Raw genomic sequence first — 57,671 nt, forward strand, 5'->3', positions numbered from 1 at the left:
ACGGCCGGGTCGTGAATCCACACATAGTCGAGGCGATCGGTTTGCAACCGCTTCAGGCTGTCTTCGATAGACCGTATCGTGCCTTCTGCCGTGTAGTCGTAGACGATCTTGTTCGGCAGTCCGTGTTCGAACAATCCGCCTTTCTCGCCGAGATCGCGTTCTGCCGTCGATTCGTGTTCGTCGAGGATCAGGCGGCCAACTTTGGTGCCCAGCACGTATTCATCTCTTGGGCGACCGGCCAATGCTTTTCCTAGCCGCAGTTCGGCAAGACCAGCACCGTATAACGGCGCACCGTCGAAGTAGCGGATGCCGTTGTTCCAGGCGGCATCGACTGTTGCCAGTGCTTCGTCTTCGGGGATGTCGCGATACATGTTGCCCAGCGGCGCGGTGCCGAAACCAAGGCGTGATGGAATGGTGATTCGCATGGTTACTCTTCCTTCAGTTATTTGACGGAATACTCAATCCCAGACCGGCGCGAGGCCCGCAGGGCTGACTTCGCGGCCATTGCGTTCCAGGGTAGCGATCTGCGCCATGTCCTCTTGCGTCAACTGCAATGACTGCGCGAGCAGGTTGCTGCAAAGATTTTCACGCTTCGTCGACGACGGAATCACCGAATAGCCCAGTTGCAGTGCCCAGGCGAGCGCCACCTGGGCGGGCGTCGCGCGATGACGGTCCGCGATCGCGCCGATCACCGGGTCCTTGAGCACCTTGCCGTACGCGAGCGTCATGTACGACGTGACGTGAATGTCCTGGCCTTGCAGGAACTCGACCAGCTTGCGGTTTTGCAGGTACGGGCTCAACTCGATCTGGTTCGTGGCGATCTCGTTTTTGCCGACGGCCGAGATAGCCTGCTTCGTCAGTTCGATATTGAAGTTGGAGATGCCGATCTGGCGCGTCAGGCCCGCCGCTTTGGCTTCGGCCAGTGCGCTCATGAATTCATCGAGCGCAACGCCGTTGTCTGGAGCCGGCCAATGGATCAAGGTCAGATCGACATGGTCGGTACGTAACTTCGCGAGACTGTCCTTGAGGCTCGGAATCAGCCTGGCTCGCGCATAGTTGTCGACCCAGATCTTGGTGGTGAGAAACAGCGCGTCGCGTGCTACGCCGGATTCGGCGATGCCCTGGCCGACTTCCGCCTCGTTGCCGTAGATCTGCGCGGTGTCGACGCACCGGTAGCCCAGTTCCAGGCCGTTACGTACCGAGTCGACGACGACCTGACCTTGAAGACGGAACGTACCAAGACCGAAGGAAGGAATGTTGCTCATGATGTTTTGAACCTCGAAGAGAGTGACGCGGACGAAAAACCGCTTGAAACAGGAATGATTTTTGATTTCGGATCAGCATTCACTGGCCGTGACAGCCAGGCCGCGCGCGCTGCGCTGTTGACGTTGCCGCATGATCTGGATCAACACGAGCGCAAGACCTGCCGCGGCGATCAGCGCGCCGACGATAGGCACCGCCGGGTAGCCGAAGCCCGCCGAAATGGCTGCGCCGCCTGCCGCCGCACCCAACGCATTGCCGAGATTGAACGCGCCCACGTTGACCGATGACGCAAGCCCAGGCGCTTCGGCTGCGGCACGCATCACGCGCATCTGCAGCGGCGGCACGACCGCGAAGGTTGCAACACCCCACACGAGTAGGCCGATTGCAGCGCCGGTGTGGCTTGCCGCCATCAACGGGAACGCAAGCATGACTACGATCAACAGCGCGAGGAAGCCGATCAGGCTGCCATCGAGCGAGCGATCGGCGAGCCGGCCGCCCAGTACGTTACCGATCGAGAAACCGACACCGATCAGCGCAAGCATCGCGGTGATGTAGAGCGGCGATGCGCCGGTGATATGCATCAACGTAGGCGAGATGTACGTGTACAGCGTGAACATCGCGCCTGCGCCAAGCACGGTCGTTGCCAGGGCGGCCAGCACGGCAGGACGCGTGAGTACGGCGAGTTCGTTGCGCAGGTTCGGCAGGCGTCCTGCTTCGCCCTTCGGCAGTGCCGCCAGCAAACCGGCCATCGCGATCAAACCGAGCCCGGCTGTCGCCGCAAACGACATGCGCCAACCGATTGCGTCGCCGAGCCACGTCGCGACCGGCACGCCGCCGACGTTCGCGATCGTCAGTCCCATGAACATGGTGGCGATCGCGCTAGCCTGGCGCTCGCGCGGTACGAGACTTGCCGCGACCACCGAGCCGAGTCCGAAGAACGCACCATGATTCAGACTCGTGACGAGCCGCGCGAGCAGCAACGTCGTGTAGTTCGGCGCCATCGCCGATAGCAGGTTGCCGAGCGTGAAGATGCTCATCAGCAGGATCAGTGCGGAGCGTTTCGGCCAGCGTGCGAGCGCGAGTGTCATGAGCGGTGCGCCGACCATGACGCCGATCGCATAGGCGCTGATCAGCATGCCGGCGCTCGGAATCGATACGTGAAGACTGCCGGCGATGGCGGGCAGCAGCCCCATCGGCGAGAACTCGGTCGTGCCGATACCGAACGCGCCGACGGCGAGTGCCAGCAGCGGCAGCGTCGAGCTACCGCGCGTGGCAGGTGGGGAAGAAGTAGTCGGGATCATGCTTCATGCTCCTGAATGCATAGATGAAAGTTCAACAGGAGCCAGTGTGATCGTTTTACTTTTGCAGAAAAACTGGTATATAGACGAAATTGTTTTGATTTAAAGTCAACAATGAAAACCACACTCGATGAACTGCAGACCTTCGCAACCGTGGTCGATATGGGCTCGATCACCGCGGCCGCGGAGCAACTCGACCAGACGGTCTCGGCGGCGAGCCGCACGCTCGCGAGACTCGAAGAGAAGCTGAAGACGACATTGCTGCGCCGGACTACACGCCGGCTGGAGCTGACCGAGGAAGGGCGGGCGTTTCTGCAGAACGCGCGCGCGATCATCGAACAGGTGGAGAGCGCGGAAGAACAGATGGTGGCGCGGCGCGACAAGCCGTCCGGGAGGTTGCGAATCGACGCCGCGACGCCGTTCATGCTGCACGCGATCGTGCCGCTCGTGCGCGGGTACCGGGAGCGCTATCCGCATGTCGAGCTGGAGCTGAACAGCAACGAAGGGATTATCGATCTGCTGGAACGGCGCACCGATGTAGCGATCCGGATCGGCCGGTTGAAGGATTCGACGTTGCATAGCCGGCTTATCGGTAACAGCCGGCTGCGCATACTGGCGAGTCCTGGTTTCATCGAAACGCATGGCCTGCCGCGCAAGGTCGAGGATCTTGCCAAGCATGCGCTGCTCGGGTTCAACCAGCCGGAGTCGCTGAATGTCTGGCCTGTGCTTGGCGCAGACGGCGAACCCTGGCGTATCGAGCCGACGGTCTGGTCGTCGAGCGGCGAGACGCTCAGGCAAATGGCACTGGAGGGCGTCGGTATTGCGTGCCTGTCGGATTTCATGACCGGACAGGATCGCGAATCAGGACGGCTCGTGCAGATTCTCAACCGCCAGACTCAGGATGTCCGACAGCCGATTCACGCCGTCTATTACCGGAATACGGCGATTTCTTCGCGGATTGCGTCGTTTGTTGATTATCTGGTTGAGGCGTTCAAGACGCGGCTGGTGTCTTGAGCGCCACGGCGCTTGAGCAACTGCCGGATCTGCGCAAGATAACGGTCGCCAGTGGCGTGATCGTCGTCAGCCAGCCGGGGCGTGTCCGGCGCGGGTGGCCACACGCCGAGATAACGGCAAACCGCCGACACATAAGGCTTGCGCGGTGCGTGTGCATTGCCACTGTCCGCACGGCCCGCGAGGTGACGCGCGGCGGCCGCCACACGTGCATCGCCTACATGCGTACGCAGCCAGGCCAGGGTCTGGCGATCGCTTTCATTGATGACACGAAGCAGATGTTCCATGGCGTAAACCTGTATAAACATACAGTAGTTAATATATACAGTGTTTGGGGGAGATTCAAGGCGCATCGTTGAACGCGCAAACCCACTGCGCGCTCAACCGGAGAGCCTCGATGCACCCGATGCTTGCAGATTCACCCCCCACATCACCGATTAACGTATCAAGAATGGCTGTACATCGCGTTCCAGTCGGCCTTCGTGGCAACCGGACGTCCCGCGTCCGACGAACCATTCGCGACACCGCCAACACCCGTCGCGCCATTTTGTGCCGCGACTTTCGCTTCAGCGGCCTGAATCTGTACCGGATAGGTGGTGTTGTCAGCTGCGCCAGGTTGGTATCCAGCCTTCTCCAGCTGGACGAGTTCCGCGCGCACCTGGGCGCGAGTCAAAGGCGCATTCGATTGAGCGAACACAGCAACCGGAGCAACAAGAGCGGCGGCCACGACAACGGCTTGAATGAGCGATTTCATGATAATTACCTCCAGACTTTCTTCGATTCCGCCACGAACAGCCCTGTTCGTGATTCAGTGAGTCAAGTCTAGGTAAGCGGGCGCTTAAGGTTAAGATCGGTGTTTGGAAAAGATCATTCCAGAATATGGGTAAACCCTGATCCGGCTGTAATGACCCGGCGCAGGCAGGCGAAATGGGGCGGAACACCATGACGAACGAAAAAATGACCGCGCTACCACCCGATCTCATCGAACAGCTTCGATTGCTGCACGGTGGCCCCGAGCGGCGATATCACAACTGGAGCCATATTCAGGCGCTGCTCAATCTGCTTCCCGCGGTTCGAGATCGGCTAAACGATCCGCTCGCCGTCGAATGTGCAATCGTGCTGCACGACGTCATCTATGAGCCGACGAGAAACGACAACGAAAAGAGAAGTGCGGTCCTTGCGAAAGAACTGATTAGCGGCGTAGTGCCCGACGACACAGCGAGGCGAGCGGTGCAATTAATCGAAGCAACCGAGCGTCATCTCGTCGCGGAAAACATGTCAATCGAAGACGCCGAAGACTGTCGCATCTTCCTCGACATGGACCTCTCGATTCTGGGCAGTAACGACAAGACATTCGACGACTACGAAGCGGGCATCCGATATGAGTATCGACACATCGACAAGGCTGCGTTTCGCGAGGGGCGAGCCGCCATACTCGAGCGTTTCTTGAGCAGGGAACACCTTTACATGTCCGTGTGGGGCCGCGAGAAATTCGAGGCCAAAGCGAGAGAGAATTTACAGCGTTCCTTGCAAGCGTTGCGTACCCGTCCTTAACGAGTTAATACGCCACACGGCGTCCGCGTTTTATTTGGCAAGCGCGCGAGATTTTATGCGGCACGAGTAATTTGGTCGCGCATTCCAGAATGCTAAGATCCAGAACCCTGAGAGCACTCCAATACAGTTGAGAGATTATTGATCAAGTTGGCGCAACTATTTTTATAACGATTGGAGCGCAAGTAGTGTTCAAGAATAACTGTCCGCGGTTCGCGGCTTCTCTGGTTTCAATCGCGCTTTCTGCCATCTGGTCGATCACTGCGTGTGCCGGAGATGTCGATACAGTTGCACCCGCGCCGGCTTTATCCGGCAACGCGAGCATTAATCAGCCGGCGCCAACCGATGCATCGGCTAATAAGCCGCTCACCACAACCGTCAACCCCGCTGCCACAGACCAACCCTGGCTGCACCAGACACTGAGCCTCATCAACAGCAGCCTGACGCGTTTCGGACCCTACCGCACCGGCAACGCCTATCTGGAATACGAATACTACGGAACCAACGGGCCGTTCAATCTGTACGGCTATGTCGATGCGCTCAAGATACTTGGTGCTGGTTCGCAGAACACGTCGGGTGTCTGGGATCACGGCGCACCGATATTCAGCGAACAGGAACCGCGCGTCGCGCTCGATACGCTTGCCGGGAAAAATTTTCAACTAGGTCCGTTCAAGCACATCTATCTCGCCGCCGACTGGATTTACAACCAGGGCGGTAGCCGGTCATCCGAACAGAACACGCTTTACGCAGGCTTAGGCACCGATATCGATACGCATACACCGCTGGCGTTGTCGGCAAATCTGTATCTGAACCGGGAGTGGCAGAACTATGGCCAGGCGAACGAGTTTTCCTGGGACGGCTACCGGTTCCAGATGAATTATTTCTATCCGCTTGGTCATTACCTGGGCGGCGACTTTAGCTATGCCGGTTTCTTCAACTACGATTTCGGCTCGAAGCTGCGCGAAGAAGCGGGCGACAATACCTACAGCGACACGGAGTTCGACTCGACCAACGCACTGATATACTCGTACAAGCATCTTCGCCTCGTGGCTGTGGCACGTTACTTCCACAATGGCGGCCAGTGGAATAGCTCCATGCTGAACTTCGGCAACGGCTTCTTTCAGAATCGATCGACCGGGTGGGGGTACTACCTTGAAGCCGGCTATCAGTGGGGCAAGATATAGCAGCAATGCGTTGGCGACGAAACAAAGCGCCAACGCATCGCTGTGCAGCTACAGCGACCCGTTACTGCTTCTGCAGCTTCACGATAGTCAGCGTGCCATCCACATCCTCAACCCGCACCTTGACCTTCTCGCCCGCTTTAGCCTGCTTGACCATCGATTCATCTCCGGCCTTGTAAGCCATCGTCATTGCGGCCATCCCAATGTTCTTCAGCTCGCCGTGCTGAAGCGTCACCATGCCCGTCGACGGATCGACTTTCTTGACGACGGCGTCGGTCAGTGCGGTGTTGTTCGGCGCACCTGCGGTCATTGCGCCGCCGTTCATCTTCATGCCAGCCATGTCGTCGGCCGCCATGGCTGCGCCGGCGAGTGTAAGACCTGTGCAAAGCACAGCCGTCAGAGTGAGCAACTTCTTCATTGATTTTCTCCAGAGTGGATTTGCGGCACGAGCGTGCCATGGGGTGCTACATGAGGTTGCAGTGCTTCCTGCGCTTGTGTGTTCGCACGCGCCACGCGGCGACGTTGCAGCAACAGCCAGGCGGCCGGAATGATGAGCATGGACAGGAGCGGCGCGGTCACCATGCCGCCGACCATCGGCGCAGCGATGCGCTGCATGACTTCGGAACCGGAGCCGTGACCGAGCATGATTGGAATCAAACCGGCCAGCACGACTGCCACGGTCATTGCCTTGGGTCTTACACGCAGCACCGCGCCTTCGCGAATCGCGTCGACAAGCGTTGATTCGGTAAACGGTTCGCCTTCGTCAAGGCGACGATTGAGTGCGCTCTTCAGATACAGCAGCATCACGACACCGAACTCAGCCGCCACACCCGACAACGCGATGAATCCCACCGCGGTCGCGACGGACACCGCGTGCCCGAGTATCCAGATCAACCAGAACCCGCCGACCAGCGCAAACGGTACCGTCGACATCAGCAAGAGCGCATCGGCCGCCGAGTTGAACGTCAGGAACAGCAGCACGAAGATGACGACGAGCGTCACGGGAATCACCGTGCGCAACTTCGCAGCAGCGCGTTCCAGATACTCGAACTGACCTGACCAGGCGATCGAATAGCCGGGCGGCAGGACGACATGCTGCGCAACCGCGCTCTGCATCGCTTTCACGGCGGACTGCAGATCGGTGTTGCGAATATCGACGTAAACGTAGCCTGACAAGCGAGCGTTCTCGCTGCGGATCATCGGAGGGCCGTCGGAGATCTTGACCGTCGCCACATCGCCCAACGTGATCTGTGCGCCGCGGTCCGTGACAACCGGCAACTGACGCAGATTGTCGACCGAGTCCCTGATCTCGCGCGGATAGCGGATGTTGATCGGGAAGCGCTCGCGGCCCGCGATTACTTCGCCGACGTTGTCGCCCCCCACTGCAGACGACACCACGGACTGAATGTCCGTCACCGACAGCCCATAACGCGCAGCCGCCAGCCGGTCGATATCGACGTCGATGTAGTGACCGCCATTCAGTCGTTCGGCGAGCGCCGACGTGACACCTGGGACGTTCTTCAGCACCGATTCGACCTGCGTCGCGATCCTGTCGATCTGCCCAAGATCCGCGCCCGAAATCTTCACACCGACAGGCGTCTTGATGCCGGTCGACAGCATGTCGAGGCGGTTGCGTATCGGCGGTACCCAGACGTTCGACAGGCCCGGAATCTTGACGCGCGCATCGAGTTCATCGATGAGCTTTTCCGGCGTCATACCCGGGCGCCATTCGCTGCGCGGTTTGAACTGGATGGTGGTCTCGAACATCTCGAACGGCGCGGGATCGGTTGCAGTATCGGCACGGCCCGATTTGCCGAATACGGTCTTCACTTCGGGAACCGTCTTGATGAGGCGATCGGTTTGCTGCAACAGTTCGGCGGCTTTATCTGCCGAGATGCCGGGCAACGCGGTCGGCATGTAAAGCAGATCGCCTTCGTCGAGCGGCGGCATGAATTCGCCGCCAAGCCACGACACGGGGATCAACGTAACGGCAAGCGCGACGACGGCCAGGCCGATTGCCATCCACGGTCGGCGCAATGTTGCTTCGAGCAACGGACGATACAGTCTGATCAAAACACGGTTGATCGGATTGGCGTTTTCATGCGGAATCCGGCCGCGAATCAGATAGCCCATCAGCACCGGCACGAGTGTCACCGATAAACCCGCCGCAGCCGCGATGGTGTAGGTCTTCGTGAACGCCAGTGGCGCAAACAGTTTCCCTTCCTGGCCTTCGAGCGAGAACACCGGGATAAACGACAGCGTGATGATCAGCAGCGAAAAGAACAGCGCCGGGCCGACTTCGGCGGCAGACTGCGCGATCAACTCCCACCGCTGCGCAGTCGTGATCGGCGTATCGGGATGCTTGTGGTCGTAAGCTTCCAGATGCTTATGCGCGTTCTCGATCATCACGATGGCGGCATCGATCATCGCGCCAATCGCGATCGCAATGCCGCCTAGCGACATCAGGTTCGCATTGACACCTTGATAACGCATCACGATAAACGCAGCCAGCACGCCAAGCGGCAGCGACAGGATCGCGACGAACGCACTGCGCAGGTGGAACAGAAACACCGCGCACACCAGGCCCACGATGATGAACTCTTCGACGAGCTTGTCCTTGAGATTATCGACAGCGCGTTCGATGAGCTGCGAGCGATCATAGGTCGTCACGACTTCAACGCCCGGCGGCAGCGATCGCTTGAGGTCGGCGAGTTTTGCCTTGACCGCTTCGATGGTGGTCAGCGCGTTCTTGCCGGAGCGCATCACGATCACACCGCCCGCGACTTCGCCTTCGCCATTCAGCTCGGCAATGCCGCGACGCATTTCAGGCCCGATCTGGATGCGTGCGACATCGCCAAGCAAGACGGGGGTTCCTGCATCGTTCGTGCGCAGCACGATATGGCGGAAATCATCGAGCGAGCGCAGATAGCCGGACGATCTGACCATGTACTCGGACTCGGCGAGTTCAACCACTGACCCGCCCGATTCCTGGTTCGCCTTGCCGATGGCATCCGCGACCGCCGCCTGGGTGATGCCGTAAGCGCGCAGCTTGTCCGGATCGAGCACGACCTGGTATTGCCGCACCATGCCACCGATGCTGGCCACTTCCGAAACGTCCGGTACCGACTTCAATTCGAACTTCAGGAACCAGTCGTTCAACGCGCGCAGCTGGCCGAGATCGTGCGTGGCCGTGCGATCGACCAGTGCATATTCGTAGACCCAACCCACACCCGTTGCATCGGGCCCGAGTGACACCGTCGCACCGGGCGGCAGACGGCTCTGCACCTGGTTCAGGTATTCGAGCACGCGCGAGCGGGCCCAGTACTGATCCGTCTTGTCATCGAACAGGACGTAGACGAACGCATCCCCAAACGATGAATACGCTCGGATCGTTGTGGCACCCGGTACGCCTAGCAGCGTCGTCGTCAGCGGATAGGTCACCTGGTCTTCGACGACTTGCGGCGCTTTGCCGGGATACGACGCCTTGATGATGACCTGTGTGTCGGACAGATCCGGCAACGCGTCGAGCGGCGTCTGGGTCAGCGAATAGACGCCCCATGCGGTGACGAGCACGGTCGCGAGCAGCACGAGGAAGCGGTTGTAAATCGACCAGCGAATGATGCGCGCAATCATTTCGTGCTCCCCACCGGTTCGACCTGCGTCAGTTCGTAGCCGCTGTCGGAGGGCTTGAAGACGAAATGCACGGACTCGCCGACCTTGACGTCGGGGAAGGCGGTCGGTGACGGTTTGCCGAAGGTCATGGTCATCGCGCTCCAGCCCAGAGCGGGCACGGGTTGATGCGAAAACGTGATGTCGCTGGAGGTGACTTTTTCGACCTTGCCGGTGGTTTCGTAGGTTTGCGCGGCGGGCGTGGAGGCCGAGGTGGGTGAGGATGCGGCTTCAGGTGCTGCACTTCCTTCAAGCTTCGGCAGCACGGACGTCAGGCTCGCTTCCGAATCGATCAGGAACTGGCCCGATGCAACGACCTGCTGACCTTCGGTCAACCCGCTCGTCACTTCGGTGTTGTCTCCGCTATCGTTGCCGACCGCGATCTCGACAGGCTGCAACCGGCCGTCGCTATTCCTGACGATGACGATCGAGCGCTTGCCGGTCGTGATGACCGCTTCGGACGGAACCAGCAGCCGCGACACCGTCTTCGCTCCACTGACGCGGGCGCGCATCAGCATCCCTGGTGTCAGCCTGAGTCCAGCATTATCGATTTCAAGGCGCGCCTGCAGCGTTCTGCTGTCCGGACTGATGCCCGGCAGAATTTCACGGATATGACCGCTAAAGCGTTGCGAAGCGTCGCCGGCAAACGTGGCTTCGACGGTCATGCCGGGCTGCACCTGCAACGCAAGCGACTCGGGTATCTCAACGATCAACCACAGCTTCGACAGGCCAGCAATCTTGGCAAGCGTTTGTCCCGGCGACACCATTGCGCCGTCGCGCACATTGAGTTCAGTCAGCACGCCGGTTTGCTGCGCAAATAACGTGACGTGGGTCTGTGCTTTGCCGGTTCTATCGAGGCTGGCTATGAGCCCATCGGGAATCGATAGTGCCTGCATGCGCGCACGTGCGGCGGCAAGCAGGCTTGCATCCATGCCGCCGCGCCTGAGCGCCAGATATTCTTCCTGGGGCGCCAGCCAGTCGGGAACGAAGAGCGATGCGATCGGTGCACCCTGCGCGACACGTTGCATCGGGGCGCTTGCATACAGATGATCGATATAACCGGTCACTCGCGACTGGACGACGTCGGCCATCGATTCATCGAACTGCGTGGTGCCGATTGCACTGAACCCTTCGGCGGTGTCCTGTTTGACCACCGTCGCGTAACGGATGCCAAGATTCTGTTGCAGTGTGGAATCGACCTTGACACCGCTTGAACCGCCTTCGTCCGCAAAGACCGGCTGCAGTTCCATGTTCATGAATGGCGATTTGCCCGGTTTATCGAAGTGCTGGTTCGGCACCATCGGATCGTGCCAGTAAAGCACTTTGCGTCCCGTCTTCGCGTCGACCTTGTCGCTGCCTGCCGCTGGGGTCGCGGCCGTGGCTGACGCGATGGGCGCATCGGTCGCGGCGCGACGTGAGCCGAGCACATAACCGACGCCAAGCAGCACGGCTGCGGCGAACACGGTGGCAACGGCGCGTACGATCAGTTTCTGGTTCATGTTTTTTCCTTACTGGCTGGCGGTCAGGTCGGTTGGCAAAACCTGGTATTCGAGCTGTGCCCAGACGAGAGACACTTCGCGTTCGAGGTTCAGCACCTGAAGGTCTGCTTCGAGTTGCGTGTGCCGCGCATCCAGTGCATCTGCGAGCGTGCCGGCACCCGATCGATAGGCGGCATTGGCCAGCTGCACTTTTTGTTCGGCGGCGGGAAGAATGGTTTGCTTCGCGTTGGCGAGGCGTTCGCGACCGCTCGCGAGCTTCGTCGTCAGACTCTGGATATCGGCGACAACCTGACGCTCGGTGTCTTCATAGGTGAGCCGCGCCTGCGTACCCATCTCCGACTTCTGCGCGACATCGCGGTCTTCGATATGGCTGCGATGGATCGGCAAAGGAATGGTGACGCCGACCGACACGTAGTCCGGATACTTTCCACCGCTCTTGAAGTAGGTCAGCCCCCAGGTCCAGTTCGGATTCCGGTTGCTGCGGGCAACGTCGGTATCGGCGTCAGCGAGTGAGATGGCTGCATGGGCTGCGATCAACGAAGGCTGTACCTGGGCGAGGTGATCGGTGCTGAAACTCGGCACCTGTGACTCGAATTCCGGCGGCGTGCCAGCCACTTCCAGCACGTTGCCGGCGCCGGTCCAGCGCGACAGCACGATCAATGCGGTCTTCTCGTCTTGCTGCGCATTGATCAGTTCGTCGCGTGCATTGCCGAGCGTCAGGTTGGCTTGGGCGACATCGACTGCGGTTCCTTTGGCGCCCCGGTACGATGCTTGCCTCGCCGCAAGCTCCTGGCCCAGATGGTCCACTAGCGCCTGATTGAGCGCGACGGCTCGCTTCGCATAGATGGCATTGAGCCAGGCCATGGCGGCTTGCTGACGCACCTCGGCGACTTTCTCGAGGTACGTCGACTGGTCGCGTTCGACCACCCGATTGGCTAGCGACGTCTGCAGCCGGCGCTTGGCAGGCGAAACCCACTCCTGCTGAATACCGATGCCGCGCATCGTGAAGTTGTCTTGCCCGATGGTTAGCGCATTGGGTCCGTTGACAGGCAAGTCCTGGACACTGAGATTCAGCGTGGGATTGGGCAATTCTCCGGCCTTGACGACTACGTCCGAACTGCCGCGAACCGACGCTTGCGCCGCCTGGATCGAGGACGAGCGACTGGTCGCGAGTTGCAGTGCCTCGTCGAGCGTCAAGCCGACGTCTTGAGCGTAGGCCGCGCGGCCGGACAACAGGCCAAGCGCACACAGGAGCACACATGAGCGAGCCCAGGCACGCCGCGATGCCGGCGAGCCGATGATGGAAAGCATGGTCTAACCTCGAATGGTCGAGCCGTGTAGTGCCGCACGAGCGGACACACGAACTCACGTCCCGAAACAGGACGACATCACCGCGCCAGGGCGGTAAACCAGAACGATGGAGTTAGAGGGACTGCGGTGGACGCCAGAGGCCATCCGGCGCGCGGATGGAGAGCGACTGGGTGTAGTGGAAGCTGACAGGGACAAACGACCCGGCGGGTCGAGTCACCGTGGGAACAGAAACGGGGTGATAGAGGCTGCCCATCTGACACTGCGCACTGACCTTGCACAGCGATACCTTCGACTTGTCATGTTCGCTCGATGCAGGGCTCATCGAATCGCAACCGGGCATGTCGGTAGACATGGCGTTGGCGTCGGCGGACATGGCGGATTCCATCGGGCACGCACCAATCGTGCCGCTCGCTGCCAGCCCGCTTAGGGGCAGCACCGCACAGAGCAGCAAAACGAGAAGTGTCCGCAGGAATTTCATCGCACGAAGTATAGCGTAGCTATTTGAAACGGATTTGACTGCATTTGCACTGGATGAAACGACGTGGACGAAGTCATAGGCGAACTCATAACAGAGTCCACGCCGTTCCGGTCGCTTACCGCTGGTTTGTCCGGCCCGGCTCATGGGCCAACGTCGGGCTGGCAGCGGGCGGTAGCGGCGCAGGATTCGCCTGCTCATCGTGGCGTTGCATGGCCCACATCATCACCATCATCGACAGCGGACACAACACCACCACGGAGAGCGGCATCAAAGCCAGGATCTCCGCGCGATAACCCGGCAGCGCCCAATATGCGAGCGCGACAACTGCCGCCAGCGCGCCGGCGATCTTCAGCAGGAATTTCATGTTGCATTTCATGGAAGGCTCCAGCCTCGGAATCACAGCGATCCCGAGGCATCGGTGAAACATGGATTAGCGAGGTTAAGTGTTAGCTCTTGCTGCCGGGATGCTGGCTCATCATCGGGCAAGTGCCGTTGCTCATCATCGGGCAGGCGGCCATGCTCATCTGGCCATTCGCAGCGGATCCCGCTGCTTGAGCGGTACCTTGCGTGGCAACAGACGCGTTTGGATACGCTCCGCCGCGCGCGCCGCCAGCGGCCATGGCTACGCCGGCAAAACCGGTGATCGATACCAGCACGAGGGACATCGTCAGTTGTTTGATGTTCATGGTGAACTCCGGAAAAGGGAGGTAATGCGGGTTGTATGGTCGGATCGGGAATGCGCGGACGAACTCGCGTCTTCAATCACATGGATTGGACGGCAAAAGTGTCGTGCGCTTTCCAGCCGACAGATCGTCGGGACGCGCGCGAGCGCCGTCCGCCGATCGATCTGCAAGCGATTTGCAACGGGGGAGTTACGCGCTTTGCGGTGGACGTTGCGGCGGTTCGGGAACGAACTGCGCGTCGAGGGTGTGATTCACACGCCGATACTCGGGCAATGACGTTGTTGCCGCGATCGTTCGATGGGATGAGGGGAGGACGCCTGGCACGCCGCAATACAGGTCGTTCATGCCGGTCTGGCAGACCGTGTCCAGCTTGACGCACGGCGCCGCGCTGTCGTGCTTGTGGTCGTGCCCACTGCCGGTCATCGACTGGTATTCATGCGATGACGATGACGACATCGCTGTCGACATTCCCGAGCAAGCCGGTGCCTGTGCCGGGTAGCCGAGTATCGGCAACCAGGCGATCAGAAAGCAGGCAATCAGTTTGGTCAGGAAATTCACGGCTTTGGGTCAGGTACAGGATTGCTGGATGGTGGACCTTCCCAGTGGGGGAAGGTCAAGGTTTTTGTCGAAAAAGATGCGATTCGGACTAAACCCGCAATCAGGCAAACGTCGAACGATAGGCAAACAACGAGGGCGTCCCTCCACTCATGAGAAACAGCACCTTTTGACCTGCACCGAACCTGCCGCTTTCAACACCCTCGATCAAACCCGCGAACGCCTTGCCGCTATACACAGGGTCCAGCAGAAGACCTTCCTGGCTGGCCAGAAGGCTCACTGCACGACGCATCGAATCGGTAGGTAACCCGTAGCCGCTTCCGAGCTGGTCGCCATGCAGAACGACGTCACTAGTAGAGAACGTGAGACTCGGATCGATCAAGGCAAGCGTTTGCTGGACTTTCTCGCAGGTGGTCGTAAAGGCTTTTTCGAGCGGCGCCAGAACGGTATAGCCGACTACTTTCGTCGGCGGCACACCAGAAGCGATCGAACCGGCTATCAAACCCGCCTGCGTGCCACCGCTGCCATTGGGAACCACGATATGGTCGAACTCAATACCGCTTTCACGCGACTGATCGAGAATCTCGATTGCACAGGAGACGTAGCCCAGACAACCCACCGGACTCGATCCTCCCAGAGGGCACACATAAACCGTGCGTCCCTGGCTGCGCAACGTTGCAGCGCGTTCTTCCGCAACCTGCAGTGCGCTAACGTTTCCTGGAATGTCGTGAATGACTGCACCAAACAGGCGGTCCAGCACGACATTGCCATTTTCAACGTAGTCGTCGTCTTCGATCGGAACGAGCCGCGAGAGCACCAGTTCGCATTTCATGCCAACGCGTGCGGCGGCCGCTGCAGTCAGGCGCGCATGATTCGACTGTCGGCCACCGACCGTGATAACCGTATCGGCACCCATTGCCTGCGCTTCGCCGATCAGAAACTCGAGCTTGCGTAGCTTGTTGCCTCCGCCGCCCAGGCCATCGACGTCCTCGCGCTTGACATAGATGGCGGCGCCGCCCAGGTGTCGACTCAATCTGGGTAGCGCCACAATCGGTGAAGGTCCGTCGCGCAATTGTGCTTTAGGAAACCGGGAAAGGTCCGGTGCTCGCGATGCCATTCAATTCCCCCACAAGTTATCTGATCGGACGTTCACGTAAAGCTTACCGCGGTCGACGGGTTAGTGCTGACACCCGTCTGCGCGTCAAAGCTTCGCAACATCGATCACCGCATCGGCGAACGCTTTCGGTGCTTCCTGCGGCAGGTTATGCCCGATGCCACCGGTGATCGTGCGATGCGCGTACTTGCCGACGAACTTCTTCGCGTACGACGCCGGGTCCGGATGCGGCGCGCCGTTCGCATCGCCTTCGAGCGTGATGGTCGGCACGGTAATCACCGGTCCGGTAGCGAGACGTTTTTCCAGCGCATCGTATTGCGGCTCGCCCTGTGCAAGCCCCAAACGCCAGCGGTAGTTGTGAATCACGATCGCGACATGATCTGGATTCTTGAAGGATTCGGCGGAGCGGTCATAGGTTGCATCGTCGAAGTTCCATTTCGGCGATGCAAGTTGCCAGATCAGCTTGTTGAAATCGTGGCGGTTCGCCTCGTAACCGAGCTGACCGCGCTCGGTTGCGAAGTAGAACTGGTACCACCATGCGAATTCTGCCTTCGGCGGCAGCGGTGCGCGGTTCGCTTCCTGGCTGCCAATCAGATAGCCGCTCACCGACACCAGCCCCTTGCAGCGCTCGGGCCACAACGCAGCGATGATGTCGGCTGTGCGCGCACCCCAGTCGAAAGCGCCGAATACGGCCTTGTCGATTTTCAGGGCGTCCATCAGTGCGATGACGTCGACGGCGACGACGGCTTGCTGACCATTGCGCACCGTGGTGGCGGAGCGCAGACGCGTCGTGCCATAGCCGCGCAGATACGGCACGATCACCCGATAGCCTGCGGACGCGAGCAGAGGCGCCACATCGACGAAGCTGTGAATGTCGTAGGGCCAGCCGTGCAGCAGGATCACAACTGGACCGTTGGCCGGTCCGATGTCGGCATAGCCGACGTTAAGCAGACCGGCATCGATCTGCCGCAAGTCGTCGAACGACGCACTCGATGCCGTCGTGCGCGTACCCGGCGCAGACGCGCTGGACGAGGACTGCGCACGCGCGAGACCGGCGAAGCTCAGGTCCATCGTGCCGATACCGACTGCAGCCGTCCCGAGGAAAAGCCGACGACGTGTGTTGATTGAGTCAGACATACGTGTTTCTCCAGTTCAAGATGTGTTGAAGTTCAATCGATCAATGGGAACCGGCAGGGACGCCTGCCGAGCGTGCGTCGCGCAATGCACCGAATGACGGACCCATCGGACGCACGCGAATCTGCGGATTCAGGTGTTGCCACGGTAAATCGGTTGGGTCGGCGGCCATCGGGCCTGGTGCCTTGGCAACGAGAATCGAATCGGCGATCGCCTCGAAGTCCGCACGGAAATGCACCGAACTCTTGTTGACGAGGATCTTCATGTGTTCGGGCTCGATGCCGGCCACGCGAAACAGATTGCGGTCGAAGACCTGCATCTTCACGCTGCTAACCGCGATGCGCACGCCGTCGATGCGCAGACACGCCACCGGGCCGAGATCGCCGGGCATGCCGTTCAGCATCGGACCATCGAAGCGAAAGTGCCCGTCCGACAGATACTCGACCTCGAACACCCCTTCGAGCGGTGCATCGCCTGGCACACCGGAGCGACCCGCAAGCGCAAGCTCGATACGGGCACCGACACCCGCACGATGCGCGGCCTGTGCCGCATCCGCATCCCAGATCACACCGACGGCCGCACCGGTCGCACCGTTGTGCAGTAGGGCGCGCACCATACCCATCGTGTTCGAGTCGCCACCCACGCCGGGGTTGTCCTGCGTGTCGGCGATGATCACCGGTTTGTCCGCGTGCTCGCTGCGACGCATTGCTTCGAGCACCGCTTCGTCGGGCGTTAGGAACGGCACTTCCCACTGCGCTTCTTCGGCCAGCATCCGGCTGTAGAGCGCATCGACGGCAACGGTTAACGCTTCGGTCTCGAAGCCGTAGCCCCATAGCACCGGTCCGCACTCGGGGAAATCGGCAGCCGGGAAGCCCGGTGCGAACGACAGCGATACCACCGTATCGCGTTCGAGCGCATCGAGCCGGTCATACAGTCCGTGTGCGGGTTCGACCAGCGTGCACATGCCGTTCACCGGAATCAGGAACGGCACGCGACGTGACACGCACGCAAGCGGCCGGGTGTCGCGCGTGATGCGATCGAGAATCTGCGCAGCACGCTTGCCGGTCTCGGCCATGTCGACGTGCGGATACGTGCGGTACGCGACGAGTGCATCGGCGAGCTGCAGCATGCGCTCGGTGACGTTCGCATGCAGGTCCAGCGACACGACGACCGGCATACGGTCACCGACAATCTCGCGCACCCGCTCGAGCAGTTCGCCTTCCCCGTCGTCGAGATGCTCGGCGACCATCGCGCCGTGCAGATCGAGGTAGATTGCCTCGAAGCCACCTGCGCGCACGGCGTCGACGATTTCGCCGGCAATCCGTTCGTAGGCGTCCCGCGTGACGTGCGCCGATGCGCTCGCACCGGCCCAGATCACGGGAATCAGCGCATGTCCCGCCGTCTCGGCATGACGGATAAAACCGCCGATCGGCACGTTGACGTCGCGTAGCGCAAGCACGTCCGTGCCGCGTGCAAGAGCGGGAAAGCCTTCGCCCTGAATGAAACTTTGATAGGACGCCTGGGTTGGCGCGAAGGTGTTGGTTTCATGCTGGAAACCGGCGATCAGTATCTTCATGGTCAGGAAATCCTTCTAGGCGAGGCAAGAGCAAGATGCTTTCCGTTGTGTTGTGTCGTGCAGGTGCAGCCGGAAAGCACGATGAGGTAGTGCGTTAAAGGCGTGTGAGCTTCCGGTTTGTGAGGATCAGCACAGCGGCGAGAAGCGCAATGCCGGCCATCACGAACAGACCCGTGTGCATGCTGCCGGTCGCCGTTTTGGTCCAGCCGATCATCGCGGGTCCCCAGAAACCGCCGGATAACCCGATCGTGTTGATCAGCGCAATTCCGCCAGCTGCGGCGGGCCCTTTGATGTATGCCGGCGGAATCGCCCAGAACACGGTGTAGGCCATCCACATCGCAGCGGTGGCGAGCGTCAGCAGCGCGAGCGAGATGATGAGGTTGCCGCTGTACAACGTGAACGCAGCTAGCAGGATTGCGCCGGCACAGGCTGGCACCGCGCAGTGATAGCGGCGCTCGCCGAGCCGGTCCGAGCGGCGCCCCGCGACGTACATCCCCAGCGCGGCCGCCACATACGGAATGGCGCTGGTCCAGCCGAGACGGATCGTGTCGGTGACGCCTTGTTCGCGGATCAGTGTCGGCAGCCAGAAGCTCAGTGCGTAGATCGGAAAGATGATGCAGAAGTAGGCGAGTGCAAGAAGATAGACACGTGGGTCGCGTGCGACCGCGCCGAACGAATGGCTGTGCATGGCGACTGGTCCGAGTTCGCGCTCGATCAACTGCTTTTCGTCGGCGCTTAACCACTTCGCATCGGCAGGCCGGTCCGACAGCAGCATCAGCGTCAGCACGCCGAGCACGATGCAAGGCAACCCTTCGACGAGAAACATCCACTGCCAGCCGGACAGACCGCCGACACCGGACAACGTCGTCATCAGCCATGCCGACAGCGGCCCGCCGACGATGCCGCCTATCGGTCCCGCGACGAACACAATGGCGATCGCGCGCGCCATGCGATCCGGGCCGTACCAGCACGACAGGTAATAGATCATGCCGGGCGCGAAACCTGCCTCGAATACACCTAGCAGAAAGCGCATGGCGTAAAACGTCGGCACGCTGTGCACGAACAGCATGGACGCCGACGTGATACCCCACAGCACGAGAATGCGGCTAAAGGTTTTGCGCGCGCCCACGCGCGGCAGCATCAGGTTGCTCGGTAACTCGAACAGGATGTAGCCGAGAAAGAAGATGCCGGCGCCGACGCCGTACGCCGCGTCCGAGAAACCGAGTTCGCTTTGCATCTGCAGCTTCGCGAAACCGACGTTGACCCGGTCGAGATAGGCAAACATGTAGCAGGCGAGCAGGAACGGCAGCAGCCGCCAGTTGAGCCGGTTGTATAGCGCCGGCACACTGCGCGCTTCGCTCAACGTCTGAATCGTCGACATGTCGGTCTCCGGGGCTCGGCGCGGCAGCGCCTTTTGATGTGCCTCCATGGTGTCCAGGCAAAACCTGACTAGCAAGAGCAACAAAGTTCACATATCGTTGCTTTATGAGCAACACATCGGGAACCCGGAAATCAACGGAGCGGCATCATGCGCGAACTCAATCACCAGCGGTTGCGGTACTTTCACGAGGTTCTTGCGCACGGCACGATTCGCGGCGCGGCAGATCGTCTGAACACGTCGCCGTCAGTGATCACGCGGCAGATCAAACTGCTCGAAGAGGAACTGGGCGTGACGCTGTTCGAGCGCGAGGCACGCGGTGTCAAGCCGACGGAAGCGGCCGCGCATCTGCTCGAGTTCTGGCGTGGCTACCGGGCGCAGCAGGAGAAATTCGAAGAACAGTTGCATGCGATGCAGGGCTTGCAGCAGGGGCAGATTCAGCTAGCAGTCAGCGAAGGCTATGTCGACATGCTTGTCGACGAGGTGCTGACGCCGTTCTGTGCGCAGTTTCCGCGGCTCGATATCGGTCTCGACATTCTCTCTGTCGACGACGTACTGAACGAAGTCGCCGAAAGCCGTGCGCATATCGGGCTTGCGTACAATCCGCCGCCGCATCCGCGCATCGAGTATCGCGCGAGTTCGGCACAGCCGGTCGTGCTGCTCGTGCGGCGCGATCATCCGCTCGCGCGTCGCGGCGGTCCTGCGCGCATCGAAGACGTGCTTGCGTGGCCGCTCGCGTTGATGCCAACCACGTTCGGTATCGGACAAGCCGTGAAGATGCTGGCGCTCGCGGAGAATATCGACATTCGCGCAACATTGACCACCAGTTCATTGACCGCGCTCAAGCGCTTCGTCGCCGCGGAGAACTTCGTCACATTGATCGGCGAATTTGCGGCTTATCGTGAGCTTGCGGCGGGTGAGCTGGTTGTCGTTCCAATCGACCATCCGCTGTTTCGCGGCGTCAAGGCGAGGGTGCTGGTGAAGGCCGGCAGGCCGCTGGCTGCCGCACCTCAGGAACTACTCAACTGGATCTTGCACAGGATGTCGATGTTCACGCCGCCGGTGCGCAAGCCGCGCCGGCGGTCACGCGGCACGGCGGCATGAAGCGCGCGGCAACCTGGCATTCACCGACCGCGCGTACTAAACCAGAATCAGTGTCCCGCGCTCTGACCACCGTCGACGTGAAGAATCTCACCGGTGACGAACGGTGCCGAGTCCAGATAGAGCACTGCGTTGACGATATCGCTCATCTCACCCATGTGACCCACCGGATGCAATGCGCCTAGCGCTGCGTGAGTTTCGGGAGCGTGCATGGGCGACTTCATGATGCCCGGTGACACGGCGTTCGCACGAATGCCAGTCTTCGCGTACTCGATAGCAAGCGACTTCGTTGCCGAGTTGAGACCGCCTTTCGTCAAGGACGCAAGTACCGACGGCACGCCATTGATAGCGTGGTCGGTGAGGCTGGTCGAAATCTGCACGACGTGCCCGCTCTTGTTCTTCTCCATTTCGGCAATCGCCAGCTGCGTGATGTAGAAGAAACCGTTCAGATTCACGCTAAGGATGGCCGCGTAATCCTCTTCGGTGTATTGCGTGAACGGCTTGGCGATGAAGATGCCTGCGTTGTTGACCAGTGTATCGACCCGGCCGAAGCGTGTGACGGCTTCGTTGATCACGCGCTTTGCAACGCTGCGGTCACCGATATCGCCGGCCACTGCAATGATGTCCGGATCGGTCGATGGTTTCACTGAGCGCGCTGTCGCGACGACGCGATAGCCACGTTCACGAAATGCCTTGACGAGTTCTGCACCGATACCTTGCGATGCGCCCGTCACGATGGCGACTTTCTGCGAATTGCTCATGATGTTGCTCCTGGAATAAGTGAACTGAGATTGTGCTGATCGGGTGGATGACTCCGATGGCTGCAATCTAGGCTTATTCGCACCGTCTGCGCACACCCATCGCGGTGAAACAGTATTGATCCCCAGGAACAAATGAATGCCTGGTGTGCTGAACAGCACTGAGGGACAGTGGTCGCTGTGCTGCGCCAGGCTTGAATCACGCGGATTGCTTCGAGCAACTTATGCACGCATTCGTACTCGAGCAGAACGAGGCTAAATACCCCTATAAACCAGCGAAAACACGATTAGATACGCGTCGACATACATTGAGTTTCATCGCATGGGGTTAATCGCTGGATCGTTGCCGCCTAGAGTTCAGTCACTGCTTCAAACAACAACGTCTGGAGCAAGCCCTCAATCACCGACTGGAGATTTATCATGAAGACGATCCTTCGCTCAGCAATCATCGCGGCCGCTTTCGCTATTCCCGCAGTGACCTATGCACAAGACCCGGTAACGCGTACTCAGGTTCGCGATGAACTCGTTCAGCTTCAAAGCGTCGGCTATCACGTTGGCGATGGCGACCAGGCGCAGTACCCCAGCGCTATTCAGGCTGCCGAAGCAAAGCTGTCCGCGCAACGGGGTTCCAGCGGTTATGGTGGCGCGTCGAACGCTACTTCGCAGTCCGGCAGCAGGGTGTCCGCTTCTGACTGGAGTGCGATGTACACCCGCTAAGCGTGTGGCGAGCTTGTCATAAAGCCACAAAGCTTCGGCTTTGTGGCTTTTTCATTTTCCTGAACGCTGCTTGAACCGTGGCTGGCGGGATCAATACGAAAATTGTCGATTGCGACGGTACTCGCCAACGCGCTCTGTTTGTACAGTGTGACTCACCGCATGAACCCCTCACGCGGACACTGGAGAACGAAGATGATCAGCAAAGCGTTTTTTGTCCGGCTTGAAGCCAGACCAGGTAAAGAGCAGGCGGTAGCAGGTTTTCTTGACGCTGGCCTTGAAATGGCAGGACAGGAATCGACCACGCCGATCTGGTTCGCCCTCAAGCTCTCGCCGACGACGTTCGGCATCTTCGATGCCTTCGCGAATGAAGCGGATCGTCAGGCCCATCTGAACGGACATATTGCCGCCGCACTGATGGCGCGTGCCGAAGAGTTGCTGGCAAGTCCTCCATCGATCGAACCGATCGACGTTCTCGGGATGAAGAATCGGCTGGCCTGAGCGGCTTTGCGACGATGGCCACACGCGATAAACCAGGTTGATTCGCTGCAACTGAGCGTATGAGTTTGCGTTTCATAGACGATCGGTCTAATATTCGCGACATGAACACTCAGACCGCTCCACGTCGTCGAGGACGCCCACCGAAAGAGCTTGCCGGCTATAGCGAAACCCGCGAGGTTCTCGTGCGCGCAGGAATCGTTGCGCTCACGGAGAAGGGCTTTTCCGCGACTGGCATCGACGAGATCTTGCGCAGTGTGAACGTGCCAAAGGGCTCGTTCTATCACTACTTCGAAAGCAAGGAAGACTTCGGCCTCGAATTGATCGATCGTTACGCGGCGTATTTCGCGAGCAAGCTCGATCGATTCTTTACGGACGAATCAAAGCCGGCTTTACAGCGCCTGCAGGATTTCGTTTCGAACGCAGAGGCCGGGATGAAACGTTATCGCTTTCGCCGCGGATGCCTGGTCGGCAATCTGGGCCAGGAAATGAGCGTGCTGCCGGAAAGTCATCGGATGCGGCTGCGTGAAGTCTTCACCGACTGGGAAGCGCGTACCGCAAGGTGTCTGATGGGCGCGCAAGCCGCCGGCGAGATTGCTAAAGGCGCGGATTGCGCGCAACTTGCCGCATTTTTCTGGATTGGTTGGGAAGGCGCCGTGTTGAGGGCCAAGCTCGAAGGTGGGCCTGAAGCCTTGCGCATTTTCGCGAACGGCTTTTTTGCTTTGCTGGAGTAGGCGGTTTTTTTTCTGCATTTATAGACGATCAGTCTAATTTATATCGGCGACCTGTACGCCGATCGTTTGAGCGTTGAGAACGCATTGCACTGAATCCGGCAAGGCATCTGACTTGGCAATACACACCAGGAATCGGTTATGACTGAGAGCAAAACGGGAGTAAAGAAGCGCTTGCCTCTTGAAGGCATAACGGTGCTCGATTTTTCGCGTGTACTGTCCGGACCGTATTGCACGATGGTGCTTGCGGATCTGGGGGCACGGGTGATCAAGATCGAGCGTGTCGGCACAGGAGACGATACGCGCGCGTGGGGTCCGTTCGTCGACGACGAGTCCGCGTACTTCATGTGCTTTAACCGCGGAAAAGAAAGCATTGCACTCGACTTCAAGTCGCCACGCGATCGCGCGCTACTCGACCGTCTGCTCGACAAGTCCGACGTACTGGTCGAGAACTTCCGGCCCGGTGTGATGGATCGACTCGGCTATGGCGCCGAGCAACTGGCAAGAACGCATCCGCATCTCGTCTATGCGTCGATTTCGGGCTTTGGCCATACCGGGCCGTTCAAGGATCTGCCGGGCTATGACATGGTCGTGCAGGCAATGGGCGGTGTCATGAGCCTGACCGGTTGGCCCGATCAGCCACCCGCGCGCGTGGGGACGAGTTTCGGCGATCTCGGTGCATCGCTATTCGCGGTGATAGGCATCCTGGCGGGGTTGTACAAGCGATCGAGAGACGCGCAGGGCACGCACGTGGACATTGCCATGCTCGATTGCCAGGCCGCGCTGATGGAAACGGCATTTGCGCGGCTCGACGTCGAAGCGAAGGTACCCAGGCGGACTGGCGATGCGCACCCCTCGCTAGCGCCGTTCGAAAGCTTTGCGGCACAGGATGGCCGTGTTGTCATCGCCGCCGGCAACGATCAGCTCTTTCTGCTGATGGCAGACGCGATAGGTGTGCCGGAGCTGGCGCTCGATCCGCGGTTTCTGTCCAACGATCTGCGCGTGCAAAACCGGCCTGCGCTGACCGAAGCGATAGAACGAATCACACGTACCGCACCGATCGATGTCTGGCTCGGCAAGCTGACCGGGGCCGGCGTACCGTGCGCGCCGATCAATACGATCGACAAGGTGCTCGAACACCCGCAGCTTCTCTCGCGCAATATGTTTATCCATGTGCAGGGCGAGTCCGAGCGCAAGGTGAAGACCGCGGGCAGCCCGATCAAGATGAGCACGTCACCCGATGAGGACGTGACGATAGTCAGGAAATCGCCGGCAGTGGACCAGCATCGCGAAGCGATTCTGCGTGAGTTGATGGCGGCATCGGGGGCTTACGAGTCGCAGGCCGATGATGGATCGGACGACGACAAGCCGAAACGCTCCGCAAGCCTTGCAGCATGACGCTGCGAATCTGAACTGACAGGTGGAAACTATGTCGACCGATATTTCAGTAGTGCACGGTGTACCCGCGAAGCAGACAAAGACGCAGGTAGCCGACGTCAACACAAACACCGCTAATGCCGCATCCGAAAGCGGCGCCTACGAAACCATCAAGATCGATCGCAGGGAGCGTGTTGGACTGATCACGCTCTATCGTCCGAAGAGCCTGAACGCGCTCAACGTCCAGATGTCGCGCGAAGTGCTCGCTGCGCTTGCCGCTTTCGACAGGGACGACGACATCGGCGCGATTGTGATCACCGGCAATGCACGCGCGTTTGCAGCCGGGGCGGACATCGAGGAAATGGCTGAAAAATCGTACGTCGACTGGCAGGCAAGCGATTTCTTCGCCGAGTGGGACCGCATTCGAAGCATTTCAAAGCCGATCATCGCTGCGGTAGGCGGCTACGCGCTCGGCGGTGGATGTGAGCTTGCGATGGCATGTGATTTCATCATTGCCGCCGACGATGCCCAGTTCGGTCAACCGGAGATCAAACTCGGCGTGTTGCCCGGCATCGGCGGTTCGCAACGCTTGACGCGCGCGGTTGGCAAATCGCTGGCGATGGACCTGATTCTCACGGGCCGGAATTTGCGTGCCGACGAAGCATTGGCGGCGGGCCTCGTGGCGCGCGTCGTTCCATCGGCCGGGTTGCTGCAAACCGCACTCGAGACTGCGCACACCATCGCCGGTTACAACCTGCCCGCCGTGCGGCTGGCCAAGGAAGCGGTCAACCGGGCATTCGAGTCGCCATTAAGCGAGGGTGTGCTGCATGAGCGGCGGCTTTTCCAGTCCGCGTTTTCGACCGAAGGTCAAAAGGAAGGCATGCATGCGTTCCTGGCCAAGCGCGCGCCCGTGTTTCGCCATCGATAAGCCGGATACCCGATCACCATGCGAATTTATGTCCTCGCGCTCGAGGGCGTGTTCGACACGGGTCTGACCACCGTGCTCGACAGCCTGTCGATGGCCAACAATCTTGCGAAAACGACAGGCGTTACTACGGCAGGCTTCGACATCACCGTGACGGGGATGCGACCCGAGGTACGTACGGCGCTTGGAATGCAGGTGCCTGTTCACGATGTGACACATGCGCCCGCGCCGGACTGGATCGTCGTACCGGCGCTTAACCGTATGACAGCTGAAGCGTTAGTGCCTACGCTCGAGCGCAACGATGTGATCGATGCATTCGGCGCGCTCCGTTCGTGGCGCGCCGGTGGCGCACGCGTTGCGGCGGCTTGCACCGGTACGTTCGTGCTCGCTGAAAGCGGCTTGCTCGACGGTGGCGAAGCGACGACCACCTGGTGGCTCTCACCGCTGTTCCGGCAGCGCTATCCGCATGTGAGTCTGGACGCACATCGCATCGTCGTTCCGAGCGGCGCCGCGGTGACGGCGGGGGCGGCCCTGAGCCATCTTGACCTCGGGCTCTGGTTGATTCGCAACAATAGCCCTGAGCTTGCATCGCTCGTGGCCAGGTACCTGGTATTCGATTCGCGGATGTCGCAATCCGTCTATGCGATTTCCGATCACCTTTCGCATTCGGACCCGCTCGTCGAGCAGTTCGATCGCTGGGTGCGTGAACACCTCGACGCGGCACTCGTGCTCGACGTCGTTGCCGATGGCCTGGGGACCAGCACTCGCACGCTGACGCGACGTCTAAACGCCGTGCTAGGAAAAACGCCGGTTGAGTACATCCAGGATCTGCGGATCGAGCGCGCCGTGCATTTACTCAAGACGACGAAGCTCACAATCGATCGCATTGCCGAGCAGGTCGGCTATGCGGATGGCAGCACGTTGCGAACGTTGCTAAGGCGAAGGACGGGGAAAGGCGTGCGCGAGTTGCGGGGGGCTTGAGTTGTCGTGAGTTGTTGTTATGCCCGGTCACTCGAGATTCGCATGCCGCTGGGCCATCTCCTCTTCACCGATGCCTTTCTTCATTCTCAAGCTGCACACGATCGCTTCGCATATGAGAAAAAAAACCTGCTCGAACAGGGTGCGCATGGGCTGCAGATTCTGCGGATGATCGCGATTCACCAGACCGGCGGGGGCGGGAATGATCACCGTCACATCTGCCGCCATTGAGCGGTTGCCCGAGCGCCGTGCCGTGAACAGCGCGACTCTGGCACCGGCCTGTCGCCCTTGATCGAGTACCGCCGACACGCTGCGCGTTTCTCCCGAGCCGGAAGCTGCGATGATCAGATCGTCGGCCCCGACGGGCGGGCACGGTAAGCCGCCTGCCATATACGCTTCGAATCCCAGGTGATTGAGTCGCATGCAGAACGCCTGCAGAAGAATGCCGGACCGGCCCGCGCCCAGGCAGAACACTTTCGGCGCGCGTTCGATCTCGGCGACGAGCGCATTGAGATCAGCGGGACTGACGGCATGCAGAGACGCCTGTATTTCACCGAGGATGGCGTCTGTCAGTCCTGGTATCTCCAGTTGCATCGGATCGGTCATGGTCGTACTTCGCGTCAGGTTTGATGGAGTCCGGCACCCGGAAGCTGTTCCGCTCGTTTTGCCGATTCCAACCTGTCGGACGGGAAAACGTGAAGCTGTCGGGGCAACTATAACATCAACTGGACAAAATGGTATAGTTACACCAATTATGGTGAATTTCAAACTTCTCCTGTGTAAAGTCTGTCTGGAATTGAGCAAAGTCGCGAATAGAGCGATGAAGAACGGTAGATAGAGGCAACCCATGTATCTAGGCATCGACTGCGGTACACAAGGCACCAAAGTGGTTTTGCTCGACCCGGAAACCGGCTCGCTGGTGGCCCGCGGTCATGCCAGTCATCCCGTCATCGCCGAAGCCAGTGGGCGTCGCGAGCAGAAAGCCGAATGGTGGATCGCCGCGCTACGACAAGCCTTGCAAGACCTGTTTGCCGGGACCACGCGCAGCCCGGCGGATGTCTCGGCGATAGCGGTATCGGGGCAACAGCATGGGCTCGTCATGCTGGATGATGGCGGCGCGGTGATACGCAATGTGAAGCTGTGGAACGATACGGAAACGGCGGCGGTCAATGAGCAACTCTTTCATGCCGCGGGCGGCGAGAAGCGCATCCGTAGCCTGATTGGCACCACGATTCCGGTGGGTTTCACAGCGTCGAAGGTCGCATGGGTCCGGCAACACGAGCCCGATATCTACGCACAGATGCAGCAGGTTCTTTTGCCGCATGACTACATCAACTACTGGCTGACGGGCGAATGTGCAACGGATGCGGGCGAGGCGTCCGGGACCGGTTACTTCGATGTCCTTTCCCGCATATGGTCATCGCACATGGTGGACGTGATCGATCCGACGGGGCGACTGGAACGGTCTCTGCCCCGCATCGCTTCGCCGCTCGAGCCAATTGGCACCGTGCGCCCTGAAGTGGCTGCGGAATTCGGTTTTTCGCCGGGCGTGCTGGTTGCCTGCGGGTCCGGCGACAACGTGATGGGTGCCCTGGGCACAGGCAATGTGGCAGCGGGACGCGCGACGCTCGGCCTCGGAACCTCGGGCGTGCTGAACCTGCATGCGGACAAACTGGCGGAGTCCGTCGACCCCAGCATCTACGTGTTCTGCGGTCTCGATGGTGGCTGGCTACCGACCATCGCGACCATGAATGCGACTTCGACAACGACGTTGCTGCAACAACTGTTCGAAGTCGAGATCGCCGAAGTCGAACATTTGATCGCCTCGGCAAGCCCCGGTGCGGGCGGCGTGCGAATGTTTCCGTATTTCAATGGCGAGCGCATTCCTGCGCTGCCGCGTGCGCGCGCGGTGATGAAGGGCCTGTCCGCGGACAACATGACACGTGCCAATCTGATGAGAGCGGGAGCCGAGTCCGTCGCGTTCGGCTTGAAGTGGGGCTATGAACGGCTTGCGCTGAGTTTCGAACGTGCAGAGCAATTCCGCTTGACGGGCGGCGGCGCGAACAGCGCGGCATGGCGGCAGATACTCGCCGACGTCTTCGATACCGACGTGATTCGCGTCAAGTGCGACGAGGGCGGCGCCTATGCTGCGGCGCTGCTCGCCCTCACGGTGCATCAACGCGCGAAAGGCGCGTCTGTCACGCTGTACGACGTTTGCGAGCGCTATGTCGAACTCGATGAGACGCGCGCCGCACAACCGCGCCCAGATGTCGTAGCGCTTTACAAGGAATGGTTTGCGGCCTTTACCGACACGATTGCAAACGAAGACTTCGAGGCGGATTGAACGTGGATATCGCCTGGGAAAAATCCTGTCTGATTGTGCCGTCGCTGATCACGTTCGATCTGAGCAACCTCGAACGCGCAACCGAGGTCATCGCAGCGTCTGGACTCGATGCCGTGCATCTCGATGTGATCGACGGTCATTTCAGCCCGAGCATGCCGCTAGGGATCGAGACGATTGCGCACTTGCGGCGCAAGACAGATCTGGTTTTCGATGTTCACGTCATGGCCACGCGCCACGACTACTTTATCGATGCTCTGCTCGATATCGGCGTACAGCAGCTTACTTTTCAGATCGAGTCGGAGCCTCATGTAGACCGGATGCTCAACCACATCCGCTCCACAGGCGTGCGGGCAGGCGTCGCGCTAAAGCCGTCTACACCGCTCAGCACGCTTGAGTTTGTACTGGAGCGATGCGACACCGTGCTGCTGATGCTCACCAACCCCGGCTATGCCGGCGTGCGCGGTGAGACACAGGTGCCGTATGCGGAGCGGAAGATTCTTGCCTTGCGAGCGATGATCGAACAACAGGGACTTGCTACTGCGATCGAGATCGACGGTCGTGTTTCGAAGGGGAACATCAGCCGGTTCGCTCCAGCCGCCGTCGATATGTTCGTTGCGGGGAGCATGTGTATTTCAAGAGATTCACCCGCGACCGGGCTTAGCGAACTGGTCGAACTCCGTCGCGCGCTGCTCGCTACACTGCCATCTGGCATCAATCGGCAATGAGCACCTCGAGGCCCTTTGCTTCGAGGTCGTAGCGGTATTGCGCAGGTATGCCCGCATCGGTTATCACCCTGTCGAAACTTTCCACACCAGCAAAACTGCAGGTCGATACCTTGCCGAATTTCGATGAGTCGACCAGCAGGATTCGCTCAACACTCGATTGCATCGCCGCCTGCTTCCATGAGCAGTCTTCGACGTAGCTGCAGGTGAGTCCCTGTCTCAGCTCGTATCCGGTTGCCCCGATGAAGGCCTTGTTCGCGCGATAACGTTGCATCGCCTGAATCGCGTCGGGTCCGGAGAAGGTATAGGACTTCGGCGAAAGCACGCCGCCAAGCGAAATCACGGTCGTGTCCTCCCGTTTCGCCAGCACATTGATGGTGTTCAGGCTGTAGCAAATAAACGTAAACGCACCTTCGGCGGGCAGGCATTCGGCGAGTTGTTGAACGGTGGTCCCCGAGTCGAGGATGACCACGTCCCCCGGGCTGAGCAGCCGGCTTGCTGCAAGCGCAATCCGGCGTTTCTCCGCGGGGTGCTGGGAGCCTTCGGTCTGTGCGTTGTAGTTCGCAGTCGTGCTGCCATTGTCCAGCGATGCCACGCCGCCGTAGACCGTGCGCACCTTGCCCGCATCAGCCAGGTCGCGCACATCGCGTCGGATCGTCATTTCAGAAACGTCTAGCGCTTTGGCCAGATCGCCAATGCTCATGAAATGCCGGGAATCGACCATGTCGAGGATCTGGCCGGACCGTTGCTCTTTGCTAGCCATAGAAATGTCGGGTTCTTGATAAGAGTGGGTGGCTGGAACAGACCACCATCGTTTCGAGCAGACGATGTTCAACGTCGAACATGTTAACCCATAAGTCGCAAAAAACAGATGCATCTGTGTGGCGGATTCGACTTCGAACACCCGTCCTGCGTCGATCAGGATGACCTGAAAACCGCGCCGTCGCTGCCTCTATAGCCAGTCGCCACGCCGTTTCGCCCATCTCCACGGCGAAGTTGATCATATCTTTACCATTTAGTTGAATCTTTACCTTTTTAAGGTTAGGATGTGATCGATGTGCAACATTGCACGTGGCACGATGCCAGCGATGACGACCGGGCTCCCCACAGTTGGGCGGCTCCGGATCGGCTCAAAAGGACAAGTTGGAGACAAGGCGCAGTGCTGTCGATGCGTCGCCGGATCAGGAGGCAAACATGAGTAGTCTTGAATCACCCGGAACGACAAGGCGTCACTTTCGGCTGCCTGCCGAAACAGGCATCGCGGTCGTATTTCTCGTGGTCATGCTGGGCGGCTTCATCGCCACACCGAATTTCCTCACGCTTTCGAACATGATGGTGCTGCTGCTGAACGGCGCCGTCATCGGCTTTCTGTGTCTTGGCCAGTCGTTTGTCCTGCTCACTGGCGGGATCGATCTCTCCTGCGGGTCCATCGTTGCGATGACCTGTGTCGTCGCTGCATTGCTGATGCAAAGTCTCGGCTTGCCATGGCAACTGGCCGTGCCGCTCGTGCTGGTGATTGGCGCGCTGGCGGGCATGATCAACGGCTGGATTATCGACCGCACGGGCGTGCCGCCCTTCATCGTGACGTTTGCCACCATGGGCGTTGCGGCATCCATTCCGCAAATCATTACCGGCGCTGAGTCCATCCGGGTCACCCAGATCGGCTATAGCCTCATCGGGCAGTCACGTCCGTTTGGGGTGCCGTTTCCCGTGCTGGCCTTGCTCGTGGCAATCGCTATCGCAGCCTTGCTACTGAAGCGGACGGTGACCGGGACGCACATCTATGCGGTCGGCGGCAACGCAGATGCAGCCCGCTTATCGGGTATCAGCGTGCCGCGCGTCACGCTGTTCGTCTACTCGGTGTCGGGTCTCTGTGCCGCATGCGGGGGCCTCATTTACGGCTCGCGGCTGATGACGGGCTATCCGACTGCGGGTCGCGGCGACGAACTGTTTTTCTCGATCGCTGGAGCTGTGGTGGGCGGAGTGAGCCTGTTTGGCGGAAGCGGCAGCGTAGTGGGCGCGATGATTGGCGCCATGCTGATCGCCGCAATCTCGAATCTGATGAATGTGCTGAACGTGAGCGCGTACTGGCAGCCACTAGTCATCGGTCTGATCATTCTGGCCGGCGTAACGCTTGATACCTTGCGGTCGTCCAGACGCCTTAGCTTCCCCTGGCTGAAGTCCCGCAGCGGGCAGAAGCAGGTTCAGCACAAAGATTCACTGAAGAGCACGACTTAACCGGGGTAAATCACATGCGAAACAGTTACGTAGTGGCTATTGGGCTCGTCAGTTCCGTTCTTGCGCTGACGCTGACCGGTTGTAACCGGAACTCGGGAGCATCTGCATCGAGCGGTGCAAAAAACCTCGGTGTCGTTCTTCCCAATCTCACCAACCCGTACTACGTGGCGATGAAGAAGAGCTTCGAAGATAGCGGTGCGGCGAAGGGCATGCATGTCGAGGTTTCGATCGCGGACAACGACGATGCTCGTGCGCTTTCGCAGGTGCAGAGCTTCGTCCAGCAGAAGGTCGACGCGGTCGCTGTCAATTGCGTGAGTTCGGGGCCGTGTGTCTCGATCATCTCCGAACTGAACCGCGCGAATATCCCCGCTTTCGCCATCAATATCCTGCCGGACCCCGATGGCATGAAGCAGCAGGGCGCGCACATCGTGCAGGGTGTGCAAACCGATCAGAAAGCCGGTGGCGTATTTATCGGCCAGCAACTGCTGAAGGACCTGGGCGCCAACGCGCATGCGGTGATCGGGATTGTCGGTGAACCGACGGCGACGGCGGCCAACGCACGCGATGACGGTTTCAAGCAGGCCATTGCCGCTAACCCGAATCTCAAGGTCGTCGCGCTCGTGAATGGAAAAGTGGAAGAGACGACGTCTCTTAAGGTGACCACGGAGATGCTTCAAGGCAATCCGGGTATGACCGTCGTCTATTCCGACACTGAGCCGGCAGCACTGGGCGCGCTCGCTGCAATCAATCAGTTGGGCTTAAAGGACAAGGTGAAGCTCTACGCTTTCGTCGACAAGGAAGGCGTAAAGCAGATCCAGTCCGGCGATGTCCTGCGCGCCGGGGCGATTCAGGAACCCGTGAGACTCGCCGCATTGCTGGTGGATAGCGTGAGCCAGCAGTTTGCGGGGAAGCCGCTATCGGCGATCGTGAATAGCCCTCCGTTGCTGGTGAACAAGGCGAATGCCGCCGAGGTCGTAGGCCAGGCCTACTGAACGCTTGCCGGGATAGGGAATCAATAGGGAATCAATAGGGATTCAAGCGATGAGTGACAGCGACAGACATTATCGGGCGCGCGACATCAAGGTGTCGTTCGCGGGTGTCCCTGTGTTGCTGGGTGTCGACTTCGACGTGGCGCCCGGAAAAATTCATGGCTTGTTCGGCCACAACGGCGCCGGCAAGTCGACCTTGCTCAAGATTCTCGCCGGGGTCAACCAGCAGGACTCCGGGCAGCTCTTCCTCGGCGACGAATCCATTTCGCTTACGTCGCCGCGCGATGCGTTAAGGCAGGGGATCGCCTGCGTGTATCAGGAACTGCGCCTGATTCCCGGCATGACTGTGTGGCAGAACCTGTTTCTCGGACGTGAGCTAAGAAAGAACGGCTTGCTCGACGATGTGGCGATGAAGGAGCACACGCGGCACGTCCTGCAGGACTATAAATTGAAGATGCAGCCTTCCAGCCTCGTGAAGGACCTGTCTCATCCGGACAAGCAGATGCTCGAGGTCGTGGCGAACCTGGACCGCGAGGCGCGCTTTCTCTTTCTGGATGAACCGACCACGGCGCTCGAGGGCGCTCAGGCTGAAGCGCTGCTGTTGTCGGTGCAACGCATTGCCAGAGAAAAAAATATCGGCGTGGTGCTGGTATCGCACAAGCTCGACGAGGTGCTCGGTGTGTGCGACGAGGCGACGGTCATGTGCGGCGGCAAGGTGATTTACCACGCCGTGAGCAACATCGCGAAGCAGGACATTGTCGATGCGATCGTTGGCGATGCAGGTCTGGCCGCGGATGAAAATGAGCGTACTTCCCGAAAGCGGGCGGATACCGCATCAAGCCCCTATCTTGATGTGCGAAGTCTTTGCACCGAACGTCTGCGTGACGTTTCACTTCAGGCGTGGCCAGGCGAGGTCGTCGGTATCTACGGGCTGGCAGGCGCAGGGCGCACCCGATTCTGTCGCACGCTATATGGCCTGGAAAAATGGCTCGCAGGAGATGTCCAGCTCGCAGGGAAACCTTATCGGGTGTCCGGTCCTGCAGGCGCAATCAGTCAAGGCGTGGGCTACCTGAGCGAAGAACGCAAGAAAGACGGCATCGTACCGCTGATGTCGAGTTTCACGAACGCGACCTTGCCGATCCTGCACCGCTTTCGAAAGCGCATGCTGGTGGACCATAACAAGGCGGCGAGGAGCGCGAGACAGATACTGGTCGAAATGAACGCCCGCGGTGATCTTCGCGGGCCGATCAAATCGCTCTCGGGCGGGAATCAGCAAAAGATCCTGCTTGCGCGGGTCATGGGTCAGGACGCACAGCTCGTGTTGCTCGACGAGCCGACGAAGGGCGTCGACATCGGCGCCAAGGCTGACATCTACGCGATCATTCGACGTATGGCGGCTGAGGGGCGTTGCGTCGTGGTTGTATCGAGTGAGGAAGAGGAGTTGCTCGAGATCGCGGACCGTATCCTCGTATTTCATCAGGGGAGTTGCAACGGGCTCGCTGTCGCTGGCGCCGATCTCAGCATTGCGGGCTTACGTAAAGCGGCCTGGAACGGCAACGTCGCGCTGTGAAGGATGCGTGATTGAAGTAGCGCCACTCAAGAACCACCAAACCAGTTATACCCCTGGTTCTCCCAGTAACCTCCAGGGTATTCATTCGTCACGCTGATCGCCATGATGTGCTTTGGGTTCTTATAACCTAGCTTGGTCGGCATGCGCAGTTTCATCGGGAAGCCGTACTTCGGCGGTAGCACCTGGCCATCGTAAGTCAGCGTAAGCAGCGTCTGCGCGTGCAGCGCAGTGGGCATGTCGATACTGGTCCAGTAGTTGTCCGCGCAATGAAACGACACGTACTTCGCCGTGATATCGGCACCGGCCTGCTTCAGGAAGCGTGAGAAACGCACACCACCCCATCGGCCGATCGCACTCCATCCCTCGATGCAGATATGACGCGTGATCTGGTCTTCCTGCGGCAGGGTACGCAGTTCGTCGAGCGTCCAGACGCGTTTTCCACGTACAAGACCACTTACCTGAAGCCGGTAAGTCGCAGCGTCGACTTCAGGCACATCATCGATGCCGTAAAACGCGTTGAACGGAAACGGCCGCGTGATCATCGATTCCGGATACGTCGGCGCCATCTCGTTCGGATTGAACAGCAATGCCTGCACGTCGTCGTTGAAGAACGACATTTTGCGCAGCATGGTGTTCACGGACTTGTCGTTGGTCAGATCGCAGCCCGATAGCATCGCTATGCCACCGAGCGTGAGAATCCGTTTGCCAAGCAACCGGCGCGCGGGATTCTTTAGTTCGTTGCGCGCATCCTTGATGATCGATTCAGTATGCGTCGGGAGGAACGTATCGGTTTTGCCGGGGTTTTTGCGAAAACTCATGATTAGCGTCCGCGGATCATCAGAAGCAGCGAGCGCGGCACCAGCGCAACCATGACGACGTGCACGAAGAAGAACGCTACCAGCACGCTCATTGCACAGAAATGCACGATGCGTGCGTTGTCATACCCGCCCATCAATGTACGCAGCAGCGGGAATTGCACCGACTTCCAGATCGCCAGTCCCGACAGGATTATTACCACGATATCGACGATGACGACCAGGTAGGCGAACTTCTGTACCGCGTTGTAGCGCGAGAGGTCTTCATGCCCGAGCGTGCCGCGCAACGCGGCGATGAGATCGGTGACGAGCGATCTGGGGCTGATGGGCAACAGTTTGCGGTGCAGACGTCCCGAGACGAGATTCAAGCCGAGGTAGACGAGGAAGTTGGTGATCAGCAGCCACATGACGGCGAAGTGCCACAGCAGCGCACCGCCAAGCCATCCGCCTAGCGTGATGACGGCAGGGAACCGAAAGGATGGAAAAATCGGTGAGGCGTCGTAGACCTGCCAGCCGCTCAGCACCATCAGGATGACTGCGAGCGCGTTAATCCAGTGTGTAATGCGGACCCAGGCGGGTTGAATCGTTACGTGGCTCAAAGCGATCTCGTGGTCTTTAAAGAGGCCGGCCCCAGCGGACCGGCCTCACGCATTAAAACGCGGGCGCTACGCCATCCTTTTCGACAAACAGCACGTGCGCGTCATACACGCCACCGGTACCCGGTGTCACCACGAGGAACACTTTCTTGCCTGCCGTCAGATCCGTTCTGGCCGCCGGTACGGGCGTCACGACCGGCACATTGGCCGGCACGGTCACCGTGCTGTTGCCGCCCTTGTACGACAGATGCAGTTCGCGGCCGCTCGTGCCCGTCACAACCGACACCACGTTTGCATTCGTCATCGTGCTGCTCGGACCGAAGTCATAAGCGAAGTGGCCTTCTGCGGTGCCACGTGCCGCATCGGGAAACACGATCATCGACGTGGCTGTCAGCTTTCCGTCGGGGCCGGTAATCGCCGGCGTTCCCACGTAAGTACCGACTTTGGCGTCACCAAGTTTGGCGGGCTTAAGAGCCGAGACGCCGACGTCCGGTTTGACATCGACAGACACGGTGTCTCCACTGTTGCGATGTACGGTCAGCGTTTCGCCCGTGAACGACACGATGTCGCCACGAATCCGTTCCGGCTTGACGTCGGGAGCTTGCGCGAAAGATGCGCTCGAGAATGCAACGGCGGCCAACAGAACACCTAGTTTGATTTGAATCGACACGAGTGACTCCATCTATATGAATGCGATTGAATCGGGACGCTATGTGCTAGCTGCAAGCGGCTCAGGGCAATTGATTTTTCATGCCGAGCACATCGATCGATTCGATCGAAGGCGGGCTTGCCAGCATCTCGGCGGCGCGCGACATCAGCACATTGGCCATGCTGCCGTGCAGGTGTGCCTGGCGATGCTCGTCATTTGCAAATGCGTCGAACACACCAAACGTCGTCGGCGATAGCTTGAGCGCAAACCAGATGGGCGTAGTCGCTTCCCGATGGGTCATTTCAAGGCCTGCGGTAAGGAAGTCTTCTACCGCTTGCTCTTTTCCCGGTTTGGCTTCAAGGCGGACAAATAACGCTTTAGTGATCATCTTTGCTCTCCAATGTTCGCGTGACAGGTTCATGCGGTGAACCGGAGTGTACAAAGAGCGAACAAGGGGGAATACAGTCTCAATCGACAGTTTTGATATCAAAACCGCCACGTGGTCGGGCAGTGCTTCGAGAGTGGTGCTGTAGACGGGATGCGCGGACTTGTTCCTCACGCGCAAAATAGTTGATCCATGACGGGTGTTTGCCCGGCGCATGAAACCAACTAGATTGCGCATGTGTTGAGCCTATGAATTTGCCTCCCCGCGCGACACGCTGTTTACCGTGAGAACTTCGCCATATGAGTACGCCTACCATTGCTCAACGCATCGGCCAGTTCGCTTTCGATGCGCGCGTCCAGCACCTCACACCGCAGTCGCGGACCCTGTTCAAGCGAAACATCCTCGATAGCCTCGGCTGCGCGATAGGTGCGTTGTCGGGCAAACCGTTCAAGGCGTTGCGCGAGCAGTTCGACGAATACGGCCGCTCGGGTGCGTGCACGCTGATTGGTGGTGGCAGCACGTCGCCGGATCAGGCCGCGTTGTACAACTCGGGCCTCGTGCGTTATGTCGATCTGCTCGATAGTTACATGTCGCCAGGTGGTCTCTGTCACCCCAGCGATAACTTCGGCACGATCCTCGCGGCTGCCGACCACGCATCGGCAAGTGGCGAGGATTTCATGCTCGCGCTCGCCGTCGCGTACGAGATCGGCGCTCGCATCACCGCGATCGTTCCGGTGATGGCGAAGGGATTCAACCACGCCATTCAACTGGCGATGTCGTCGGCGGCGGGTTCGGGCAAGTTGTTCGGCCTCGATGCTGAACAACTCGCGCATGCCATCACGATTGCCACCGTGGATAACATCTCGTTGTCCTGCGTCCATTCCGAGCCCGTATCGCAATGGAAGGGTTTCTCACCGGCTATTACCGGCATGCGTGCAATCTACTCGGCGTCGCTTGCCAAGCGCGGCTTTACGGGTCCGCTTCGTCTGTTCGAAGGGCCGAATGGGCTCGTGCGTATGTTCGATCAGCCGCTCGAAGTCGACTGGAACGATCAGAGGCTCGAAGTCATTCATGAAACGGTGATGAAGAAATTCTGTTCGCTGATTCACGGACAACCCGTGCTCGAAGCAACGCTCGATCTGAAGCGTCGGCACAGCCTGAAGAGCGAGGACGTCGAAGAAGTTGTGTGCGATATCTTCCAGACCGGATTCGATATCGCGGGAGGAGGCGGTTTCGGCCCGAAGGACGAGCCGCAGACCAAGGAGCAGGCCGACTACAACCTCAAGTACCTGATTGCGGTCGTACTGATCGACGACGAAGTGGGGCCGGCGCAGCTCGAACCGGAACGCGTTCAGGCCGCCGACACACAGGCATTGCTCAAGAGAGTCACGGTGCGGCCCGACATCGAATTCAGCAAGCAGTACCCACATGCGCTAAACACCCGGGTGACGATTCGCTGCAGGGATGGGCAGGTGTTCTCAAAGGAACATGTGGGCTTTGAAGGCGGGCTCGACAACCCGTTCACATGGGAGCGGACCGTCGAGAAATTCCACTGGCTAAGTGAGCCATACGCGGATGAAGCGCTGCGAGGCCAGATCATCGATCTGGTATCTAGACTCGATCAACGTCCGATCAAGGAGCTAATGCCACTCCTCGCTAAAGTGAGTCCGCAACCGCGCTACCCGGCAAAACACCCGGGCATTCAATAATCACGACCCCGCGCCTCCGTCTATCGCGCTGCTGGATTTCAGCCGCGTACGCAGTTCAAACTTCTGGATCTTCCCAGTCGACGTTTTAGGCAACTCGCCGAAGACAACGGCTTTCGGCAGTTTGAAGCTCGCGAGAAACAGACGACAGTGCGCGATGATTTCTTCGGCCGTGGCGCCCGCTCCCTCTTTCAGCTCGACAAACGCACACGGAACCTCACCCCATTTCGGGTCCGGCATGGCTACCACGGCGGCCAGCGAAACCGCAGGGTGCCGGTACAACGCGTCTTCGACCTCGATGCTCGAAATGTTTTCCCCGCCGGAAATGATGATGTCTTTGCTCCGATCGCGGACGCGAATGTAGCCGTCGGGCATCAGCACACCGAGATCGCCGGTGTGGAACCAGCCACCTCGAAAGGCCTCTTCGGTGGCGCGCTCGTTTTTCAGGTACCCCTTCATGCAGATGTTGCCGCGAAATGCGATCTCGCCGAGTGTCTCGCCGTCGTTCGGTACCGGATCGAGTGTGTCGGGGTTCACGACCGTTGCAGCGGCCTGCAGGTGATAGCGCACGCCTTGCCGTGCATTGAGGCTCGCCAGTTCATCCTCACTCGCGCTATCCCAGTGCGTCTGCCGGGCGCATACCGACGCCGGTCCATAGACTTCGGTGAGACCGTACACATGCGTCAGATCGAAACCGATCTGCTTCATCTTCGCAATGATCGCAGGTGCAGGCGCCGCACCGGCCACCATGGTCGCGACCCGATGTTCGATTCCGTCACGCCACGTCTCTGGCGCATTGGCCAATGCACTCTGGACGATCGGCGCACCACAGTAGTGGGTGACGCCTTCTACCCGGATCAGGTCGAACACGGTCTTCGGGTCGAATTTACGCAGACAGACATTGACGCCGGCACGTGCCGCCACGGTCCACGGAAAACACCAGCCGTTGCAATGGAACAGCGGTAGCGTCCAGAGGTAGACCGGATGTTTAGGCATATCCCACTCGAGGATATTGCTCAAGGCATTCAGGTAGGCGCCACGATGATGGTAGACCACACCCTTCGGGTCCCCGGTCGTACCCGACGTGTAGTTCAGCGCGATCGCGTCCCATTCGTCGGCAGGCGGCTGCCAGGCGAATTGCGGGTCGCCGCCTTGCAGGAAAACTTCGTAGTCGGTTGCGCGCGGAAACCTGTGCGGATCCGCGGCCATAACGTCGCTGACACTGACGATAAGCAGATCCGGAAACTCGAGCGCGGCCCGCTGTGCCAGCTCGGCATACTCGGTGTCGACGATCAGCACTCTCGCTTCGCCATGTCGCAGCATGAAGAGGATCGAAGAGGGTTCGAGCCGTGTATTCAGCGTGTTGAGCACCGCGCCCGCCATTGGCACGCCGAAATGCGCCTCGATCATCGGAGGAATGTTGGGAAGCAGCGCGGCGACGGTATCGCCGCGTCCTATCCCCGCGCGCTGCAGCGCGCCAGCGAGGCGCCGGGTCCGTTCATAGGTCTCGCTCCACGTGCGGCGGGTCGCACCGTACACGACGCCCAGGCGGTCACCGTAGACTTCGGCGGCACGCGCAATGAAATCGATGGGTGTGAGCGGAACGTAGTTGGCCTCGCGGCGGCCCAGGCCTTCCTCGAAGATATGCGACATCGAACTGTCTCCCCGGGAGATATACGCTCCCATTTGCTTTCCGTATCCTGTGCAATCGATGCGCGCGATTTCGCACGCTTGCCGAGGAACATCAGGCTATGGTACTCGCGACTTCCCCGGCGACGCCGTAATCAACCATCCCGATGAATACAGACCAGTTGTTTGCTCGTAATCCGCTGCTCATGCGGATAGCCAAACGCGTTATTGATGTAAGTCACACCGTCAATGACGATCTGCCGGTTCACATGGCTATGGCCATAAACGTGAATACTGGACCCGACCGCGCGGATCTGCTGATCGAGCCGCGCGGTGCCGAGCACCGGATACAAGGTCCGGTGTGCTGGCGGAATGAAGTCGGGCATCAGATCGATGCGCGGCAGAAAATGTGAAAACGTGATGACAGTCCCATCGTAGGGAACGAGCACGGGTTCGTTGAGCTGCAGGAAGTACGTCGTGATCTCCTGTGCTCCGAGACCTTCGGGCCACGCACACGCTCGAAAGTCCATCCACGTCACCAGAATGTCCTCACTGGGTGGCCCGAACGAGTAATCGTACCAACTGAATAGTGGAATGAGCGACACCCCGCCCACCTGCGTTGGGCGTATCGACATCCCGCAGTCCTGCGCGAGCTGACACACCTGGTGGAATTTATCGAGCGAGCTGTGACCTTTCTCGCGCAGCACCCACAGATCGTGATTGCCAGGCACATACAACACCTTGCGAAAGCGTCGCACGAGATTATCGAAACATCGCTGCATGCGCACGAGCGAATCCGAGACATCGCCCGCCAGAATCAGGATGTCGTCGCGGTAATCGCGGGTGGAGAGTGATTCGATCCACGACTCGTTGTCGGGGTAATCGACGTGGATGTCCGACAGGGCAAACACGCGCATGGTCTGGTAACCGCCGCCGTAATGGGAAGGGCCCGGTGCGGAGCGCACCGGGTGAACGGGAGGTATTTAATCACGTCGTCGAGCGACGTGTGCAGGACGGTTACTGGCAGTTACACCGTGGCGGCCGGTACCGACAGGGCACTCATCGCGGCGGTGTACAGCGGAACGATGTCGCGCCGCAGCGAATCGGCCGGCACGACCATTTCGATGACCTGGATGCCGTCTGCCGATTTCGCGTCGGCGAGCGCCTGCTGCAGCGCCTGCAGCGATTCGCAGCGCACATGCTGCAAACCGAACGCGGCAGCGGCCGGCCCGATGCGATAGCCAGGCGGGTTGCGGACGAGGCGCGTGTAATCGGGCAGCGTCTTTTCGAGCCCCAGACCGAGCACATCGAACAGCGATGCACCGCTGTTGTTGGTGACGCAGATCGTGCCGCGCAGACCGGCAATACGACTTGCCTCGAGGCCGCTCAGATCGTGCAGGAAAGTCTGATCGCCGATCAGCAGCAGACCGCGCGACTGCGAACCATGCAACTCGCCGATGAAGGTCGAGTTGGTCCCGTCGATCCCGACCACCCCGCGGTTGGAAAACACCTGCAGGTCGTGCGCCTCGAGCAGCAGATTGGTATGGCGCGTGGTCATGGAGTTGGCGACATGCAGGAAGTCGTAGCCATCCGCGGCCAGCACGGCGGCGACGGCCTGGCACTCTCCCCAGGGCAGCGCGGCGATCGCTTCGCTCAGACCGTTGCGGACCACGGCGTCGCGGCCCAGCCACTGCTCGAGCCAGGCTTCGTCGCCGCGCCCCAGGGCGGCGGCGAGACGTTCGAGATCGGCCTCGTCGGGATTGCGCAGCAGCTCGAAGCGCGGCGTCAGGAAGTCTGCCTCGATGTGCTTGCGATCGATGCGCAGCACCGGCGCCGACAGCGCGCTAAGCCAGTTCTGCATGTACTGCGATACGGGCAGACCGCCTAGCCGGATCACCAGGTCAGGCTGTTCCTTTTCGAGCGCGACGAGCACGTCGGCCGTGGTGAGCAGGTTGGGCATGCCCGGGCGGCGCAGGCCGGAGAGCGCATCGGCGAGCAGCGGGAAGCCCAGTTGCTTCGACAGCTTCGCGGCGGCCGACGGCGTCAGCGGACAGTCCGATGCCGCCACCACCAGGCCCTTCATGCCAGGGCGCAGGCCGAGCCGCGCAACCAGCGCGTCCCAGTCGGTGTCGTGCGGCTGGGTGATGGCCACATCGCGGATGGGCAATGGCGTGCCCGCGGCGTCGAAGCGGCCGTGACGCGCCAGGTCGCTCAGCGCAGGCGGTTCCCAGTTCGGCGTCGGATCGGCCGAACTGAGCTTGCCGGCCATCGGAACATTGATCTGCACCGGCCCCTTGCGATCGCCGATCAGGTACGGCAGCAGTCCGGCAATCTGGCCACGCAGCGCTTCGATATCCTGCGAGCTGTCGGTCGGATTGTCGAGATCGAGCGCGGCGCGCACCACGGCTGCGCACAGGCCGATCTGGTTGGTGGTCTGCGGCATGCCCGACTTCTGTCCGCCCTTGGGGCGATCGGCGGTCAGGACGATCACTGGCACGTCGGTGCTGTCGGCCTCGATGAGCGCCGGCAGCAGGTTGCCCACCGACGAACCCGAAGTGACGGCGACGACCACCGGTCGCTGGGTCGCCTTGGCGAGACCGAGGGCCAGGAAGCCGGCGGCGCGTTCGTCGGTCTGCACGTGCGCGATTTCCCAGTCGCTGTCGGCGATGCCCGCGATCAGGGCGAACGAGCGTCCACCGGCACAGACGACGGCCTGGCGGACACCCGCGCGTGAGAGTTCGTCGATGATCGCGTGCACCCACGCGCTATTGCGGTTCTGCAGGGACATGTCAGCTATTCCTCTCTAGTAGGGCGTGCAGTTCAGGATCCATCGAAGGCAGGTAGGCGCTCCAGCCAGCGTGGCTGTCGGGCGTCTTGATGTCGGGGTGAAAGCGGCGCACTTCGTCGGCGAAGCGGCGACCCATCTCGCCCATCGCGCGCAGCTGGCTGGCCACAAAAGCCTGCGCGGCCGCACCGATCGATTCGCGTTCCGCCTGCGCGTGACGCAATGCCGGCAGGATCTGCCCGGCCAGTTCGGGACTGTCCGCGCGCAGCAGCCGGCGGTTGTGTTCGCTGGCGCCCAGCAGGTTGTTGATGCGCTCGTCCATGCTGATACCGACGGCCGGTACGCCGGCCTGCATGCTGGTCACGATCGCGTGAAAGCGCGAGCTGAGCAGCAGGTCGGCGGCGCGCAACATACCGACGATCGCGCCCGGCGATACGTCGCCGCTCTGTACGATCGGCGGCGGCGTCTCGAAGCGCGCGGCGAGATCGCGGCAGGCGAGGCGATCGACCCGGTCCATGCCGATGATCAGCACGCTGCCGTGGTTGTCTTCGCGCCATTGCTTCGCGGCCTCGGCGATCGCGTCGAGATAGGCCACGTAGCTGCGGCGAATCTCCTCGCTGTCGGCGTGAAACAGCACAGTGCCGTAGTGCAGGTCCCGATGCGCACCGTGCTTTTCCAGCTCGACGGCTTTGGCGAGGTCCGGGCGCACCGGCCACCAGAACGGGTTGACCGGGCAGATCACCAGCAGCGGCCGCTGCCCCACGCCGAGCATGCGCAGGCGTTGTTGCACGGCCGCCTCGGGCAGGGCCTGGTAGGTCCAGGCGGTGTCCGAACCCGCGGCGGTGCGCAGGCCAAGACCGTCGAGCAGCGTGCGCGACTCCACGTTGCGGCATAGCACCAGCGGACCTTGGCCAAGCTCGGAGACGAACTCGCGCAGGCCCGGCTCCATGCGACCGGCCTCGGCCCCGTAGCCGACTGCCAGTCGTTCGCTCGCCGAGGCGATCCCCAGGCTGGCGGCCATGACGGCACCGAGCGTGGTCGAGAAATTGGACTTGAACATCGAGCCTTCGCAGGCGAGCACGCCGTCGTACTGGCGGCAGGTGCGCTCGAGAAAATCGGGCACATAGTCGCTGATGAACTCGGGCCGGATCTCGTCGGCGAGTTCCAGCGGCAGCGTCTCGCCGGCGGCGACCAGACCGATCTGCACATGCTCGCGTCCGAGAATGGCGCGCAGCTGGCGGATCATCTCGGCCACCCGCACATCCGCGCCCGTGTTGCCGCCGCCGTTGTAGCCGGCCAGCAGCAGGCGCAACGGCGCGCCCGGCGCACGCGTCGGCGCAGCCTTCGCACTGCTCTGGATCAGCTCGCGCAACTGGCGCAGCAGCACCGTGTCGCTGGCGCCGGCGGCGAGATACTCGTCAAGCCGGCTGGGGGGTTCGATAATCTCGGTCATGAAGCGCTCCGGGCAGTTGAACAGGAAGCGGCCAGCGCCAGTGGCGCAGCATCCGCGTTGGGCCGTCGTAGACGAGGGCGGCGGGGTGCCCAACCTCGTGTAGCGGCATGAGATGCCATTCGGCATTGAGCGGGTCGACGAGGCGCGGCCGACCCTCGCGATCGAGCGCGATCGGTGCGTCCTCGAGCGCGGACAGGCCGCAGCCGATCGCCTTGAGTACCGCCTCTTTCGCGGTCCACACGGTATAAAAACGCCGTGAAGCGCCTTCGCCCTGGCCGATCGCGTGACATTCGTCCGCGTTGAAGTAGTGGCTGGCGATGCCGCGCCAGTCGAGCGGCCGGGCGAGATGCTCCACATCGACGCCCACGCGCAGATCGCGACCAAGCGCGATAACCGCAACCGGACCGGCGTGCGACAGGTTGAAACCGAGCCGTGGATGAGCCGGCAACCAGGGCTTGCCTTTCTCGCCGACGCCCCACACGAGGCTCGCTGGCGACTCGCCACAGGCGAGACCGAGCAACTGGCGCAGCAGGCCGTGCGCGGCGGCGAAACGATGACCGTCGCGCGGGCGCAGGAAGGCGCGTGCGCGCCGGTTCTCGTCGGCGTCCAGCAGATCGTGGCGCGTGGGTAGCGCGTCCAGGTCTACCGTGACGATCTCGACATGGGTCTTATCCAGCACGAACATGCAAGCCCTCCAGATCGGCGGTGAGACGCTCGGCCACGTAATCGAGTACCGGCGTCTGCTGGTACTGCGGGAAGAAATGCCCGCCGTGGAATAACCGGCCATCGAATGCAGCGTTGGTGAGGCTCGACCAGCCCTGCAGATCGCTCACCTGCAGATAGGGATCGTGCAGACCGCCCAGGGTGGTGATCGGCGTGTCCTGCAGCGGCCGGGCCGTCGTGTACAGGTCGTTCATCTGCAGGTCGGCGCGCAGCAGGCGGAACACCTGGGTCCGCAGTTCCGCGTTCTCGAAGACGATCTCCGGCGTGCCGCCGAGGTCGCGCAGATAAGCGGTCAACTCCGCGTCGTTGCGCTGGTGCAGCGTGCCAGGCTGGCCGAGCACCGGCGGACGCCGCGCCGAGGCGAAGACGCGCAGCGGTGCACGCCCGCGCTGCTCCAGCTTGGTGGCGACGGCAAACGCGAGGGCCGAGCCCATGCTATGGCCGAACAGTGCGACCGGACGGTCAAGCAACGGCTCGATTGCGGGCAGCAAGTCGTCGAGCAGCGCGGTGACCGAGGTATAGGCCGTTTCGTGCGAGCGGTTGCTGCGGCCAGGCAACTGGATCGGGCAGACCTCGACGAACTCGGGCAACTGCTCGCTCCAGCCGCGATAGGCGAGCGCGGTGCCACCGGCGTGCGGGAAACACAGCAGGCGCATCGCCGGGTTTGCCCGCGCCGTGCGGAACAGGGTCCACGGTGCGCAGAGCTGGTCCGCCGTCAGGTCGGACAGTGCACGGCGCTGCAGGGTGGGACTGCCGTTCATGCGTTGGCCTCCGCGCTGACGTTCGCTGCTTCGGCCATCTGTTGCAGGCGGGCGGCGAGTTTTTCGATCGTCGGGTAGTTCCATACGAGCGTGGGCGACAGCTTCATCGACAGCCGTTGCTCCATGCGGTTGAGCAGCAGCAGCGTGCGCGCGGAATCGAGGGCATAGCTTTCGAAGCTGCAGCGCGGATCGATCTGGTCGATGTCGACACCGAGCTCGCGAGCGATCTGCAGCATCAACCACTCCTGCAGATCTTCTTCGTCATCGGGTTCGACGTCGTCCGTCGATGTCGAGGCTGACGTCGACGTTGATGTTGACGTCGCGGCCGACAGCGCCGGCGGCCACACGGAGCGCGCCATGAAATTGTCCAGATGGGCGCCAGCCTCATTCATCAGCGACAACGCGATCGCTGCCGCATGCCGGCGGCGCGGGTCAGCGAACGGGGTGTCGGCGGCCCACGCGTTGAACGCGCCCATCGCCTGGCCGCACCAGATCTGGAAGTCGAGTGCGCGAGCCGGCTCGCCGTTGATCGCCCAGCGCGAGGCCTGGCCCAGGTACCAGCGAAACACGAGGCCCATCAGGATGCGCGGGTCTTGCGCGGCCCGCTCGGCGAGACCGGGATGACGGGCCTGCCAGAACGCGAGGGTCTGCTCTTCGACCGCTGCGAGCGGCTGATGAAAGATCTGCTGTTCGAGCCGTTTGCATTCTTCGGGCGGCAGATCGCGCAGCGTGCGATGCGCGCGATACAGCTCGCCCAGCTGGTTGGCTCGCGCGGCGAACATGCTGCCGCGCTTGAGCACCTGCACGGACACACCGAGCTCGAACATATCGGCGGCGGGCGCCATCGCGACATCGGAGGGTTCGGCGCCGGCCAGCAGTTGCTTGACCGTATCGGAGGTGCCGGCCTCGATGCAGCCCTGGTTGATCGAACCGGTGACCACGTAGTCCGCGCCCATTGCGAAAGCGGCCGCGATTGCCGCTGGTGTACCGAGACCACCGCCCGCGCCGAGTCCGACCTCGGCGGCCGGCGGGAACTCGCGGGCGACGCGTGCGCGCAAGGCGGCGAGCGACGGCCACGCGCAGACCAGCGACTGACGATCCGTATGACCGCCCGAATCGGCTTCGACGGTGATGTCGTCGGCCATCGGCAGCAGACGCGCGGCGGCGACTTCGCCGGCATTGAGTGCGCCTTCGGCTTGCAGTGTCGCGAGCAGTGCGTCGGGCGCGGGCCTTAAAAAGGCCTGCGCCACTTCACGGCGCGACACCTTGGCGATGATGCGTTGCTTCGCATGCGCGCGACCGTGTTCGTCGAGGTAAGCGCCGCGCGCGCGGAACAGCACGAGTGCCGCGCTCAGCTGCATGAATGCCGACGCCTCGATCGTCTCGATCCCTTCGCGCAGATACAGCTCGACGATGCTGCGTTCCTGGGCCGGATGATCGGGCGTGTGGATCAGGTTGAAGCACAGGCGTTTGCCGGGCAGCGAGGCACGCAGTCGCGTGATCGCCGCTTCGATACGCGCGAGCGGCAGGCCCGCCGAGCCGAAACTGGCGAGGCAACCGGCGCTGACGAGCGCTTCGAGCAACGCCTCGCCCGCGATGCCGGCAGCCATCGCGCCGGCCATATAGGCGAGGGTCAGGCCGTGGCGCTCACGGAACGCTGCGCTGCCCAGCGACTGCGCCGTGGCGGTGGCGCCGGGGATGTTCACGGGGGCATTCATTGCATTGACTCCATGGTTCTACATAGACGATGTTGCGAGGTTCGACGGGCGTGCGCCGCGCACGCGTCGCCGGAGCAATCAGACTTCTTCATACCAGGGCGTGCCCTTCAGACGACGCATCAGCGACGTGAAGGCAATCACGCTTTTCTGTATCGGCGATGCGCGATACCCCGGCTTCGGTTTGTTCGAGGTCATGCCGCGCGTGATCGGGTCGCGCCAGTCGCCAAAACGCTCCCACGGCGTACGGAAGCAGTTCGCGAGCGTCACGCCGACCACCGAGTCCTCCGGGTCGACGCCGTGCCACCAGAACGGCGGGATGTAGGCCACGTCGCCGGGGTTGAGGATGGCTTCGTACTTGACCAGCGACAGGCGCGGCGGGAACAGTTGCTTCGCGCAACTGAGGTGGTGCAGGTTGGCCTCGAGGATGCTGTTGCAGTCCTCCCAGTTCTCCGGTGTGAGCCGGAACATCGAGAAACGCTTGCTGCCGCTCAGCTGCGTGGTCAAGGTCTCGTCGGTCTCGTGGTAGTGCCAGTCCGAGGAAGCATTGCGGTAGATGAACATGCGCTGACGGTTGTAAGTGCGCGGCGCCTTCTCGAACCGATCGGGGGAGATGAACGCGTGCTCGCCGAGGTCTTGCTGCCATTCCTTCGGCACCGGAATACCGGTCATCGAATAGGTTTGATCGGCGGGGGCTGCGCGCATCTCGCGGATGCAGTCCTGCACTTTCTTGATCTGCACGACCTTCTTGATGACCATGATCTGCAGCGGATTGAACGTGCGGCTCAGCCACACTTTGGCGTCGGTGGGCAGGGACTCCAGATAGCCCGGGTCTTGCCATTTACCGACCGCCGGCCAGTGCCCGGCCCCATGCTTGATGATGAGCGGCCGGTGCCGGCAGACGTAGTCGTTCCAGAAGGCTTCGCGGGTCAGGTCCTGGGCCGCGATGGAAGGAAGCTCGCGTGTCTCGCCGGGAACCAGATCGATGACTTTGATGATCGGGCTGGTCGGTTCGGTCATGGGTTCGCTCCTGATTTTATGTAGATGTAATGGGTTGTTTTCACGGGTATCGCCTGGCGCGACCGCTGCGTTGCCGGAGGGTGAAAAAGCGCTGTGGTTCATGCGAGGACTCCCCGGTCGCGGACTGCGGTGGTATCGACTGCGTGATCGAGCGCGGGGTTGACTGCCGGGTTGACCGCTGCGCCGACCAGGCGCACACCGAGTCCTTCGATGCGGCCGGTGACACGGCCCGCATCGATGAGGTCGATATCGGCGATCAGGTACGGCTCGGGATCGAGCCCGATCTCGATGATGTCGGCGCGATAACCGAACACCTGTCCGCGTGGCAGCACCTGGGCGCGAAAGCGCGCTTGCACCGGGCGTCCACACACTGGCTGGAAACGCGCGCCGCGCAAACCGCGGCCGAGCCCCAGCGCGAGCGCATGAACCTGCAGCAACTGGAACGCGCCTTCGAGCATGCAGGGGCCAGGGAACACCGGGTCATCCTTGAAGTGGGCGCGCACCGCCCAGTGCTGCGGATCGAGCCGGAACTCGGCCATGCTGCCGCCGAGACCGCACACGCCCCCCGTGCTGCGGATGTACGGAATGCGCTCGATCATGTGCGTGATCGTCGGTGACAGACGCAGCGATGGGTTCGGTCCGCCGGCGGCATGCGAGGCCGACAGCACGCCGGCTATGTCGCCGTGCGCGAGCGCGACGAGATCCTGCGTTTCGAGTGCGCGCGTGGGCGGCTGCAGTGGCGGTACGAACGGTTGCGCGGCCGGCTGGCGCACGGCCTTATGCTGCTCGCCGATGCCCGCACCAGTCGCCAGTTCTTCGTAAGTGAAAAAGCCGGCGGTGCAGCGTTCGATCTTCAGCAGCGGGCGGCCGTTGGTGCTGGCCTGGAACTCGGTCTTGAACAGCAGCGAGTCACCATTGCGGAAGGAGTCGACGATCTGGATGTCGTATTCGACGCATTCGCCGGCACGCGGTGTGTCGCCCTGGAAAGTCAGCACAGCGTCGAGCCAGCGATACACCCGCCGACCCTGGTTCTGCGCATCCATGCCGAGCCAGCCAGCGAGGAACAGCACGCCTTGTGCGTCGAGAGCGAGATAGCAGGTCTGTCCGTCGACGGAATTCCAGGCCGGATCGGGCACGTCGAACTCGGTGCGGATGCGGCTGGCGTGCAACTGGCCATGCGTGCCGGACATGTGGGTCACGCGGCTCAGTGCGAGGAACGGCGGACCAGGCAGACGCAGACGGCGCGGCAACAGATCGGCAGCGGCATAGGCGGGGCCGAACACATGCGAGATGCGGCCCTCGGCGAATTCCATGACGTCGGATTCGTTGTAGAGCGAGGCTTTTGCTTGACGGGGCGCAGCGGGCTTCGCACTGCGTTCGTCGTGCGCCGCTGGAGCTGCCACCGGAGCCGGGCCGAGCAGACTGGTCAGGCTCTGCCGATGCTGTTCGAGCCACGCGCCATGCGCTTGCGCACGACGTGCGGCGATGGCCAGCAGCGCTGCGCCCAGTTCGCTGGAGTGCTGCTCGATGGTCTGCGGCGGCGTGTCCTGATGAACGGCCGGCACACTAACGACAGGGTTCGATTGAGGAACCGCCTTGCGCGTATTCGACGCAGGCACGGGCGCCGCTATCGGACGCTCCCGTGGCATGTCTGTGCGCGTGTCCTGTGCGAGCCCGATCGCCGCCTTCGATTTTTCATGAGACACATTCGAAGACGCACCCGCCGCAGCACGTTGCAACGCCTGATCGACACCAAGCCGGCGCAGGTTATCCACCAGCACGCCAGCAAGCGCCGGTTGCTGGAACCGGAGTTCCTTGTACAACGCTGGCTTCGCCGGTGCACTGGATTCGTCGGCAAAACCCCAGACGCGGGCCATGTCGAGCGGCACCCGATGGGCGACCAGCAACGCAACGAGTCGGCCGAAATTCTGTACGTCATCCTGATCGCGCCGGCTCATCGCGAACGAGACATGCGGACGCCCGTGCAAGGTCTTGCCGATCCAGCGGCTGCAGTTAGCGCCCGGACCCATCTCGACGAACAGGCGTGCGCCGCGTGCATAAGCCTGCTCGGTCAGTGCCGCGAAATCGAGTGGCGAGACGAGGTCGCCGGCGATCCGCCCGGCGATGCCTTGCGGCGTCCACGAGGTCGGCGCGCCACCGGCGAACAGCAACGCCGGTGCAGCGGGCCCGACCTGCGAGGTCGTGCATACGGTGGCGATGCCCGCGCGCTCGGCCTGTGCCGGGTCGCAATGCACGACCAGGCTGTCCGGTGCGGAAATCGCGCCGATGCCGAGTTTTTTCAGCACTCTTGCGCAGGCCGCCTGCTCGCCGATCAGCGTGACTTCGTCGGGGGCGTTGACGAGGCTGACATAGGCGCGCGTCTCGCCCTCGGCAGCGGCCTTGACCGCATCGGCCGGTGCGAGCAGCAGGTAGTTGGCCCACTCGAGCGGTTCGTCGTCGGCGAGTTGCCAGTGTTCGCGCACGGCCAGCTTGTCGCCGGCCAGCCGTTGCAGATGCTCGCCGAACTGATCGAGCCGGGCGGCCCAGGCATCACCCGGTTCCCAGACATCGTTGGCGAACAGCATGCTGAGCTGTCCAAGGCTATGGCCGAACACGGCAGTGGGCTCGATGCCGATGCGCTCCTTCAGCAGGCGGGTGTACAGCCAGCTCGACAGCACGCCCGCGCCGATCAGCGCCTGGTTGTCGGTGAGCAGGCGTTGCTCGATGTTCATCCGCGTTTCGGGATCGAGCGCTGTCAGGCGCTGCGGATACAGCAGCGCTGCGCCCATCGCCGCACCGGCATCGCGGTAACGGGCGTCGAGCGTGTCGAGCGCATCGGGCAGCAACGCACCGACGCCGCGAGCGAGTCCGCAGAACGCGGTATTCAACGGCGAGTAGACGAAGGCGACGCCGCCTTCACCGCCGAGCGGCGCAGCGCTGAAGCGACTGCCGCGCGGCGATTGCCATTCCTGTGCCGCAGGCAATTGCGTGAGCGCGGCGCGGGCCTCCTCGAGCAAGCCGTCGACATCGTCGGCGAGTAACGCCAGCGCTAGTGGCGCATCGGCGTCGTAGCTGCGCAGCGTTTGCCGGGCACGCGAGCCGAGTTCTGCGGGCGCTGTGATCAGCTCGCGCAGACGCGCGAGAAGTTCGTCGCGTGTCTGCGCGGTGATCGTCAGCAACAACGGCAGCGTGGTTGCGGGCGCGCTGCGCGACAGCGCGACGGGCGCTTCCCGCAGCAGCGCGTGGCCTGCACTGCCATCGGGATCGCAAGCGAGCACAGCGGCGTGGCGTAGTTCGCCCGCAGGGCGAAACCATGGAGTCGATGCGGCTGGTGCGTATGCCTGATCAAGGCCCAAGGCAGCCAGTGCCTTCGGTGTGTCGAATCCCGCAGCCTGTTCATCGTTCGAAGCAGCCGCAGCATCCAGCCCGGCCCAACCAGGCAGCCTGCGCGCACTCAATGCGAGCGCCGCGTTCAGCACGCCAAGCAGGGGCGTCAGCATACGGCCGTCGCCGAATATCGCTGCGCTGCTCGCGAGTGCCGGACACGCGGCTTGCGCTAATGGTGCGACAAGCGCAGCGGCGGGCACGGCACCGACTTCGACCAACCCGACCGGTGTTGCATCGGCGAGGCCAGCGCGTTGCCGCGCGAACTGGCCCGCATCGGCGAGGCTGTCCGCGAAACCGGCACCGAGCCATTGCGCGTAGGCGCGCGCCTGATCGTGTGTGGCCGCCGGTTCGAGCACCAGCGCGCAGGCCCCTTCGGCGAGCGGGTTCTGAACGGGCTCGCCATTGGCATGACGGACCAGCAGATTTTCGATCGTGCCACCCAGATCGATGGCACCGACCAGCACGGCGTCAGCGACGCCTTCCGCCAGCATGCGGGCGCCCAGGTCGAGTGCGCGCAGAGCAGTGGTCTCGTCGCCGGAGAGGGTGAAGGCCGGGCCCGAGAAATCCCAGGCCGAGGCGATGCGGCTGGCGAGCAGGTTGCCGATATAGCCGAGCGCGACAGCGGCGTCGGCGGGCGTATGCAGCGCGTCGGCCACGGCTTGATCGAGCTTGCCGCGTTCTTCGTCATCGAGCGGCAGTCCGGCTGCGGCGAGCGCATCGGCGAGTCGCCAGCCGCTTTCCCAGCGAGCGAGCAGACGGTGCACGCTGTGGTCCATGCTGGCCGCGATGATCACCGCAGTGCAGGTGCCGACGGCGATGCCGGCGTCGCGCAACGCGGCGTCGCCGACTGCGAGCATCAACGGTTGCTGCGGGTGCAGTCGCTCCAGGTCTTTCGGCGGCAGGCGCAAGCGCAGCGCGTCGATGGCAACGCGATCGAGGTAAGCACCGCGCGGCGTCGCGAACGGCAAGCCCGCGAACTGCGCGGGCGGCGCGTCGTGCAGCCGCGGTTTCGCTTGTTGTATCGCTTCGATAACGGCATCGAGGCCGACGCAATCGCCGACGGTGGCAGCGAGGCCGGTCAGCAGCGGCGGTGTGGCTGTCGATCCATGGACTGTGTCTTCGACACTGTGCTTGAGCGTAGCCGACACAGCGCCTGGCGCATCAACTACCAGATGCGCATTCACCCCGCCAAAGCCGAACGCATTCACCGCAGCGCGACGCAATCCATCCGGCCATGGGCGCAGCGCACACACGATATCGGCCTCGCTGCTTAGCGGTTGCTCGACACCGGCGGTGGGCGGCAGCACGCCTTCGCGCATCGCGAGGACGGTCTTCAGCAAACCGGCCGCGCCGGCGGCGGTCAGCAGGTGACCGAGATTGGATTTGACCGAACCGACTGCCTGGCCCGTGCCGAACACCGCGCTCATCGTTTCCAGTTCGACGCGATCGCCCATCTGGGTGCCGGTCGCATGGCATTCGACATAGCCGACGCTGGACGGCGCGACACCGGCGTCCGCATAGGCGCGTTCGCAGGCCAGTTGCTGACCTTGCGTGTTGGGCGCGGTCAGGGTCTTGCCGCTGCCGTCGCTAGACAGGCCGATCGCACGGATGACGCCGTAGGTGGACGTACCGGCTTCGGCGCGGCGCACCAGCATGGCGACTGCGCCTTCTCCAGGCGCGAGACCTGTCGAGCGGGCATCGAAAGGCCGGCTCGGAATACCGTCGGGCAGCGCCTGGGTCGCGGCGAAACCGAGGTTCGCGTACAGCGGATCGAATGCGCTGGCGGCAACCACCAGCATCGCGTCGGCTTCGCCTGCGGCGATATGCAGGGCAGCGAGGCGCAGTGCATACAACGACGTCGCACACGCGGCGTCCAGCGAATAACGCGGACCGCCGAGACCCAGTGCCCCAGCGATGCCACGCACCAGCCCCCCGCCGATCCGCGCCGACTGCGCATGCGTTCCAGCCAGCGCGCGGCCAGGCGCGAGCCGCAGATGGGCCTGCGGCGCAACGGTATCGAATGCTTCAGCGATTGCCCGTTCGTAGAGCGGCCGGGTCAAGGTATCGCTGGCCGCGCCCACCGCCCACGCGTAACTGCCGAGCAGCAGGCCGGTGCGCGCGAGGCGCTCCGTGCCCGCGGGCCATAGGCCCGCATCGAGCAACGCATCGCGGGCGGCTGCCAGCGGCCATTGCAGGCAACGGTCCTGGGCCGCGAGGAAATCGGCCGGCAGATGGTAACCGTGGGGATCGAACGTGTAGTCGCGTGGCCGTGCGAGTTCGATGCTGGGCGTGCGGTCATTGCCAGTGCCGCGCAGGCGGGTCGGATCGATGCCCCAGTCGGTGGCTCCCGCCTCGCGAATCGATCGTTTGCCGGCGAGCAGATTCGCCCAGAAAGTGTCGAGGCTGCTGGCGTCCGGCAACAGGCAACCCAGGCCGAGAATATCGAGCGCGAGCATCAGGCCGTCTCCATACCGATCACGTCGTCGTTCAGATCGCGGTTCCACAGCGGATCGTCTTCACTGACGACGGTGGCGGCGAAATCCTCCAGCAGCGCGAACACCTGGCCGTCGCGATCGCGCAGTTCGAAGTCGCAACGGAACTGCGAACCGGCCAGGCTGCGCAAGCGCATCTCCACGAAGAAGTGCCGCGGCATTGGCGCGTCGCCACGCCAGCGGAACCGGCCCGTCGAGGCGGGCAGGCAGGCCGCGCGGTGCTGTTCCATGAGCCAGACGAGGCAGGCGTGGGTGGCAATGTCGTAGATCAGCGGTCGCAGCCCCTGGCCCGTGGTGCCCTCGGACACGTGCGCGGGGATCCGGCATTCGATCAGCGTGCTATGTGCGTCTAGCTGCAGCACGCGCTCGACGCCGCGGAAACTCGGCCCGTACTGGATCGGTCCAGCCAGATAGCCGGCGGGATCGCAGACGTTACCGGTTGCGACGGGCAGCTCGCGCTGGTGTGTTTCCAGCGACTGGTCGAAGCGCAGATTGCCGGCGAAGCGGGGACGTCCCTCGGCATCGCTGACCGTGGCGCGCAACGTGTACGGTCCGCTCACTTCGAGTTCGAGCGTGAGGTTCACCGGTGCGGGTGTGTCGAAGGCCACGCCCTTGAACACGCGGTAGTCCTCGAGCGCGGTGACCGCACGGTCCTGCCAGCGCGTCGCGGATTCCACGAGCCACTCGACGATCCACGCCGACGGCAGCACGGCGAGCCGGTTGATGCGATGCTCGTCGATCAGCGGATCGTGCTGCGGTGAAAACGCGCGCACGAGCCGCACGCCCGAACCTGCCTGCGAGCCAGGCGCGGGCAGCGTGGCGCCGACGACATACTGATTGCCGCCGCCGCGTTTCGACAGGGCCGCTTCGACAAACGTCCGCGTGCCCGCGGCGAGCGGCAGCAGGCCGATGCCGCGATCGGCGAACAGCTTCTTCAAGGTCTCGTCGACCATGCCCGCGTCCCACGGTCCCCATGCCAGCGAGACCGCGCGCGTCTGCGGCCAGCGGCGACCGAGGCGAAACGCGAGCTTGCTCAGCGCATCGTTGGCCATCGCGTAGTCCGATTGCCCCGCGTTGCCGGTGTAGCCCGCGGTGGAAGAGAACAGCAGCACGCGTTGCGGCGGTTGTGCGTCGAACGCGTCGAGCAAGGTCAGCAGCGCGTCGAGCTTCGGCGCGAACACGGCTTCGATGTCCTGCGCGCTCTTGTCGACGATGCGACGGTCGGCCAGCACACCGGCGCCGTGCACCAGCATCTTCACGGGACCGTGCGCTTCGACAAGACCCGCGAGCGCAGCGCGGGTCGCAGCGGTGTCGCTGAGATCCAGCGCGAGGTAGTCGACCTTCGCGCCATGCGCACGGATCGCGTCGAGGTTGGCGCGCACTTCGCGTGCGGCGAGGACTGCGCGGCAGGCTTCATCGATCATCCGCGGCGTGAGCTGATTGCCGCTGCTGCGCAGGTGTTCCAGCGCCTTCGCTTTCAGTGCTGCGCCCGCTTCGTGGCCGACGGCCCAGGCCGGGTCGCTGGCAGTGAGGACCGTGCGGCCGAGCAGGACGAAATGCGCCGGTACCTGCGCCGCGAGCGCTTCGATGCAGGCCGCGGTGATGCCGCGTGCGCCGCCGGTGACCAGCACCAGATCGCCGGCTTGTAACGGCGGCAGCGTTTCGGCGGCGGTCTCGCTTTCTTCCGTGCAGGCGAGGGTCCAGCGGCCCTGTGCATTCCAGCCGCATTCGGCCGGGTAATGTGCGAGCGGATCGCTGCCGGATACCGCAGCGTGCTGGCAGTCGTGCCACTCTGACAGCAGGTGTTCGGCGGCGTCGGCCGGTGCCAGCGATCCAGCGAGATCGACGAAGCGCGCCACGCTTTGCGGATGCTCGTGACGCAGCGTTTTCAGCAGACCGGCCAGACCGCCGGCGACGCTGTCGCCGCCACCATCGAAACCGAGCCGGCCATCGAGCCGCGCGCTGCCCAGAATGCAATGCGGCTGCCAGCGCAGTACGGCGCGTACGATCAGCAGGCCGAGGGCGAGGCGTCGGCGGCTTGCTGCGTCGTCGCCTTCGGGCAACAGCAGCAGCACGCTTTGCGGCTTGCCGTGGGTGTTGGCGAGCGTGGTCAGCGCATCGTCGAGACCCGCCAGTTCGCACGATACGTCGGCGTGTTCGCTGACGCCGTCGGTCCATCCTTCGAGTGCAAGGACGATCGGGCGTTGGCCCTGCTGGCGCAACTGGGTGGCGACTTCACGCGTGAGCGGGCCGCCATCGTCGATCAGCAGCACACCAGCGTCGGCGATCATTCGCGCGGTGCGTCCCAGCGAGATCGGCACGGCACGTACGGCCAGCGAGCGCCAGCGTTGTGCATCGTAGGTGGGCGTCGTGGCCGGCGCTGTGGCTGTGTTGACTGTGGACCCGGCGGGCGTTGCTACCGCGTTCGTCATACCTGTCAGCAATGCGGCGATCTCGGCGATCGTGCCCGCGTTACGCAGTTCGTCACCGGCGCTCGCGCTGTCGGCGATACCGAGCGCATCGCGCACGCCAGCGAGAATTTCCACGCGCTTGATCGAGTCGACGCCGAGGTCGGCTTCCAGACGCATGCCGGTGTTGAGCATCTCGGCGGGGAAGCCGGTCTTTTCGGCGATGACGCGTAGTAGCAGGGCGCCGACGTCGATGTTGTCGGTGGCCGGAGTGGCTGGGGTAGCCGCGGTGGTCTGTGCAGCGATCGGTGCGCTTGCAACGGTCGTCGCTACTGCAGGCGCTTGCATATGACCGCGCAACAACGCAGCGATGTCACCGATCGTGGCGGCCTGGCGCAGTTCATCGGCGAGCTTGCCATCTTCGGTGACGCCAAGCGCATCGCGCACACCAGCGAGGATTTCCACACGCTTGATCGAGTCGACGCCGAGATCGGCTTCGAG

At 61.8% G+C, this 57,671-nt stretch carries 50 protein-coding genes (2 of these 50 cut by a window edge); 16 read left to right on the forward strand and 34 right to left on the reverse strand.

The window, feature by feature from the left end; translation table 11 throughout:
* From BWP39_RS29635 to BWP39_RS29645, 3 genes are all read right to left on the reverse strand, one after another.
* Positions 1–425 carry the 5' portion of an aldo/keto reductase gene (locus tag BWP39_RS29635; RefSeq protein WP_096725742.1) on the reverse strand. The gene continues 595 nt to the left of window position 1, outside the view, so the window shows 425 of its 1,020 coding nt (coding positions 1–425); it begins with the start codon at positions 423–425; the stop codon falls past the left edge of the window.
* 33 nt (positions 426–458) lie between these two features.
* On the reverse strand, positions 459–1,265 hold the full coding sequence (gene dkgB, locus BWP39_RS29640; RefSeq protein ID WP_096725743.1) for a 2,5-didehydrogluconate reductase DkgB: 807 nt from the start codon (positions 1,263–1,265) through the stop codon (positions 459–461).
* A gap of 72 nt (positions 1,266–1,337) precedes the next feature.
* Positions 1,338–2,564, reverse strand: coding sequence for an MFS transporter (locus BWP39_RS29645; protein ID WP_096725744.1), 1,227 nt, complete (start codon positions 2,562–2,564; stop codon positions 1,338–1,340).
* A 111-nt stretch (positions 2,565–2,675) separates the two neighbouring features.
* Here BWP39_RS29645 and BWP39_RS29650 point away from each other — a divergent pair, with 111 nt between their 5' ends.
* Positions 2,676–3,575 (forward strand): LysR substrate-binding domain-containing protein, encoded by a 900-nt coding sequence (locus BWP39_RS29650; RefSeq protein WP_096725745.1) that lies wholly within the window; start codon positions 2,676–2,678, stop codon positions 3,573–3,575.
* Here the strand turns inward: BWP39_RS29650 and BWP39_RS29655 are convergent.
* Both BWP39_RS29655 and BWP39_RS29660 read right to left on the reverse strand, forming a co-directional pair.
* Positions 3,536–3,859 carry a hypothetical protein gene (locus tag BWP39_RS29655; protein ID WP_096725746.1) on the reverse strand — a complete coding sequence of 108 codons (324 nt, stop codon included), beginning with the start codon at positions 3,857–3,859 and terminating at the stop codon, positions 3,536–3,538. The genes BWP39_RS29650 and BWP39_RS29655 overlap by 40 nt on opposite strands.
* 158 nt (positions 3,860–4,017) lie before the next feature.
* On the reverse strand, positions 4,018–4,326 hold the full coding sequence (locus BWP39_RS29660) for a DUF4148 domain-containing protein (protein WP_096725747.1): 309 nt from the start codon (positions 4,324–4,326) through the stop codon (positions 4,018–4,020).
* A 188-nt stretch (positions 4,327–4,514) separates the two neighbouring features.
* Between BWP39_RS29660 and BWP39_RS29665 the strand changes: the two genes are divergently transcribed.
* Positions 4,515–5,126 (forward strand): HD domain-containing protein, encoded by a 612-nt coding sequence (locus BWP39_RS29665; protein ID WP_133116975.1) that lies wholly within the window; start codon positions 4,515–4,517, stop codon positions 5,124–5,126.
* A gap of 185 nt (positions 5,127–5,311) precedes the next feature.
* Positions 5,312–6,307: a nucleoside-specific channel-forming protein Tsx gene (gene tsx / locus BWP39_RS29670; protein ID WP_235851482.1), complete on the forward strand. Its 996-nt coding sequence runs from the start codon at positions 5,312–5,314 to the stop codon at positions 6,305–6,307.
* 61 nt (positions 6,308–6,368) lie between these two features.
* Here tsx and BWP39_RS29675 read toward each other — a convergent pair whose 3' ends face one another.
* The 12 genes from BWP39_RS29675 to BWP39_RS29730 form a co-directional block, all read right to left on the reverse strand.
* A complete protein-coding gene (locus tag BWP39_RS29675) occupies positions 6,369–6,722 on the reverse strand; it encodes a copper-binding protein (protein WP_096725749.1) in 354 nt (117 codons plus the stop codon).
* On the reverse strand, positions 6,719–9,937 hold the full coding sequence (locus BWP39_RS29680) for an efflux RND transporter permease subunit (RefSeq protein ID WP_096725750.1): 3,219 nt from the start codon (positions 9,935–9,937) through the stop codon (positions 6,719–6,721). Before BWP39_RS29680 ends, BWP39_RS29675 begins: the two co-directional genes overlap by 4 nt.
* Complete coding sequence (locus BWP39_RS29685) at positions 9,934–11,472, reverse strand: efflux RND transporter periplasmic adaptor subunit (protein WP_096725751.1); 1,539 nt, start codon at positions 11,470–11,472, stop codon at positions 9,934–9,936. The genes BWP39_RS29680 and BWP39_RS29685 overlap by 4 nt, the downstream gene beginning before the upstream one ends.
* Before the next feature lie 9 nt (positions 11,473–11,481).
* On the reverse strand, positions 11,482–12,783 hold the full coding sequence (locus BWP39_RS29690; protein ID WP_096725752.1) for a TolC family protein: 1,302 nt from the start codon (positions 12,781–12,783) through the stop codon (positions 11,482–11,484).
* A 112-nt stretch (positions 12,784–12,895) separates the two neighbouring features.
* Positions 12,896–13,261 carry a hypothetical protein gene (locus BWP39_RS29695; protein ID WP_096725753.1) on the reverse strand — a complete coding sequence of 122 codons (366 nt, stop codon included), beginning with the start codon at positions 13,259–13,261 and terminating at the stop codon, positions 12,896–12,898.
* 115 nt (positions 13,262–13,376) lie between these two features.
* Positions 13,377–13,625 carry a DUF2933 domain-containing protein gene (locus BWP39_RS29700; protein ID WP_157915200.1) on the reverse strand — a complete coding sequence of 83 codons (249 nt, stop codon included), beginning with the start codon at positions 13,623–13,625 and terminating at the stop codon, positions 13,377–13,379.
* 82 nt (positions 13,626–13,707) lie between these two features.
* Positions 13,708–13,947, reverse strand: coding sequence for a hypothetical protein (locus BWP39_RS29705; RefSeq protein ID WP_096725755.1), 240 nt, complete (start codon positions 13,945–13,947; stop codon positions 13,708–13,710).
* A gap of 186 nt (positions 13,948–14,133) precedes the next feature.
* The gene (locus BWP39_RS29710) at positions 14,134–14,502 is read right to left on the reverse strand and encodes a hypothetical protein (RefSeq protein WP_096725756.1); all 369 of its coding nucleotides are present in this window, start codon (positions 14,500–14,502) and stop codon (positions 14,134–14,136) included.
* Positions 14,503–14,602: 100 nt separating this feature from the next.
* Positions 14,603–15,616 (reverse strand): D-cysteine desulfhydrase family protein, encoded by a 1,014-nt coding sequence (locus BWP39_RS29715; protein WP_096725757.1) that lies wholly within the window; start codon positions 15,614–15,616, stop codon positions 14,603–14,605.
* A gap of 84 nt (positions 15,617–15,700) precedes the next feature.
* Positions 15,701–16,750, reverse strand: coding sequence for an alpha/beta fold hydrolase (locus BWP39_RS29720; protein ID WP_096725758.1), 1,050 nt, complete (start codon positions 16,748–16,750; stop codon positions 15,701–15,703).
* A 40-nt stretch (positions 16,751–16,790) separates the two neighbouring features.
* Entirely contained in the window at positions 16,791–18,323 is a 1,533-nt protein-coding gene (locus BWP39_RS29725; protein ID WP_096725759.1) for a M81 family metallopeptidase, read from the reverse strand.
* A 94-nt stretch (positions 18,324–18,417) separates the two neighbouring features.
* A complete protein-coding gene (locus tag BWP39_RS29730) occupies positions 18,418–19,704 on the reverse strand; it encodes an MFS transporter (protein WP_096726256.1) in 1,287 nt (428 codons plus the stop codon).
* Between the two features lie 147 nt (positions 19,705–19,851).
* On the opposite strand from BWP39_RS29730, the gene BWP39_RS29735 reads away from it, so the two are divergent.
* Positions 19,852–20,805: a LysR family transcriptional regulator gene (locus tag BWP39_RS29735; RefSeq protein ID WP_096725760.1), complete on the forward strand. Its 954-nt coding sequence runs from the start codon at positions 19,852–19,854 to the stop codon at positions 20,803–20,805.
* A gap of 47 nt (positions 20,806–20,852) precedes the next feature.
* On the opposite strand, the gene BWP39_RS29740 is transcribed toward BWP39_RS29735, so the two are convergent.
* A complete protein-coding gene (locus tag BWP39_RS29740; RefSeq protein WP_096725761.1) occupies positions 20,853–21,563 on the reverse strand; it encodes an SDR family NAD(P)-dependent oxidoreductase in 711 nt (236 codons plus the stop codon).
* A 417-nt stretch (positions 21,564–21,980) separates the two neighbouring features.
* On the opposite strand from BWP39_RS29740, the gene BWP39_RS29745 reads away from it, so the two are divergent.
* From BWP39_RS29745 to BWP39_RS29770, 6 genes are all read left to right on the forward strand, one after another.
* On the forward strand, positions 21,981–22,277 hold the full coding sequence (locus tag BWP39_RS29745; RefSeq protein ID WP_096725762.1) for a DUF4148 domain-containing protein: 297 nt from the start codon (positions 21,981–21,983) through the stop codon (positions 22,275–22,277).
* Between the two features lie 192 nt (positions 22,278–22,469).
* Complete coding sequence (locus tag BWP39_RS29750; protein ID WP_096725763.1) at positions 22,470–22,775, forward strand: putative quinol monooxygenase; 306 nt, start codon at positions 22,470–22,472, stop codon at positions 22,773–22,775.
* Between the two features lie 101 nt (positions 22,776–22,876).
* Positions 22,877–23,506 (forward strand): acrylate utilization transcriptional regulator AcuR, encoded by a 630-nt coding sequence (gene acuR / locus BWP39_RS29755; protein WP_096725764.1) that lies wholly within the window; start codon positions 22,877–22,879, stop codon positions 23,504–23,506.
* A gap of 138 nt (positions 23,507–23,644) precedes the next feature.
* The gene (locus BWP39_RS29760) at positions 23,645–24,901 is read left to right on the forward strand and encodes a CaiB/BaiF CoA transferase family protein (protein WP_096725765.1); all 1,257 of its coding nucleotides are present in this window, start codon (positions 23,645–23,647) and stop codon (positions 24,899–24,901) included.
* Between the two features lie 31 nt (positions 24,902–24,932).
* On the forward strand, positions 24,933–25,808 hold the full coding sequence (locus BWP39_RS29765; protein WP_096725766.1) for an enoyl-CoA hydratase: 876 nt from the start codon (positions 24,933–24,935) through the stop codon (positions 25,806–25,808).
* A gap of 18 nt (positions 25,809–25,826) precedes the next feature.
* On the forward strand, positions 25,827–26,786 hold the full coding sequence (locus tag BWP39_RS29770; protein ID WP_096725767.1) for a GlxA family transcriptional regulator: 960 nt from the start codon (positions 25,827–25,829) through the stop codon (positions 26,784–26,786).
* A 27-nt stretch (positions 26,787–26,813) separates the two neighbouring features.
* Here BWP39_RS29770 and hxlB read toward each other — a convergent pair whose 3' ends face one another.
* A complete protein-coding gene (gene hxlB / locus BWP39_RS29775) occupies positions 26,814–27,389 on the reverse strand; it encodes a 6-phospho-3-hexuloisomerase (RefSeq protein ID WP_157915201.1) in 576 nt (191 codons plus the stop codon).
* Positions 27,390–27,630: 241 nt separating this feature from the next.
* On the opposite strand from hxlB, the gene xylB reads away from it, so the two are divergent.
* Complete coding sequence (xylB, locus tag BWP39_RS29780; RefSeq protein WP_096725769.1) at positions 27,631–29,127, forward strand: xylulokinase; 1,497 nt, start codon at positions 27,631–27,633, stop codon at positions 29,125–29,127.
* A 2-nt stretch (positions 29,128–29,129) separates the two neighbouring features.
* On the forward strand, positions 29,130–29,852 hold the full coding sequence (locus tag BWP39_RS29785) for a ribulose-phosphate 3-epimerase (RefSeq protein WP_157915202.1): 723 nt from the start codon (positions 29,130–29,132) through the stop codon (positions 29,850–29,852).
* Here the strand turns inward: BWP39_RS29785 and BWP39_RS29790 are convergent.
* On the reverse strand, positions 29,839–30,753 hold the full coding sequence (locus BWP39_RS29790; RefSeq protein ID WP_096725771.1) for a DeoR/GlpR family DNA-binding transcription regulator: 915 nt from the start codon (positions 30,751–30,753) through the stop codon (positions 29,839–29,841). The two genes, BWP39_RS29785 and BWP39_RS29790, sit on opposite strands and share 14 nt — an antisense overlap.
* A gap of 206 nt (positions 30,754–30,959) precedes the next feature.
* Here BWP39_RS29790 and BWP39_RS29795 point away from each other — a divergent pair, with 206 nt between their 5' ends.
* The 3 genes from BWP39_RS29795 to BWP39_RS29805 all read left to right on the forward strand — a co-directional run bounded on the left by BWP39_RS29795 (position 30,960) and on the right by BWP39_RS29805 (position 34,646).
* Positions 30,960–32,087 (forward strand): ABC transporter permease, encoded by a 1,128-nt coding sequence (locus tag BWP39_RS29795; RefSeq protein WP_207557182.1) that lies wholly within the window; start codon positions 30,960–30,962, stop codon positions 32,085–32,087.
* Between the two features lie 14 nt (positions 32,088–32,101).
* A complete protein-coding gene (locus BWP39_RS29800) occupies positions 32,102–33,079 on the forward strand; it encodes a substrate-binding domain-containing protein (protein WP_096725773.1) in 978 nt (325 codons plus the stop codon).
* A gap of 115 nt (positions 33,080–33,194) precedes the next feature.
* Positions 33,195–34,646, forward strand: a complete 1,452-nt coding sequence (locus BWP39_RS29805) for a sugar ABC transporter ATP-binding protein (RefSeq protein ID WP_207557183.1) — start codon at positions 33,195–33,197, stop codon at positions 34,644–34,646.
* 26 nt (positions 34,647–34,672) lie between these two features.
* Here BWP39_RS29805 and BWP39_RS29810 read toward each other — a convergent pair whose 3' ends face one another.
* The 4 genes from BWP39_RS29810 to BWP39_RS29825 all read right to left on the reverse strand — a co-directional run bounded on the left by BWP39_RS29810 (position 34,673) and on the right by BWP39_RS29825 (position 37,094).
* Positions 34,673–35,464, reverse strand: coding sequence for a molybdopterin-dependent oxidoreductase (locus BWP39_RS29810; RefSeq protein ID WP_096725775.1), 792 nt, complete (start codon positions 35,462–35,464; stop codon positions 34,673–34,675).
* Positions 35,465–35,466: 2 nt separating this feature from the next.
* On the reverse strand, positions 35,467–36,060 hold the full coding sequence (locus BWP39_RS29815; RefSeq protein ID WP_096725776.1) for a cytochrome b/b6 domain-containing protein: 594 nt from the start codon (positions 36,058–36,060) through the stop codon (positions 35,467–35,469).
* A gap of 52 nt (positions 36,061–36,112) precedes the next feature.
* Positions 36,113–36,727: a hypothetical protein gene (locus tag BWP39_RS29820; RefSeq protein WP_096726257.1), complete on the reverse strand. Its 615-nt coding sequence runs from the start codon at positions 36,725–36,727 to the stop codon at positions 36,113–36,115.
* 61 nt (positions 36,728–36,788) lie between these two features.
* A complete protein-coding gene (locus tag BWP39_RS29825) occupies positions 36,789–37,094 on the reverse strand; it encodes a putative quinol monooxygenase (protein WP_096726258.1) in 306 nt (101 codons plus the stop codon).
* Between the two features lie 296 nt (positions 37,095–37,390).
* Here BWP39_RS29825 and BWP39_RS29830 point away from each other — a divergent pair, with 296 nt between their 5' ends.
* The gene (locus tag BWP39_RS29830; RefSeq protein WP_096725777.1) at positions 37,391–38,800 is read left to right on the forward strand and encodes an MmgE/PrpD family protein; all 1,410 of its coding nucleotides are present in this window, start codon (positions 37,391–37,393) and stop codon (positions 38,798–38,800) included.
* Here the strand turns inward: BWP39_RS29830 and BWP39_RS29835 are convergent, their stop codons facing one another.
* The 10 genes from BWP39_RS29835 to BWP39_RS29880 form a co-directional block, all read right to left on the reverse strand.
* On the reverse strand, positions 38,801–40,450 hold the full coding sequence (locus BWP39_RS29835; RefSeq protein ID WP_096725778.1) for an acyl-CoA synthetase: 1,650 nt from the start codon (positions 40,448–40,450) through the stop codon (positions 38,801–38,803).
* A gap of 131 nt (positions 40,451–40,581) precedes the next feature.
* Positions 40,582–41,343, reverse strand: coding sequence for a metallophosphoesterase (locus BWP39_RS29840; protein ID WP_096725779.1), 762 nt, complete (start codon positions 41,341–41,343; stop codon positions 40,582–40,584).
* Between the two features lie 110 nt (positions 41,344–41,453).
* Positions 41,454–43,214, reverse strand: a complete 1,761-nt coding sequence (menD, locus tag BWP39_RS29845; RefSeq protein WP_096725780.1) for a 2-succinyl-5-enolpyruvyl-6-hydroxy-3-cyclohexene-1-carboxylic-acid synthase — start codon at positions 43,212–43,214, stop codon at positions 41,454–41,456.
* A gap of 1 nt (position 43,215) precedes the next feature.
* Positions 43,216–44,664, reverse strand: coding sequence for a polysaccharide pyruvyl transferase family protein (locus BWP39_RS29850; protein ID WP_157915203.1), 1,449 nt, complete (start codon positions 44,662–44,664; stop codon positions 43,216–43,218).
* Entirely contained in the window at positions 44,630–45,349 is a 720-nt protein-coding gene (locus BWP39_RS29855) for a 4'-phosphopantetheinyl transferase family protein (protein WP_157915204.1), read from the reverse strand. Before BWP39_RS29855 ends, BWP39_RS29850 begins: the two co-directional genes overlap by 35 nt.
* Positions 45,333–46,148 (reverse strand): thioesterase II family protein, encoded by an 816-nt coding sequence (locus tag BWP39_RS29860; protein WP_157915205.1) that lies wholly within the window; start codon positions 46,146–46,148, stop codon positions 45,333–45,335. The genes BWP39_RS29855 and BWP39_RS29860 overlap by 17 nt, the downstream gene beginning before the upstream one ends.
* Positions 46,145–47,866: a PfaD family polyunsaturated fatty acid/polyketide biosynthesis protein gene (locus BWP39_RS29865; RefSeq protein ID WP_096725784.1), complete on the reverse strand. Its 1,722-nt coding sequence runs from the start codon at positions 47,864–47,866 to the stop codon at positions 46,145–46,147. The genes BWP39_RS29860 and BWP39_RS29865 overlap by 4 nt, the downstream gene beginning before the upstream one ends.
* A gap of 78 nt (positions 47,867–47,944) precedes the next feature.
* On the reverse strand, positions 47,945–48,985 hold the full coding sequence (locus tag BWP39_RS29870) for a cupin-like domain-containing protein (protein WP_096725785.1): 1,041 nt from the start codon (positions 48,983–48,985) through the stop codon (positions 47,945–47,947).
* Positions 48,982–54,726: a beta-ketoacyl synthase N-terminal-like domain-containing protein gene (locus BWP39_RS29875; protein ID WP_096725786.1), complete on the reverse strand. Its 5,745-nt coding sequence runs from the start codon at positions 54,724–54,726 to the stop codon at positions 48,982–48,984. The genes BWP39_RS29870 and BWP39_RS29875 overlap by 4 nt, the downstream gene beginning before the upstream one ends.
* Positions 54,726–57,671, reverse strand: partial view of a type I polyketide synthase gene (locus BWP39_RS29880; protein WP_096725787.1) — the final stretch only. The gene runs 4,038 nt beyond the window's last position; only the last 2,946 of its 6,984 coding nucleotides appear in the window; its start codon lies beyond the right edge, outside the window — the gene reads right to left on this strand; it ends in the stop codon at positions 54,726–54,728. The genes BWP39_RS29875 and BWP39_RS29880 overlap by 1 nt, the downstream gene beginning before the upstream one ends.

This window comes from Paraburkholderia acidicola (assembly GCF_002362315.1).
In the GTDB taxonomy this organism is placed as follows: Bacteria; Pseudomonadota; Gammaproteobacteria; order Burkholderiales; family Burkholderiaceae; genus Paraburkholderia; species Paraburkholderia acidicola.

Coding starts and splice junctions, on each gene's coding strand:
- dkgB (WP_096725743.1), bottom strand. CDS start 1,265: ATGAGCAACATTCCTTCCTTCGGTCTTGGTACGTTCCGTCTTCAAGGT.
- BWP39_RS29645 (WP_096725744.1), bottom strand. CDS start 2,564: ATGATCCCGACTACTTCTTCCCCACCTGCCACGCGCGGTAGCTCGACG.
- BWP39_RS29650 (WP_096725745.1), top strand. CDS start 2,676: ATGAAAACCACACTCGATGAACTGCAGACCTTCGCAACCGTGGTCGAT.
- BWP39_RS29655 (WP_096725746.1), bottom strand. CDS start 3,859: ATGGAACATCTGCTTCGTGTCATCAATGAAAGCGATCGCCAGACCCTG.
- BWP39_RS29660 (WP_096725747.1), bottom strand. CDS start 4,326: ATGAAATCGCTCATTCAAGCCGTTGTCGTGGCCGCCGCTCTTGTTGCT.
- BWP39_RS29665 (WP_133116975.1), top strand. CDS start 4,515: ATGACGAACGAAAAAATGACCGCGCTACCACCCGATCTCATCGAACAG.
- BWP39_RS29675 (WP_096725749.1), bottom strand. CDS start 6,722: ATGAAGAAGTTGCTCACTCTGACGGCTGTGCTTTGCACAGGTCTTACA.
- BWP39_RS29680 (WP_096725750.1), bottom strand. CDS start 9,937: ATGATTGCGCGCATCATTCGCTGGTCGATTTACAACCGCTTCCTCGTG.
- BWP39_RS29685 (WP_096725751.1), bottom strand. CDS start 11,472: ATGAACCAGAAACTGATCGTACGCGCCGTTGCCACCGTGTTCGCCGCA.
- BWP39_RS29690 (WP_096725752.1), bottom strand. CDS start 12,783: ATGCTTTCCATCATCGGCTCGCCGGCATCGCGGCGTGCCTGGGCTCGC.
- BWP39_RS29695 (WP_096725753.1), bottom strand. CDS start 13,261: ATGAAATTCCTGCGGACACTTCTCGTTTTGCTGCTCTGTGCGGTGCTG.
- BWP39_RS29700 (WP_157915200.1), bottom strand. CDS start 13,625: ATGAAATTCCTGCTGAAGATCGCCGGCGCGCTGGCGGCAGTTGTCGCG.
- BWP39_RS29705 (WP_096725755.1), bottom strand. CDS start 13,947: ATGAACATCAAACAACTGACGATGTCCCTCGTGCTGGTATCGATCACC.
- BWP39_RS29715 (WP_096725757.1), bottom strand. CDS start 15,616: ATGGCATCGCGAGCACCGGACCTTTCCCGGTTTCCTAAAGCACAATTG.
- BWP39_RS29720 (WP_096725758.1), bottom strand. CDS start 16,750: ATGTCTGACTCAATCAACACACGTCGTCGGCTTTTCCTCGGGACGGCT.
- BWP39_RS29725 (WP_096725759.1), bottom strand. CDS start 18,323: ATGAAGATACTGATCGCCGGTTTCCAGCATGAAACCAACACCTTCGCG.
- BWP39_RS29730 (WP_096726256.1), bottom strand. CDS start 19,704: ATGTCGACGATTCAGACGTTGAGCGAAGCGCGCAGTGTGCCGGCGCTA.
- BWP39_RS29735 (WP_096725760.1), top strand. CDS start 19,852: ATGCGCGAACTCAATCACCAGCGGTTGCGGTACTTTCACGAGGTTCTT.
- BWP39_RS29740 (WP_096725761.1), bottom strand. CDS start 21,563: ATGAGCAATTCGCAGAAAGTCGCCATCGTGACGGGCGCATCGCAAGGT.
- BWP39_RS29745 (WP_096725762.1), top strand. CDS start 21,981: ATGAAGACGATCCTTCGCTCAGCAATCATCGCGGCCGCTTTCGCTATT.
- BWP39_RS29750 (WP_096725763.1), top strand. CDS start 22,470: ATGATCAGCAAAGCGTTTTTTGTCCGGCTTGAAGCCAGACCAGGTAAA.
- acuR (WP_096725764.1), top strand. CDS start 22,877: ATGAACACTCAGACCGCTCCACGTCGTCGAGGACGCCCACCGAAAGAG.
- BWP39_RS29760 (WP_096725765.1), top strand. CDS start 23,645: ATGACTGAGAGCAAAACGGGAGTAAAGAAGCGCTTGCCTCTTGAAGGC.
- BWP39_RS29765 (WP_096725766.1), top strand. CDS start 24,933: ATGTCGACCGATATTTCAGTAGTGCACGGTGTACCCGCGAAGCAGACA.
- BWP39_RS29770 (WP_096725767.1), top strand. CDS start 25,827: ATGCGAATTTATGTCCTCGCGCTCGAGGGCGTGTTCGACACGGGTCTG.
- hxlB (WP_157915201.1), bottom strand. CDS start 27,389: ATGACCGATCCGATGCAACTGGAGATACCAGGACTGACAGACGCCATC.
- xylB (WP_096725769.1), top strand. CDS start 27,631: ATGTATCTAGGCATCGACTGCGGTACACAAGGCACCAAAGTGGTTTTG.
- BWP39_RS29800 (WP_096725773.1), top strand. CDS start 32,102: ATGCGAAACAGTTACGTAGTGGCTATTGGGCTCGTCAGTTCCGTTCTT.
- BWP39_RS29810 (WP_096725775.1), bottom strand. CDS start 35,464: ATGAGTTTTCGCAAAAACCCCGGCAAAACCGATACGTTCCTCCCGACG.
- BWP39_RS29825 (WP_096726258.1), bottom strand. CDS start 37,094: ATGATCACTAAAGCGTTATTTGTCCGCCTTGAAGCCAAACCGGGAAAA.
- BWP39_RS29830 (WP_096725777.1), top strand. CDS start 37,391: ATGAGTACGCCTACCATTGCTCAACGCATCGGCCAGTTCGCTTTCGAT.
- BWP39_RS29835 (WP_096725778.1), bottom strand. CDS start 40,450: ATGTCGCATATCTTCGAGGAAGGCCTGGGCCGCCGCGAGGCCAACTAC.
- BWP39_RS29840 (WP_096725779.1), bottom strand. CDS start 41,343: ATGCGCGTGTTTGCCCTGTCGGACATCCACGTCGATTACCCCGACAAC.
- menD (WP_096725780.1), bottom strand. CDS start 43,214: ATGTCCCTGCAGAACCGCAATAGCGCGTGGGTGCACGCGATCATCGAC.
- BWP39_RS29850 (WP_157915203.1), bottom strand. CDS start 44,664: ATGACCGAGATTATCGAACCCCCCAGCCGGCTTGACGAGTATCTCGCC.
- BWP39_RS29855 (WP_157915204.1), bottom strand. CDS start 45,349: ATGTTCGTGCTGGATAAGACCCATGTCGAGATCGTCACGGTAGACCTG.
- BWP39_RS29860 (WP_157915205.1), bottom strand. CDS start 46,148: ATGAACGGCAGTCCCACCCTGCAGCGCCGTGCACTGTCCGACCTGACG.
- BWP39_RS29865 (WP_096725784.1), bottom strand. CDS start 47,866: ATGAATGCCCCCGTGAACATCCCCGGCGCCACCGCCACGGCGCAGTCG.
- BWP39_RS29870 (WP_096725785.1), bottom strand. CDS start 48,985: ATGAACCACAGCGCTTTTTCACCCTCCGGCAACGCAGCGGTCGCGCCA.
- BWP39_RS29875 (WP_096725786.1), bottom strand. CDS start 54,726: ATGCTCGCGCTCGATATTCTCGGCCTGGGTTGCCTGTTGCCGGACGCC.